Below are 57671 nucleotides of genomic sequence, written 5' to 3'. Positions count from 1 at the left end.
GCGCGTCCGTTAGGCGTACAGCCGCGTGGTGGGGTGATCTCACCGCAGCCCGCCTTTATGCAGATGGTGCGCCAGGAGCTACAGGCGAAGCTGGGCGATAAAGTTAAAGACCTCTCCGGCGTGAAGATTTTCACCACCTTTGATTCCGTGGCGCAGGATGCTGCAGAAAAAGCGGCGGTGGAAGGTATTCCGGTGCTGAAGAAACAACGTAAGCTGAGCGATCTGGAGACCGCGATTGTGGTGGTCGACCGCTTCAGCGGCGAAGTGCGTGCCATGGTCGGGGGGGCAGAACCGCAGTTCGCTGGTTATAACCGTGCGATGCAGGCGCGTCGTTCGATTGGTTCTTTGGCTAAACCAGCGACCTATCTGACCGCGCTCAGCCAGCCGAAGCTGTATCGTCTGAATACCTGGATTGCCGATGCCCCGATTGCGCTGCGTCAGCCTAACGGCCAGGTGTGGTCGCCGCAGAACGATGACCGTCGCTATAGCGAAAGCGGAAAAGTGATGCTGGTGGATGCGTTAACGCGCTCAATGAACGTGCCAACGGTAAATCTGGGGATGGCGCTGGGCCTGCCTGCCGTCACCGATACCTGGCTGAAGCTGGGCGCGCCGAAAGATCAGCTTAATCCGGTTCCAGCCATGCTGTTGGGGGCGTTGAACCTGACGCCGATCGAAGTGGCGCAGGCGTTCCAGACTATCGCCAGCGGCGGGAACCGCGCGCCGCTGTCGGCGCTGCGTTCGGTGATTGCCGAAGATGGGACGGTGCTGTATCAGAGCTTCCCGCAGGCCGAGCGTGCCGTTCCGGCGCAGGCGGCGTATATGACGCTGTGGACCATGCAACAGGTGGTTCAGCGTGGTACGGGTCGCCAGCTTGGCGCGAAATATCCTGGGCTTCATCTGGCAGGGAAAACCGGGACCACTAACAACAACGTGGATACCTGGTTTGCCGGGATCGACGGCAGCCAGGTAACCATCACCTGGGTGGGCCGTGATAACAACCAGCCAACCAAGCTGTACGGTGCCAGCGGTGCGATGTCGATTTATCAGCGTTATCTTGCCAACCAGACGCCAACACCGCTGGTGCTGACGCCGCCGGAAGATGTGGTGGATATGGGCGTGGACTACGACGGTAACTTCGTTTGTAGCGGGGGGATGCGTACGCTTCCGGTATGGACTACCGATCCTGATTCACTGTGTCAGCAGGGTGAAATGATGCAACAGCCGACTGGGAATCCGTTCGATCAGTCAACGCCGCAGCAGCAGCCTCAACAGCAGCAGCAACAACCGGCGCAGCAGGAAAAGAAAGATAGCGACGGTGTCGCTGGCTGGATAAAGGATATGTTCGGCAGTAACTGATATTGCTCAAAACCCGCTTCGGCGGGTTTTTCTTCTTTGGTCCATTCTCAGGGCCGAATAACATTCCAGCCTAATTTATTAACCCTTTCTTTTCATCTGGTTATTTCTTAACCCCTCAGTTTTAGTAGGGACGCGTATTGCTTGCTATCTCGCCAGAGTTTCGAATATTATGCTGCCGTTATAATAATAATTCTCGTTTACGTTATCATTCACTTTCATCAGAGAAATACCAATGGCGCGTCTTAAAACTGCTCAGCCAAGTTCATCGCTGCGTAAAATCGCAGTAGTGGTAGCCACAGCGGTTAGCGGCATGTCTGTCTATGCACAGGCGGCGGTTGACCCGAAAGAAGAAACCATCACCGTAACTGCTGCTCCTGCCGCACAAGAAAGCGCATGGGGGCCAGCGGCAACCATCGCCGCACGACAGTCTGCTACGGCGACCAAAACTGACACCCCGATTCAAAAAGTTCCTCAGTCTATTTCAGTGGTCACCGCCGAAGAGATGGCGTTGCATCAGCCGAAATCAGTTAAAGAGGCGCTCAGCTACACGCCAGGCGTAGCCGTAGGCACCCGCGGCGCGTCTAACACCTATGACTACCTGATTATTCGCGGATTTGCCGCCGACGGCCAAAGTCAGAATAACTATCTGAATGGCCTGAAGATGCAGGGTAACTTCTACAACGATGCGGTAATCGACCCGTATATGCTGGAACGCGCTGAAGTGATGCGCGGTCCGGTTTCCGTTCTTTACGGAAAGAGTAACCCTGGTGGCTTGTTGAACATGGTCAGCAAACGCCCGACCACAGAGCCGTTAAAAGAAATTCAGTTCAAGATGGGCACTGACAGCCTGTTCCAGACCGGTTTTGACTTCAGCGATGCGCTGGATGACGATGGTGTGTACTCATACCGCCTGACCGGCCTGGCGCGTTCCGCGAATGCGCAGCAGCAGGGCGCGGAAGAACAACGCTACGCCATCGCGCCATCGTTCACATGGCGTCCGGATGATAAAACGAACTTTACCTTCCTCTCCTACTTCCAGAACGAGCCGGAAACTGGCTATTACGGCTGGTTGCCGAAAGAGGGGACGGTGACTGAGCTGCCGAACGGCAAGCGTCTGCCTACCGATTTCAACGAAGGTGCGAACAACAATACCTACTCTCGTAACGAGAAGATGGTGGGCTACAGCTTCGACCACGAATTTAACGACACCTTTACCGTGCGTCAGAACCTGCGTTACGCGCAAAACAAGGTTTCGCAGAACAGCGTGTATGGCTACGGTATGTGCTCTGATCCGCTCTATACAAAGGATCCGGCTAACAGTCCTTGCGCCAGCGTTCCTCAGTCCGAGTGGGCTCACACGCTGACTCGTCAGTATGTTGACGATAATGAGAAATTGCAGAACTTCGCTGTTGATACCCAGTTGCAGAGCAAATTCGCTACCGGTTCCGTGGATCACACATTGCTGACCGGCGTTGACTATATGCGGATGCGTAACGATATCAACTCCTGGTTTGGTTGGGCTGGTTCGGTAGCGCCTTCAGATATTTATAACCTTGATCGCAGCGACTTTGATTTTGGGGCACATACTGGACCGGGCGCTGCCTACCGAGTTCTGAATAAACAGGAACAAACGGGCCTGTACGCTCAGGATCAGATGCAGTGGGATAAGGTGCTGGTCACTCTGGGCGGTCGTTACGACTGGGCTAAGCAGGACTCACTGAACCGTGTTTCTGGCGTGCTGGATTCCCGTGATGACAGACAGTTCACCTGGCGTGGCGGTGTTAACTACCTGTTCGACAACGGTGTGACTCCGTATTTCAGCTACAGCGAATCGTTTGAACCTAGTTCTCAGGTCGGGGAAAGCGGTAATATCTTTACTCCATCTAAAGGTAAGCAGTACGAAGCGGGCGTGAAGTATGTGCCGAGCGATCGTCCGATCGTGATCACCGGTGCTGTTTACCAGTTGACCAAAACCAACAACCTGATGGCCGACCCGAACGGATCATTCTGGTCAGTTGAAGGCGGTGAAATTCGCTCACGTGGTGTGGAAATTGAAGCGAAAGCGGCGCTGTCAGCCAGCGTTAACGTGGTCGGTTCTTATACCTATACCGATGCGGAGTACACCACCGACACCAACTACAAAGGCAACACGCCTGCTCAGGTGCCAAAACATATGGCATCACTGTGGGGAGATTACACCCTTTATGACGGCGCGCTTTCCGGGCTGACGTTGGGTACGGGGGTTCGTTATACTGGCTCCAGCTATGGCGATCCGGCAAACTCCTTCAAAGTGGGAAGCTATACGCTGGTGGATGCGTTAGTACGTTACGATCTGGCGCGCGTCGGCATGGCGGGTTCCAACGTGGCGCTGCATGTGAACAACCTGTTTGACCGTGAGTACGTCGCCAGCTGCTTCAATACCTATGGCTGCTTCTGGGGCGCAGAACGTCAGGTCGTTGCAACCGCAACCTTCCGTTTCTAATTTCTTTTTGGGCACGCTTTGCGTGCCCGTTTTACAAGTTGGCTGCTATGCAGGAAAACAGATCCCATCCCGACACCACTTTCGCGTTGCGTAATGTCTCCTTTCGTGTGCCTGGCCGCACGCTGTTGCATCCTCTCTCATTAACTTTTCCGGTGGGGAAAGTAACCGGCCTTATCGGCCACAACGGGTCCGGAAAATCGACGTTATTGAAAATGCTGGGACGTCATCAGCCGCCGTCGGAAGGTGAAATCCTGCTCGACGAACAGCCGCTGGAGAACTGGAGCAGTAAAGCGTTTGCCCGCAAGGTCGCCTATCTGCCGCAGCAGTTGCCGCAGGCCGAAGGGATGACGGTGCGTGAACTGGTGGCGATTGGCCGCTATCCGTGGCACGGGGCGCTGGGACGTTTTGGCGTTGCCGACAGAGAGAAAGTAGAAGAAGCTATTTCGTTGGTCGGCTTAAAACCGCTGGCGCACCGCCTGGTGGATAGCCTGTCCGGCGGAGAACGCCAACGTGCGTGGATTGCCATGCTGGTGGCGCAGGACAGCCGCTGTCTGCTGCTTGATGAGCCGACTTCCGCGCTGGATATCGCTCATCAGGTTGACGTGCTGGCGCTGGTGCATCGCTTAAGCCAGCAGCGTGGGCTAACGGTGATTGCGGTGCTGCATGATATCAACATGGCGGCCCGCTACTGCGATTACTTAGTTGCGCTGCGCGGTGGTGAAATGATTGCGCAAGGAACGTCTGCTGAACTGATGCGCAGTGAAACTCTGGAACAGATTTACGGTATCCCGATGGGCATTTTGCCGCATCCGGCCGGTGCCGCACCCGTGAGTTTTGTCTATTAATGATTGAATTACATCATATTACCCGTCGGCGTCTGCTTACGGCGATGGCGCTCTCGCCGCTGCTGTGGCGGATGAATACGGCGTCCGCCGCGGCGATTGATCCGCAGCGTATTGTGGCGCTGGAATGGCTGCCGGTAGAGCTGTTGCTGGCGCTGGGTATTACGCCGTATGGCATTGCGGATATCCCTAACTACAAGCTGTGGGTCAGTGAGCCACCTCTACCGGACTCGGTGATTGATGTCGGGCTACGCACGGAACCCAATCTCGAACTGCTGACCGAAATGAAACCCTCGTTTCTGCTCTGGTCGGCAGGCTATGGTCCTTCCCCGGAAAAGCTGGCGCGTATTGCACCTGGTCGGGGATTTAACTTCAGCGACGGTAAAAAACCTCTGGTCGTTGCGCGACAATCGCTGCAGGAAATGGCGCAATTGTTCAATCTGCAGGACTCTGCTGAACGCCATCTGACTGAGTATGATCGTTTTATTGCCAGCCTGAAGCCGCGCTTCATTCAACGCGGTGCGCGCCCTGTGCTTCTCACCTCTCTGCTTGATTCGCGGCATATGCTGGTGTTTGGCCCAAACAGCCTGTTTCAGGACGTGCTGGATGAATATGGGATCCCCAACGCCTGGCAGGGAGAGACAAACTTTTGGGGCAGCACTGCCGTGAGTATTGACCGTCTGGCTGCTTTTCAGGATGTCGATGTATTGTGCTTTGATCACGGCAACGATAAAGAGATGGCTACACTGATGTCTACGCCGTTGTGGCAGGCGATGCCCTTTGTTCGCAGCGGACGTTTTCAGCGTGTGCCGGCCGTCTGGTTCTATGGCGCAACGCTATCGGCCATGCATTTTGCCCGCATTCTGGATAATGCGCTGGGAGGCAAAGCGTGAGTAAACGTATCGCGCTGTTCCCCATTCTCCTGCTGACGGTTCTGTTTGTTGCCGCCTGTTGGCTCACATGGGTTAACTTCTCCGTTGCGCTACCGCGCAACCAGTGGCAACAGGCTATCTGGTCACCGGATATCGATGCCATTAAACAGATGGTTTTCCACTACAGCCTGCTGCCGAGGCTGGCGATTTCGCTGTTGGTCGGTGCCGGGCTGGGACTGGTCGGCGTATTGTTTCAGCAGGTGCTGCGTAACCCACTGGCGGAGCCAACCACGCTAGGCGTTGCGACCGGTGCGCAGTTGGGCATTACCGTCACGACGCTGTGGGCTATTCCCGGAGCGCTCACCACGCAATTTGCTGCGCTGGCAGGTGCTTGTGTCGTTGGGGCGCTGGTGTTTGGCGTCGCCTGGGGCAAACGTCTTTCTCCGGTGACGTTAATCCTTGCCGGACTGGTGGTCAGCCTGTACTGCGGGGCGATTAACCAGTTGATGGTTATCTTCCATCACGATCAACTGCAAAGCATGTTTTTATGGAGTAGTGGCACGCTAACCCAAACCGACTGGAGCGGCGTACAGCGACTGTGGCCGCAACTGCTGGGCGGCGTGATGCTGACTCTGCTGCTGTTGCGTCCAATGACGCTGATGGGACTGGATGACGGCGTGGCGCGTAACCTCGGTCTGGCGTTGTCGCTGGCGCGCCTGGCGGCCTTATCGCTGGCGATTGTCATCAGCGCCTTGCTGGTTAACGCGGTTGGGATTATCGGCTTTATTGGCCTCTTTGCACCGCTGCTGGCGAAAATGCTCGGCGCGCGGCGTCTGTTGGCGCGTCTGATGCTGGCCCCGCTGATTGGTGCGTTGATCCTCTGGCTCTCTGACCAAATCATTCTGTGGCTGACCCGCGTATGGATGGAGGTCTCCACCGGTTCGGTGACGGCGCTGATTGGCGCGCCATTGCTGCTGTGGCTGCTGCCGCGCCTAAGAAGTATGAGCGCACCGGATATGAATGCCAGCAACCGTATCGCCGCGGAGCGTCAGAATGTACTGATGTTTGCGCTGGCGGGCGGGGTGGTTTTGCTGCTGACTCTGGTGGTGGCGCTGTCGTTTGGCCGCGATGCGCACGGCTGGACATGGGCCAGCGGCGCGATGCTGGATGAACTGATGCCCTGGCGCTGGCCACGTATTCTGGCGGCGTTGATTGCCGGGGTGATGCTGGCGGTAGCGGGCTGTATTATTCAGCGTCTGACCGGAAACCCAATGGCTAGCCCGGAAGTTCTGGGCATTAGCTCCGGCGCGGCATTTGGCGTGGTGTTAATGCTGTTTCTGGTCCCCGGAAATGCCTTTGGCTGGCTGCTGCCCGCAGGGAGCCTCGGGGCTGCGGTCACCTTGCTTATCATTATGATTGCCGCCGGGCGCGGTGGTTTTTCGCCGCACCGTATGCTGCTGGCAGGGATGGCGCTCAGTACGGCGTTTACTATGTTGTTGATGATGCTGCAGGCCAGCGGCGATCCGCGTATGGCGGGCGTGCTGACCTGGATCTCCGGCTCAACTTATAACGCGACGGGCGAACAGGTACTGCGCACCGGGATTGTGATGGTTATCCTGCTGGCGCTGACGCCGCTGTGCCGTCGTTGGCTGACGATTTTACCGCTCGGCGGCGATACGGCGCGTGCGGTGGGTATGGCGATCACGCCGTCACGCGTGGGGTTACTGCTGTTGGCTGCGGGGCTAACGGCGACAGCAACCATGACCATTGGACCGTTGAGTTTTGTCGGGCTGATGGCTCCGCATATTGCCCGAATGATGGGTTTTCGTCGCGCGATGCCGCATATGCTGATTTCGGCGCTGGCGGGAGGTGTACTGCTGGTCTTTGCTGACTGGTGCGGCAGGATGGTGCTGTTTCCGTATCAGATCCCGGCAGGATTACTGTCGACGTTTATTGGCGCGCCGTACTTTATCTATCTGCTACGTAAGCAGAGTCGCTGAGGTTAATCTCTTCCATTTAGGCTGCGTCGCCATCCGGCAATAAAAAAGCCGGGTGGCGGCTTCGCCTTACCCGGCCTACGTTATTTCTGGGCGTTATCTTTTACAATTTCGCAAACACCCGGCGCGCGGCGTCGATGGTGTTATTGATATCGTCTTCACTGTGCGCGACGGACATAAAGCCCGCTTCGAAGGCGGACGGCGCCAGGTAAATCCCTTCATCCAGCATCATGTGGAAGAAACGCTTGAAGCGTTCAACGTCGCATGCCATCACATCCTGATAGCAGGTCACGGTTTCTGCATCGGTGAAGAAAATCCCGAACATCCCGCCCACATGGTTAACCACCAGCGGAATATTCGTTTCTGCGGCGGCTTCCAGCAGACCTTCCGCCAGACGCGTCGTCAGTTCATTTAGCGTTTCATGAATACCCGGCTGGGCCACTTCGTTCAGACAAGCAAAACCTGCCGCCATCGCAATCGGGTTACCTGAAAGCGTACCCGCCTGATACACCGGACCGGTCGGCGCCAGCGCGTCCATCACATCACGGCGACCGCCGAATGCGCCAACGGGCATCCCGCCACCGATGATTTTGCCAAGGCAGGTCAGATCCGGAACGACGCCGTAATAATCCTGCGCACCGGCCAGCGCCACGCGGAAACCGGTCATGACTTCATCGATGATCAACAGTGCGCCAAACTCATCACACAGGGCACGCAGGCCCGGCAGGAATTCTGGCAGCGGCGGGATGCAGTTCATGTTGCCTGCGACCGGCTCAACGATAATGCAGGCGATCTCCTGCGGATACTGTTCAAATGCCGCACGAACTGAAGAGAGATCGTTGTAGGTGCAGGTCAGGGTGTGTTTCGCGAAATCGGCTGGAACGCCCGGGGAGTTTGGCTGACCCAGCGTTAACGCGCCGGAACCAGCTTTAACCAGCAGGCAGTCGGCATGACCGTGATAGCAACCTTCAAATTTGATGATCTTATCGCGACCGGTGAAACCGCGCGCCAGACGGATGGCGCTCATCGTCGCTTCCGTACCGGAGTTCACCATACGCACCATATCCATGGTCGGCACAAGTTCAGTGACCAGCTCCGCCATTTTCACTTCCATCTCGGTCGGCGCGCCGAAGCTTAAACCGCGCTCTGCGGCTTCAATCACCGCATTGCGAATTGCCGGGTGGTTATGGCCCAGTACCATCGGTCCCCAGGAACCGACGTAATCGACATAGGCTTTACCATCGACATCGTACAGATACGCGCCGTCCGCTTTTTCGATAAACAGCGGAGTACCACCCACGCCAGTAAAGGCGCGAACGGGGGAGTTAACGCCGCCAGGGATAAGTTCGCGTGCTGCGCTGTAGAGATTTTCAGACTTACTCATGGATGGGGTCCTGGTTCGTAGAAAAAGTAAATGCCCGCTATTCTAGTTATTCAGAGAAGGTTATGAAAGTTTTACGCAATTGAAACAATGCGATTTGCAGGGGATTTTCGTGAAATGTGCGAGTAGAATGCCGATTCCGTATTTGTATTACCAATTAATGATCATCTGATGAAGACTGACTCTCCCTCTTTTGAAGCACAACAAATTGTGCGTTTACGCCGCAGGGATCAAATCCGTCGACTCCTGGAACGCGACAAAACGCCGTTGGCGATCCTGTTGATGGCCGCCGTTGTCGGTACCGTGACGGGGCTTGTTGGCGTGGCATTTGAGAAAGCGGTGACCTGGGTGCAAAATCAGCGCATTGGCGCCCTGGCCCAGGTTGCGGACCATGCCATTCTGCTGTGGCCGCTGGCGTTTATTCTCTCTGCATTGCTGGCGATGGTCGGCTATTTTCTGGTTCGTAAATTTGCGCCGGAAGCGGGAGGCTCGGGGATCCCTGAGATTGAAGGCGCGCTGGAAGAGCTACGACCTGTGCGCTGGTGGCGCGTTCTGCCGGTGAAATTTATTGGCGGCATGGGCACGCTGGGAGCCGGTATGGTGCTCGGGCGAGAAGGGCCGACCGTACAGATAGGCGGGAACATTGGGCGCATGGTGCTGGATATTTTCCGCATGCGCAGCGCTGAAGCGCGACATACCCTGCTGGCCACCGGTGCGGCTGCGGGTTTGTCGGCGGCGTTTAATGCGCCTCTGGCGGGGATCCTGTTCATTATTGAAGAGATGCGCCCGCAGTTTCGCTATAACCTCGTCTCGATCAAAGCCGTGTTTACCGGCGTTATTATGTCGAGCATCGTGTTTCGTGTGTTCAACGGTGAAGCACCGATTATTGAAGTCGGGAAGCTGTCTAATGCGCCGGTAAATACGCTGTGGCTGTATCTTGTGCTGGGGCTTATTTTTGGCTGTGTCGGGCCGTTGTTCAACACCATGGTGTTGCGTACCCAGGATATGTTCCAGCGCTTCCACGGCGGTGAAATTAAAAAATGGGTGCTGATGGGCGGCGCGATTGGTGGCCTGTGTGGGATCCTGGGATTAATTAAACCGGAAGCGGCAGGCGGCGGGTTTAACCTGATTCCTATCGCCGCGGCGGGTAATTTTAGCGTCAGTTTACTGCTGTTTATATTTATTACCCGGGTGATCACCACGCTGCTGTGCTTCTCGTCCGGCGCGCCCGGAGGGATTTTTGCCCCGATGCTGGCGCTGGGTACGTTACTTGGCACCGCGTTCGGTATGGCCGCGGCGGCCTCTTTTCCACAGTATCATCTGGAGGCCGGAACCTTTGCCATTGCCGGAATGGGGGCTTTGCTGGCGGCTTCGGTACGTGCACCGCTAACCGGTATTGTACTGGTGCTGGAGATGACCGATAACTATCAGCTCATTTTGCCAATGATTATTACCTGTCTTGGCGCAACACTATTAGCCCAATTTATGGGTGGAAAGCCGCTATACTCGACTATCCTTGCCCGCACGCTGGCAAAACAGGAAGCGGAGCAGGCAGCAAAAAGCCAGAGTACCGCCGCTGGCGAGAATACTTGAACGAAATACCAGGGTATTAGATAATGGCCTTAACCATTGGGTTATAATTTGCCCAATTGCCAATGTCGTTTGGAGCAAAATATGAGTGATGACGTAGCGCTGCCACTGCAATTTACTGAAGCAGCAGCCAATAAAGTAAAAAGCCTGATCGCTGACGAAGATAACCCGAATCTGAAATTACGCGTGTATATCACCGGCGGTGGTTGCAGCGGTTTCCAGTACGGTTTCACCTTTGATGATCAGGTGAACGATGGTGATATGACCATTGAGAAACAAGGTGTGGGTCTGGTGGTTGATCCGATGAGCCTGCAATATCTGGTGGGCGGCGCGGTTGACTATACCGAAGGTCTGGAAGGTTCCCGCTTCGTTGTGACTAACCCCAATGCGAAAAGCACCTGCGGGTGTGGTTCTTCTTTCAGCATCTGATTGCTGTCTGTAATACCGATGGTCTGATGGTGTAGGCCCGGTAAGCGTAGCGCCACCGGGCAATGTGCCGGTTGGCGGCGTAAACGCCTTATCCGGCCTACATGTTTTGCATCATCACATCAACGCCCGTTATCATCCAGTGCAAACGTCGGCAATTTCAAATGCCAGCGAATGGCGGCAAGCCTAATCAGCAGGGTGACGATCATCCCCATCATACTGGCGTTTTCTAGCGATACATTAAAGGTATAAAACGCCGTCGCATGCACGATCCCGCCGATAATACATGCCGTGGCGTAGATTTCGGTGCGCAGAATCATCGGGACTTCACGAGCTAACACGTCGCGAATGATCCCGCCGCCGACGCCGGTAATCACCCCCATACAGATCGCCACCAGGGGACCCGTCCCTGCGAGAAATGCTTTATTGACGCCAATCCCCACGAACACCGCCAGGCCAACGGCATCCAGCACCGGAAGGATCCACTTCGGTAAACGTCGTGGCTGACGTACCAGCAGGATTGTCAGCATGCTGGTGATCATTGCCACCACCAGATCGGTGGGATCCTTAACCCAAAATACCGGTCCATGATCCAGCGCCATATCGCGGATCGTACCGCCGCCAACGGCGGTAACCACCCCGAGTACCAGGACGCCAAACGGGTCCATTCGCAATTTTCCGGCCAGTAAGACGCCAGAGATAGCAAATACCGCGGTGCCGACAATATCCAGCCAATAGACGAGCATTTTTAAATCCTCACAACAGACCTGGTGGGGGCAGGCGCTAATTTATCTGTGAAAGCGCATTACAGAGTTGTTTTGCGGCGAGGATAATACGCGGGCTCGCGCGTTCGAACCAGTCACTATTAAGTGTAATAATGGGTATTTTTAGCTGGTTTCCCCAGTATTGTTCAATTTTCAGAGTTTCGCCTGGCCCTCCGGTTGCAACAATAGCCTGGGGCGCTCGTGCCAGGACCTGCTCACGGCTAACCTGCGGCCAGGGGACCCGACTGCCGGCAAAGATGTTTTCTCCACCGCATACCTCAAGAACTTCGTGCTGAATGGACCCTTTTCCACTGGTAAACAGAGGATTTGCGCCAAACTGGAGAAACACGCGTTTTTTCGGTTTGTTGGCATACCGAGATTTTAGTAAAGCATAGTCATCAAGCATGGTTTGCGCCGCCTGTTTAGCCTGCTCAGGCTTTGGGCTCCACGCTGCCAGCTGGCGGAGCGCATCGGCGACCTGCTCGATGGTAACGGCGTCCACCCAGATGACCTTAATTCCTAGGGCGGTCAGCTGATTCACCTGCCGCTCAGCATTTCCCCCGCGCCAGGCGACGACTAAATCCGGTTTAAGCGCCACAATGCGTTCAAGGTTCATACCTTGCCAGGTGGAAACCTCCTCGATATTTTTGGCCGCTGGCGGGTAGTTTGAGTAGCTACTGACGCCTACGGGTGTAATGCCGGCGGCAAAGGCGAGTTCGGTATTGGCTGGAGAAAGCGTCACAACACGCGGTGCGGCGTACAGGAACGCCGGAAGAGTGAATAGCAGGGCGACCAGCGCCCTGGAGAGTAATTTAGCCATGCGCCAGTTTCTGTACCAGCGTTTCAACCATCAGGCTTGACTGTTTCGCGGCAACAACCAGGAACTCGTCAAAGCTGAGATGGGACTGCTGATCGGCGACGTCAGAGATGGCGCGAACCACGACAAACGGCACATTGAAGTTATGGCAAACATGCGCAATCGCGGTCGCTTCCATCTCAACGGCAATGGCCTGCGGGAAGTTATGCTTAATTTTAGCCAGACCCACGGAGCCATTAATGAAGGCATCGCCGCTGACGATAAGTCCGCGAACGGCGTTCAGATTGAGTTGCGCAATGCAGGATTCTGCTGCAGCAATCAGCGCAGGATCGGCTTTAAAACCAGCCGGGCAGCCCGGTAACTGACCAAATTCATAGCCAAAGGCGGTAACGTCGGCATCGTGATAGCGCGCTTCGTCAGAAACCACAATATCGCCGACTTTCAGCGTAGAGGCCAGGCCGCCCGCGGAACCGGTGTTAATGATGGCATCCGGCTTGCAGCGTTCAAGCAGCAGCGTAGCGCCCAGCGCCGCCGCCACTTTACCGATACCTGATTTCAGTAGCGCAACCTCTGTACCGTTCAGTTGGCCGGTGTAAATTTCACAACCGCCGAGAGAGAGGGTCTGACGGTTTTCGATTTTGTCACGCAGCAGCGTAACTTCTTCTTCCATTGCACCAATGATGCCGATTTTCATAGATTTACTCGCGATAAGCCAGATTTGAGGGCATAGTCTATCATGCGCTTAAGGGGTAGCGCATTTCTCAGGCGGGAGAGGATATGGTACAGATCGATTTCCGAAAAAAAATAAACTGGCATCGTCGTTACCGTTCGCCGCAGGGCGTGAAGACGGAGCATGAGATCCTGCGTATTTTCGAAAGCGATCGTGGACGTATTATCAATTCACCGGCTATTCGCCGACTGCAACAAAAAACCCAGGTCTTTCCGCTGGAGCGTAACGCGGCGGTGCGCACGCGCCTGACGCACTCGATGGAAGTTCAGCAAGTTGGGCGCTATATCGCTAAAGAGATCCTCAGCCGACTGAAAGAACTAAAACTGCTGGAGCAGTATGGTCTGGATGAACTGACGGGACCGTTTGAGAGTATTGTCGAAATGTCGTGCCTGATGCATGACATCGGCAATCCGCCGTTTGGTCATTTTGGTGAAGCGGCGATTAATGACTGGTTCCGCCAGCGGCTGTATCCCGCCGACGCGGAAAGTCAGCCCCTCAGCGATGACCGCTGCCTGGTGGCGGCGTTACGTTTGCGCGAAGGCGAAGAGTCGCTGAATGATATTCGCCGTAAGGTGCGTCAGGACCTGTGCCATTTTGAAGGTAATGCCCAGGGGATTCGTCTGGTGCATACTTTGATGCGTATGAATCTTACCTGGGCCCAAGTTGGCGGTATTTTAAAATATACCCGTCCGGCGTGGTGGCGCGGAAGTACGCCTACGACGCATGACTATTTAATGAAGAAACCGGGCTATTACCTTTCTGAAGAACCGTATATTGAACGGTTACGTAAAGAATTATCATTAGCGCCCTACAGTCGCTTTCCATTAACCTGGATAATGGAAGCTGCCGATGATATCTCTTATTGCGTGGCCGACCTGGAAGATGCCGTTGAGAAAAGAATCTTTAGCGTCGAGCAACTTTATCACCATCTGCATGAGGCGTGGGGGCATCACGAAAAAGGTTCCCTGTTTAGCCTGGTTGTTGAGAATGCCTGGGAGAAATCACGTTCAAATACATTAAGCCGGAGCACGGAAGATCAGTTCTTTATGTATTTACGCGTCAATACGCTGAATAAACTGGTGCCGTATGCAGCCCAGCGGTTTATTGATAATTTACCGCAGGTTTTTGACGGCAGCTTTAATCACGCGCTGTTAGAAGATGCCAGTAGCTTTAGTCAGTTGCTGGGGGTCTATAAAAATGTGGCGGTAAAACACGTATTTAGTCATCCGGACGTTGAGCAGTTGGAATTGCAGGGGTATCGGGTGATCAGCGGGTTGCTGGAGATCTATCAGCCTTTATTAAAAATGTCCCAGTCAGATTTTACTGAGCTGGTCGACAATGAAAGAGTTAAACGTTTTCCTATCGAATCACGATTATTTCAGAAGTTGTCTACTCGCCATCGTCTTGCTTATGTCGAGGCGGTTAGTAAAATATCAACGGGTTGCGCTGAGTTTTCGGTAATGGAATATTATTATCGCTGCCGGCTGATTCAGGATTATATCAGCGGGATGACCGATCTGTATGCCTGGGATGAATATCGTCGCTTGATGGCCGTAGAACAATAAATACTCATTTGTAAAGACGGCCAATAAAATTTTACTTTTTCCTTAAACTCAATTCTGGAACTTAGCGCTATAAAACGACTCTGACGTATACAGCAATTTTGCGTTACCTGTTAATCGAGAACGAAACACATGAAAAAAACCACATTAGCAATGAGTGCACTGGCTCTGAGTTTAGGTTTGGCGTTGTCCCCCCTGTCTGCCACAGCGGCTGAGACGTCGTCTTCAGCAATGACCGCCCAACAGATGCCAAGCCTGGCCCCGATGCTCGAAAAAGTGATGCCATCGGTGGTAAGTATTAACGTCGAGGGGAGCACGACGGTAAATACGCCGCGTATGCCGCGTAATTTCCAGCAGTTCTTCGGTGATAATTCACCATTCTGCCAGGACGGTTCACCGTTCCAGAGTTCACCGTTCTGCCAGGGCGGCGCGCCGGGCGCTGACAACGGCGGCGGCCAGCAGCAGAAATTTATGGCCCTGGGTTCCGGTGTAATTATTGATGCCGCGAAAGGGTATGTCGTGACCAACAACCACGTGGTGGATAACGCCACGGTGATTAAGGTTCAGTTGAGCGATGGCCGTAAATTTGATGCGAAGATTGTGGGTAAAGATCCGCGCTCCGATATCGCGCTGATCCAAATTCAGGATCCGAAAAACCTGACGGCGATTAAGCTGGCAGATTCCGACGCGCTGCGTGTGGGTGATTACACCGTAGCAATTGGTAACCCGTTTGGCCTCGGTGAGACCGTGACCTCCGGTATTGTTTCTGCGCTGGGCCGTAGCGGCCTGAACGCGGAAAACTACGAAAACTTTATTCAGACGGATGCCGCGATCAACCGGGGTAACTCCGGTGGCGCACTGGTCAACCTGAACGGTGAGCTGATCGGTATTAACACCGCGATCCTTGCGCCGGACGGCGGCAACATCGGTATCGGCTTTGCAATCCCGAGCAACATGGTGAAAAACCTGACGTCGCAGATGGTTGAGTTTGGTCAGGTTAAACGCGGTGAGCTGGGTATTATGGGTACCGAGCTGAGCTCTGAGCTGGCGAAAGCGATGAAAGTTGATGCTCAGCGTGGCGCATTTGTCAGCCAGGTGATGCCGAACTCTTCCGCAGCGAAAGCAGGTATTAAAGCCGGGGATGTGATTACCTCCCTGAACGGTAAACCGATCAGCAGCTTCGCCGCCCTGCGTGCGCAGGTGGGTACGATGCCGGTAGGCAGCAAAATTAACCTTGGCCTGTTGCGTGACGGTAAGCCGGTCACTGTGAATCTGGAACTGCAGCAGAGCAGCCAGACTCAGGTTGATTCCAGCTCTATCTTCAAAGGCATTGAAGGGGCTGATATGAGCAACAAAGGCCAGGACAAAGGGGTCGTGGTCAGCGAGGTGAAAGCGAATTCTCCGGCTGCACGGATTGGCCTGAAGAAAGGGGATGTGATTATCGGTGCGAACCAGCAGCCGGTGAAAAATATCGCCGAACTGCGCAAAATCCTCGACAGCAAACCGGCTGTACTGGCGCTGAACATTCAGCGTGGTGACAGCTCCATCTATCTGTTGATGCAGTAATCTCACTAAACCCCTTCCTGCACAGGAAGGGGTTTCTTTTTGTGATACTTCCCACAACTCCATACTTCTCCCTCTCGCTTTGTGCAGTTGCACAATGCCGCCGCTTATTATCTTCCCTATGCTTGAGCTCTGCTCACAGGAGGGGTTTATGGCTGGCTGGCATCTTGATACCAAAATGGCGCAGGATATCGTAGCGCGAACCATGCGCATCATTGATACCAATATCAACGTAATGGATGCCCGCGGGCGGATCATTGGCAGCGGCGATCGCGAACGAATTGGTGAATTGCACGAAGGCGCGCTGCTGGTGCTTTCACAAGGTCGGGTGGTCGATATTGACGATGCGGTAGCCCGGCATTTACACGGCGTGCGTCAGGGGATAAACCTGCCGCTGCGTCTGGAAGGCGAAATCGTTGGCGTTATCGGTCTTACTGGCGAGCCGGAACATCTGCGCAAGTATGGCGAACTGGTGTGCATGACCGCCGAAATGATGCTGGAACAGTCGCGTCTGATGCATCTGTTAGCGCAGGATAGCCGTCTGCGTGAAGAGCTGGTGATGAACCTGATTCAGGCTGAAGAGAATACCCCGGCGCTGATGGAATGGGCACAGCGATTGGGCATTGATTTGAACCAGCCGCGCGTGGTGGCGGTAGTGGAGGTCGACAGCGGTCAGCTTGGCGTTGATAGTGCGATGGCGGAGCTACAGCAATTGCAGAACGCGTTGACTACACCCGAACGTAATAATCTGATTGCGATTGTTTCTCTGACCGAGATGGTGGTGCTGAAACCAGCGCTCAATCAGTTTGGCCGCTGGGACGCTGAAGATCATCGCAAGCGCGTTGAGCAACTGATTGCCCGCATGAAAGAGAATGGACAACTGCGTTTTCGCGTGTCGCTGGGCAACTATTTTACCGGGCCCGGCAGCATTGCCCGTTCGTATCGTACGGCGCGCACCACCATGATGGTCGGCAAGCAGCGGATGCCGGAAAGCCGGAGCTATTTCTATCAGGACTTGATGCTGCCGGTGCTGCTGGACAGCCTGCGCGGCGGCTGGCAGGCCAATGAGCTGGCGCGCCCGCTGGTAAGGCTGAAAGCGATGGATAACAACGGTTTGCTGCGTCGAACATTATCGGCATGGTTTCGACATAACGTTCAGCCGCTGGCGACCTCAAAAGCATTGTTTATTCACCGCAATACGCTGGAGTATCGCCTGAACCGTATTTCAGAGCTGACCGGGCTGGATCTGGGGAATTTTGACGATCGACTGCTGCTGTATGTGGCGTTGCAGCTGGATGAGCAGCATTGATTAATTGCCTGATAAGCGTAGCGCTATCAGGCAACAATCTACTTATTTGCGCGTTAGCTTTTCCAGATCGGCTTCAATCTCGCTGATCTTGTTGGTCACGACGCTTTCCAGATGACGTAAATCATCGAGGATCTTGCGTTTAAGATCGACTTCGCTGCGATCTCGCTGGCAGATCTGATCCAGTTCGTCGATCACGTAGCGCAGGTTGGGACTGATCTCCTGCACTTCTTTGTAACCCTGGCCGACGCCATCGGCGACAACCGTTTTACGCTGACGGGGATATTTGAACTTCACGCTCTTGGCAAAAAACTCGCCTTTATCCTTCTGGAAATAGATTTTCAGGATATCGTTGTTGGCTTCTTGCCGCAGGCTGTAACGATCGATCTCTTCAGGATTAGTAATGCCCAGACTTTTCAGATTGTCATACATAGCGGTACCCTTAAGCTCACTATAACCATTGAATAATTAACGAAAAGCCTTGTTTATGCCACTCGCAGATGTAAAAAAAGCGGGCTAAGCCCGCTTTTTCAAATCGCTGTTAGTCGATGGTGCGTAACAGTTCGTTGATTCCCACTTTGCCACGCGTTTTGGCATCGACTTTCTTCACAATCACCGCGCAGTACAGGCTGTATTTGCCATCTTTCGACGGCAGGTTGCCGGAGACGACCACGGAGCCCGCTGGAACGCGGCCGTAATGCACTTCGCCGGTTTCGCGATCGTAAATACGGGTGCTCTGGCCGATATATACACCCATGGAGATGACGGAGCCTTCTTCGACGATCACGCCTTCAACCACTTCAGAGCGCGCGCCGATGAAGCAGTTGTCTTCGATGATGGTCGGGTTAGCCTGCAACGGCTCCAGTACGCCACCAATACCAACGCCACCGGACAGGTGTACATTCTTACCGATTTGCGCACAGGAACCCACTGTCGCCCAGGTATCAACCATCGTACCTTCATCAACATAAGCGCCGATGTTCACGTAAGACGGCATCAGCACGGTGTTACGGGCGATAAACGCGCCCTGACGCACTGCCGCAGGCGGAACCACGCGGAAACCTTCTTTCTGGAAGCGCGCTTCGTCGTAGTTGGCGAATTTCATCGGCACTTTATCGAAGTAACGGCTTTCCGCACCCTCGATAACCTGATTATCGTTAATACGGAAAGAGAGCAGGACCGCCTTTTTCAGCCACTGATGCGTGACCCACTGACCCTCAATCTTTTCTGCGACGCGCAGTGCACCGGAATCCAGTAAAGAAATAACCTGATTCACCGCTTCGCGGGTTACGGTATCTACATTTGCCGGAGTAATGTCGGCACGGCGCTCGAAAGCGGACTCAATAACGTTCTGTAGCTGCTGCATTGTTAAACTCTTTCCATAATAAATAAAAACATTACCCTTTATCGTTTGGATTGAGGGCCTCTGTCAACCGTTGATGCACTTCCTGCTGCAGCTCGTTATTAAGGGCGCGCCGGTCGGCGGTGGCGATTATGAATAAATCTTCTACTCGCTCGCCAATAGTTGTAATTCGGGCGCCATGCAGCGAAATTCCCAGATCGGCAAAAATCTGCCCGACCCGCGCCAGCAGTCCTGGCTGGTCGAGAGCGATAAGCTCAAGAAATGATTTTCGGTCGGTATGGGTCGGCAGAAAAGTGACCTCGGTATCGACGGTAAAGTGACGTAATTTTGCCGGCTGGCGACGCGGTTGCGGCGGCTGCCAGCTACGCTGGGTGATCGCCTGTTCAAGCCCAAAACGGATCGCTTCGTGTCGGTCTGACGACAGCGGGCTACCGTCTGGTTCCAGCACAATGAACGTATCCATCGCCATCCCATCGCGGGTGGTGAAAATCTGCGCATCGTGGACGCTAAGGTTGCGCCTGTCCAGTTCGGCGCAGACGGCAGCAAACAGATAAGGGCGGTCAGGGCTCCAGATGAAAATTTCCGTCCCGCCTCGCGTAGCCTGCGGGCTGAGCAGGATCAGCGGCTTGCTGAGATCGTGTTGCAGCAGATGACGTGCATGCCAGGCCAGCTGATTTGGGCTGTGACGTACGAAATAGTTGGCGCGACAGCGCGACCAGATATGGTGTAGCGCTTCTTCATCAATGTTGTCCATGCGCAGTAGCGCCAGCGCCTGAAGCTGATGATGGCGTACGCGCTCACGCATATCCGGCGTGTTTTGCATCCCGCGCCGTAACTGTTTCTCCGTCGCGAAGTACAGCTCGCGCAGCAAGCTTTGCTTCCAGCTATTCCACAGCGTTTCGTTGGTGGCGCAAATATCTGCGACGGTCAGGCACACCAAAAAGCGCAGACGATGTTCCGTTTGCACCTCTTCGGCGAATTGCTTAATGACTTCGGGATCCTGAATATCGCGGCGCTGAGCGGTAACCGACATCAGCAAATGCTGGCGCACCAGCCACACGATCAGTTGCGTTTCGCGGGAGTTCAGACCGTGCAGTTCGGCGAATTTGAGCACATCCTGGGCGCCGAGAACCGAGTGATCGCCGCCGCGACCTTTGGCGATATCGTGGAACAGCGCGGCAATCAGAATCAGCTCCGGCTGTCGCAGACGCGGCCACAGATCCACGCACAGCGGATGGCGCTGACGGGTCTCTTCGTTAGCAAAACTTTCCAGCTTAAGCATTACGCGAATAGTGTGTTCATCCACCGTATAAGCATGAAACAGGTCAAACTGCATTTGGCCGACAATATGCGACCATTGCGGCATATAGGCCCACAACACGCTGTGGCGATGCATAGGCAGCAGGCCGCGACTCACCGCGCCCGGATGGCGCAACATACTGAGAAACAGCGAACGCGCTTCCGGGATGTAGCACAGCGGCTGCGTTAAATGACGGCGGGCATGACGTAAATGGCGCAGCGTAGTGGAGTAAATTCCGCTGATCGCGCTATTACGCACCATGATGTAAAACATCCGCAATATCGCTTCGGGTTTGCGAATAAACAGGTCGTCGTCGCGCAGATCAATCAACGTGCCGCGCAGTTGAAAGTCGTCATCAATCGGACGTGGTTTTTCATCGGCGGGCAGGGCGAGGATCGCCTCGTCGAACAGTTGCAACAGCATGTGGTTCAGTTCGCTGACCCGTCGTGTGACGCGGAAATAGTCTTTCATCATCCGCTCGATAGGCTCGTTGCCTTCACCGCCGTAGTTCAGGCGTTGCGCCACGCTGAGCTGACGATCAAACAGCAGACGGTTGTCGTAACGACTAACGACCAGATGCAGGGCAAAGCGAATGCGCCACAGGATATGCAAACATTCATTCAGCTCGGCACGTTCTGCCTGCGTCAAAAAGCCGAAACCGACCATTTCATCCAGTGAGGTGGCGCCAAAATGGCGGCGGGCCACCCATTGCAGGGTATGAATATCGCGCAGGCCGCCGGGGCTACTTTTGATATCCGGCTCCAGGTTATAGCTGGTGCCGTGATAGCGCTGGTGGCGCTGATTCTGCTCTTCAACTTTGGCTGCGTAAAACTTATCGGACGGCCAGAAACCTTCGCTAAAAATATGCTTTTGTAGCTCAAGAAACAGCGCCACATCACCAATCAGCAGGCGTGTTTCAATCAGGTTGGTGGCGACGGTTAAATCTGACAATCCTTCCAGCAGACACTCTTCCAGCGTGCGCACGCTGTGCCCAACCTCGAGCCTCACGTCCCATAGCAGCGTTAACAGTTCGCCAACTTTTTCGGCCTGCGCGTCTGGTAGCTTTTTACGACTCAGGATCAGCAGGTCAATATCGGAAAGCGGATGCAGTTCGCCGCGCCCGTAACCGCCAACGGCAACCAGCGCCAGGTCGGCAATTTGACCGAAACCGGCTTCAATCCACAGACGTTGCAGTAACTGGTCAATAAACTCGGTGCGGGCCTCAATCAGCTGCTCTGCGGAAATCCCGCTGTCAAACGCGTCACCTAACCAGTGCTGGAAAGTGTCGATATGCGCTTTAATGCCGGGGCAGTTGAGATCGTGCTGTGGCCAGGTTCCGGGGTTCTGCGGTTGGCCTGGCAGGGTGGGGAGGGCAGTATTTGCGTGTTGTTCAGGAAGAGTATTCATTATGCGCCACCCATTAAAAAAGCCGGATGACGGCGTGAGCGCCTTACCCGGCCTACGAAGTAGTACAATTTGTAGGCCTGATAAGATGCGGGTGCATCGCCATCAGGCAAAACATTATTCGTCGTGTGTGATGATCGCCGGGATGGTGTCATCCTTGCGTAATGTCAGAATTTCACAGCCTTTTTCCGTCACCACAATAGTATGCTCGTACTGAGCAGACAAGCTCCGATCTTTGGTTTTCACCGTCCACCCGTCTTTCATGGTGCGGATGCGGTAATCACCGGCATTCAGCATGGGTTCTACGGTGAAGGTCATGCCCGGCTGCAGTACCACACCGCCGTCGTCTGCATCGTAGTGCAGAACCTGCGGCTCTTCATGGAAGCCGCGACCGATGCCGTGACCGCAATATTCACGGACCACAGAGAAGCCTTCGCCTTCCGCGTATTTCTGAATCGCAGCGCCCAGCGTGCGCAGGCGAATACCTGGTTTTACCATCCGCAGCGCCAGATACAGGCTTTCCTGCGTGACGCGGCACAAACGTTCGCCCAGAATGGTTGGTTTGCCCACGATGAACATTTTCGAGGTATCACCGTGGAACTCGTCTTTAATCACGGTTACGTCGATGTTGACGATATCGCCGTCTTTCAGGAGCTTGGCGTCGTCCGGGATCCCATGGCACACCACTTCATTAATAGAGATGCACACGGACTTCGGATAACCGTGATAGCCCAGGCAGGCGGAAATGGCCTGCTGCTCATTCACGATGTAGTCATTACAGATGCGATCCAGTTCGCCGGTGCTGACGCCTGGCTTAACAAACGGTTCGATCATTTCCAGTACATCGGCGGCCAGACGGCCAGCGATGCGCATTTTTTCGATTTCTTCAGGGGTCTTGATTGAGATAGCCATGAATTCTGTCCATCAGTGCCGATGATATCGGCAATAATTGTTTAAGTGGTGCCAATGGTATCAGTCCGGCATACATGCTGCCAAATTGAGAATCATTCTGAACTTCGCCTTTCGTGCCACAGGTGTGTTGGCTGAAATTTTTCACTCCAGTCGCTCACTGCATGTAAGCGCCCGGAGATGCAAAAAATTGGCTGCCTCCCTGTAACACGAAATTCATCGTTCATTCAGCACGCACCGCCAACAATTATTGGTGTCGGTAGCGTATTTGTGGTATAAAGCGCGCCGGACTTCCGATCCATTTGAAGACTACACACGATGGACGGGAGCGACAAATCTCACTTTGTGTAACAACACACACGTATCGGCACATATTCCGGGGTGCCCTTTGGGGTCGGTAATATGGGATGCGTGGAGGCTTAACCCCAACTTTTATATATAGAGGTTTTAATCATGGCAACTGTTTCCATGCGCGACATGCTCAAGGCTGGTGTTCACTTCGGTCACCAGACCCGTTACTGGAACCCGAAAATGAAGCCGTTCATCTTCGGTGCGCGTAACAAAGTTCACATCATCAACCTTGAGAAAACTGTACCGATGTTCAACGAAGCTCTGGCTGAACTGAACAAGATCTCTGCTCGTAAAGGTAAAATCCTTTTCGTTGGTACTAAACGCGCTGCAAGCGAAGCGGTGAAAGAAGCTGCTAACAACTGCGACCAGTTCTTCGTGAACCATCGCTGGTTGGGCGGCATGCTGACTAACTGGAAAACCGTTCGTCAGTCCATCAAACGTCTGAAAGATCTGGAAACTCAGTCTCAGGACGGTACTTTCGAAAAGCTGACCAAGAAAGAAGCGCTGATGCGTACTCGTGAGCTTGAGAAACTGGAAAACAGCCTGGGCGGTATCAAAGACATGGGCGGTCTGCCGGACGCTCTGTTCGTAATCGATGCTGACCACGAGCACATTGCTATCAAAGAAGCAAACAACCTGGGTATCCCAGTATTTGCTATCGTTGATACCAACTCTGATCCGGACGGTGTTGACTTCGTTATCCCGGGTAACGACGACGCAATCCGTGCTGTGACCCTGTACCTGGGCGCTGTAGCTACTACCGTTCGTGAAGGCCGTTCTCAGGATCTGGCTTCCCAGGCGGAAGAAAGCTTCGTAGAAGCTGAATAATAAGGCACGCTCGTTCGAGCCCCCTTATAAACCAGGTAGTATCACGTTTGGTTAGGGGCCCTTTAGGCCCCTTTTTCACTTTTAAATCTGTGCGGTTTCATGCCGGGCAGATCAAATCTTCCGAGGATTTTAGAATGGCTGAAATTACCGCATCCCTGGTAAAAGAGCTGCGTGAGCGTACTGGCGCAGGCATGATGGATTGCAAAAAAGCACTGACTGAAGCTAATGGCGACATCGAGCTGGCAATCGAAAACATGCGTAAGTCCGGCGCAATCAAAGCGGCGAAAAAAGCAGGCAACGTTGCTGCTGACGGCGTAATCAAAACCAAAATCGACGGCAACATCGCTTTCATTCTGGAAGTTAACTGCCAGACTGACTTCGTTGCTAAAGATGCTGGTTTCCAGGCATTTGCTGACAAAGTACTGGACGCTGCCGTTGCTGGCAAAATCACTGACGTTGAAGTTCTGAAAGCGCAGTTCGAAGAAGAACGCGTTGCTCTGGTTGCTAAAATCGGTGAGAACATCAACATCCGTCGTGTTGCTTCCCTGGAAGGCGAAGTTCTGGGTAACTACCAGCACGGTGCTCGTATCGGTGTTCTGGTTGCTGCAACTGGCGCTGACGAAGAGCTGGTTAAACAGCTGGCAATGCACGTTGCTGCAAGCAAACCAGAATTCGTTAAGCCGGAAGACGTTTCTGCTGAAGTGGTAGAGAAAGAATACCAGGTTCAGCTGGACATCGCGATGCAGTCTGGTAAGCCGAAAGAAATCGCAGAGAAAATGGTTGAAGGCCGCATGAAGAAATTCACCGGCGAAGTTTCTCTGACTGGTCAGCCTTTCGTTATGGATCCGAGCAAATCTGTTGGTCAGCTGCTGAAAGAGCACAACGCTGATGTAACAGGCTTCATCCGCTTTGAAGTGGGTGAAGGTATCGAGAAAGTTGAGACTGACTTTGCAGCAGAAGTTGCTGCGATGTCCAAGCAGTCTTAATTTTTAAAGGAGCCGCCTGAGGGCGGCTTCTTTTTGTGTCTGGCTTGTAAATTCAGCGAACCGCTATAGTGGTCATGCTGAAAGCGACATACAATGTCGCCGGTATTAATTCATCTCATTCGTTGACAGTCTCAGGAAAGAAACATGGCTACCAATGCAAAACCCGTCTACAAACGTATTCTGCTTAAGTTAAGTGGCGAAGCTCTGCAAGGTTCAGAAGGCTTCGGTATTGATGCAAGCATCCTTGACCGTATGGCTCAGGAAATCAAAGAGCTGGTTGAGCTGGGTATCCAGGTTGGCGTAGTGATTGGTGGTGGTAACCTGTTCCGTGGCGCTGGTCTGGCGAAAGCAGGGATGAACCGCGTTGTGGGCGACCACATGGGCATGTTAGCCACCGTCATGAACGGTCTGGCGATGCGCGATGCGCTTCACCGCGCCTATGTGAACGCTCGCTTGATGTCCGCAATTCCTCTGAATGGCGTGTGTGATAACTACAGCTGGGCGGAAGCAATCAGCCTGCTGCGTAACAACCGCGTTGTTATTTTGTCTGCGGGTACTGGCAATCCGTTCTTCACTACCGACTCTGCGGCTTGCCTGCGTGGTATTGAAATTGAAGCGGATGTGGTACTGAAAGCCACCAAAGTCGATGGTGTATTTACGGCTGACCCGGCTAAAGATCCAACGGCGACTATGTACGAACAGTTGACCTATGCTGAAGTACTGGATAAAGAGCTGAAAGTGATGGATCTTGCGGCGTTTACGCTGGCTCGTGACCACAAATTACCGATTCGTGTCTTTAACATGAACAAACCGGGTGCGCTGCGCCGTGTTGTTATGGGTGAAAAAGAAGGCACGTTAATCACGGAATAATTCCCGTTGCAGCTAAATGCAGGTAATATTCCGCTTTAATGTCGCGGGATACGTCCCTCAAAATTAATCAAGACTATACTTGTCACATCTTGCGTGGTGGGTATGGTCTGACTGAAACAAGCTTTCAAGGATTCGTAACGTGATCAACGATATCAGAAAAGATGCTGAAGTACGCATGGACAAATGCGTCGAAGCGTTCAAAAACCAAATCAGCAAAATTCGCACGGGCCGTGCTTCTCCTAGCCTGCTGGATGGTATTGTCGTGGAATATTACGGCACACCGACCCCGCTGCGCCAGCTGGCAAGCGTAACGGTTGAAGATTCTCGTACCCTGAAAATCAACGTGTTTGACCGTTCTATGGGGCCAGCCGTTGAGAAAGCAATTATGGCTTCCGACCTCGGTCTGAATCCAAGTTCTGCGGGTTCCGACATCCGCGTTCCGCTGCCGCCGCTGACTGAAGAACGTCGTAAAGATCTGACCAAGATCGTGCGTGGCGAAGCTGAAGGCGCGCGCGTTGCCGTACGTAACGTACGCCGCGATGCCAACGACAAAGTGAAAGCGTTGTTGAAAGAAAAAGAGATCAGCGAAGATGACGATCGCCGTTCTCAGGACGACGTACAGAAACTGACTGACGCAGCTATCAAGAAAATTGATGCGGCGCTGGCAGAGAAAGAAACGGAACTGATGCAGTTCTGATTCGCCTGTACGCTAAAAACGCCGCTTAGAAGGCCTGAGAAGGCTGGATGGCGGCGTTTTGCTTTTTTCTGTCTATATACTCTAAATATTCGAGTTGCAGGAAGGCGGCGACGCAGGGCATCCCCGGGAGCGCACACCCGTGCGTGACAGGGGTGAACGAAGAGAGCCAACGTACATGCAACTTGAAGTATGACGAGTAAAATTCTTCTGGATGTCTGATGAAGCAATTAACCATCCTGGGATCAACCGGTTCCATTGGTTGCAGTACGCTGGATGTAGTACGCCATAACCCGGAAAAATTTCGTGTTGCTGCGTTGGTGGCGGGTAAAAATGTCGTCCGTATGGTTGAGCAATGTCTGGAATTTTCTCCTCGCTATGCGGTAATGGACGATGAAAAAAGCGCTGCGTTGGTAAAAGCAGCTCTGCTGGAGCAGGGTAGTCGTACTGAGGTTATGAGCGGGCAGCAGGCTGCCTGTGATATGGCTGCGCTGGATGATGTTGATCAGGTTATGGCGGCGATTGTCGGCGCGGCGGGCTTGCTACCGACGCTGGCGGCAATCCGCGCGGGCAAAAGCATTTTGCTGGCGAATAAAGAGTCTCTGGTGACCTGCGGGCGTCTGTTTATGGACGACGTGCAACGCCACAAAGCACAGCTTTTGCCGGTAGATAGCGAACATAACGCGATTTTTCAGAGTTTACCGCAACCTATCCAACACAATCTGGGATACGCTGACCTTGAGCAAAATGGCGTCATTTCAGTTTTGCTTACCGGGTCTGGTGGCCCTTTCCGTGAAACGCCATTGCGCGATCTGGTTTCTATGACCCCCGATCAGGCATGTCGTCATCCGAATTGGTCGATGGGACGAAAAATCTCTGTCGATTCAGCCACCATGATGAATAAAGGTCTGGAATACATTGAAGCGCGTTGGTTATTTAATGCCAATGCAAGCCAGATGGAAGTGCTGATTCACCCGCAGTCGGTTATTCATTCGATGGTGCGTTATCAGGATGGTAGCGTTCTGGCGCAGTTGGGGGAACCTGATATGCGTACACCTATTGCTCATACGATGGCATGGCCAGAACGAGTGACGTCCGGCGTTAAGCCTGTCGACTTTTGCAAGCTCAGTGCGTTGACGTTTTCCGCACCTGATTACCAGCGTTATCCATGCCTGAAACTGGCGATGGACGCGTTTGAGCAAGGGCAGGCGGCGACGACCGCTTTGAACGCAGCGAATGAAATTACCGTTGCCGCATTCCTGGCGCAGCAGATCCGATTTACCGATATTGCTGACCTGAATTTATCCGTACTGGATAAGATGGATTTGCAGGAGCCACAGAGCGTTGATGACGTGCTGAAGGTTGATGCTATCGCGCGGGAAGTCGCCAGAAAAGAAGTGATGCGACGCTCAAGCTGATGATAATCCCTCCTCGGAGAATCGCGCTATTTGTTAGCGTTGGGCTTCAGTGATATAGTCTGCGCCACTCGATCGCGGGTATTTGTTTTTTTTCGGTCGGGTAAGCCGTGGTTTGACACGGCTTTTTTGTGGATGCACAAAATCATTCAGGTTGCATCAAGGTGGCAAGTGGATGAGTCCCCTGGAGCATACAAAGAGTATGTGACTTGGGCGAAAATCACAGCCGACGAAGGAGCAGCCTGAAGGATGAAGCGCAAAAGGCTTCAGTATTCCTGAGTACCGTATAATCCTTTCAGGGACTAAAAACGCGTTATGTTGTCTGCAACTAAACCATTAAGCGAAAATTTGCCAGCACATGGTTGTCGCCATGTAGCAATTATCATGGATGGCAATGGCCGCTGGGCGAAAAAGCAAGGGAAGATTCGCGCCTTTGGACATAAGGCCGGAGCAAAGTCCGTCCGCCGGGCTGTCTCTTTTGCTGCCAATAACGGTATTGATGCGTTAACGCTGTATGCCTTTAGCAGTGAGAACTGGAACCGACCTGCGCAGGAAGTGAGCGCGTTAATGGAGCTGTTTGTGTGGGCGCTTGATAGCGAAGTGAAAAACCTGCACCGCCATAACGTACGTCTGCGTATTATCGGGGATATCAGTCGATTTAACTCACGTTTGCAAGAACGGATTCGCAAATCAGAAGCGATTACCGCCCAGAATACCGGGTTGACGCTAAATATTGCAGCGAATTACGGTGGACGGTGGGATATAGTCCAGGGAGTCAGACAACTGGCACAACAGGTGCAGGATGGTCTGCTGCGTCCAGAGCAAATCGATGAAGAGATGCTGGGGCAGCAAATTTGTATGCATGAACTGGCTCCTGTGGATTTAGTGATAAGGACTGGGGGAGAGCATCGAATTAGTAATTTTCTGTTGTGGCAAATTGCCTATGCCGAACTTTACTTTACGGATGTTCTCTGGCCCGATTTCGATGAACAAGACTTTGAAGGTGCGCTGCATGCCTTTGCTAATCGTGAGCGTCGTTTCGGCGGCACCGAGCCCGGTGATGAAAAAGCCTGATGGGGGTCGCTTTTGCTGAAGTATCGCCTGATTTCTGCTTTTGTTTTAATACCCGTTGTCATCGCGGCGCTGTTTTTGCTGCCGCCGGTGGGGTTCGCCATTGTTACGCTGGCCGTCTGTATGCTGGCCGCCTGGGAATGGGGACAGTTAAGCGGTTTTACCACGCGTACGCAGCGAGTCTGGCTGGCTGTTTTGTGCGGGCTATTGCTGGCACTGATGCTATTTTTGTTGCCGGAATACCATCGCAATATTCATCAGCCGCTGGTTGAAGTATCGCTGTGGGCGTCGCTGGGCTGGTGGGTCGTGGCGCTGTTACTGGTGCTGTTTTATCCCGGCTCTGCGTCGGTCTGGCGTAATTCCAAAACATTACGCATAATTTTCGGCGTGTTAACCATAGTCCCTTTCTTTTGGGGAATGCTGGCGCTACGTGCATGGCACTATGATGAGAATCATTATAGTGGCGCGCTATGGCTGCTTTATGTCATGATCCTCGTCTGGGGAGCGGACTCGGGTGCCTATATGTTTGGTAAGCTGTTTGGCAAACATAAGCTGGCGCCGAAGGTTTCTCCTGGTAAAACCTGGCAGGGTTTTATTGGCGGACTCGCTACTGCTGCCGTGATCTCATGGGGTTATGGCATGTGGGCGAATCTTGAGGTTGCGCCTGTCACCTTGCTTATTTGCTCCATCGTTGCAGCCCTGGCCTCCGTGCTGGGTGATCTGACCGAGAGTATGTTTAAGCGTGAAGCAGGTATTAAGGACAGTGGTCACTTAATACCAGGACATGGCGGTATTTTGGATCGTATTGATAGCCTGACGGCTGCGGTACCGGTCTTTGCCTGCCTGCTGTTACTGGTATTCAGGACGCTCTAACGGATGGTCTTATGCTGAGTATTCTCTGGAATCTGGCTGCATTCATCGTTGCACTTGGTGTGCTTATCACCGTGCATGAATTTGGTCATTTCTGGGTTGCACGGCGCTGCGGAGTCCGCGTCGAACGCTTTTCCATTGGCTTTGGAAAAGCGCTTTGGCGGCGTACCGATAAATCAGGTACGGAATACGTCATCGCCCTGATTCCCCTCGGCGGTTACGTCAAAATGCTGGATGAGCGCGCTGAACCGGTCGCACCGGAGCTGCGCCATTACGCTTTCAACAATAAAACGGTTGGACAACGCGCAGCCATCATCGCCGCAGGTCCGATTGCCAACTTCCTTTTTGCTATTTTCGCGTATTGGCTGGTGTTTATCATCGGTGTCCCTGGCGTTCGTCCGGTTGTTGGTGAAATAACACCCAACTCGATTGCCGCACAGGCGCAAATTCAGCCGGGTACGGAACTAAAAGCGGTTGATGGTATCGAAACCCCTGATTGGGATGCCGTGCGATTACAACTGGTATCCAAAATTGGCGATGAACATACGACTCTCAGCGTGGCGCAGTTTGGCAGCAACCAGCGGCAGGACAAAACGCTGGATTTACGCCATTGGGCATTTGAGCCAGACAAAGAGGATCCTGTTTCCAGTTTAGGGATTCGCCCACGCGGTCCGCAGATTGAATCGGTGCTGTCAGAAGTGCAGGTAAACTCCGCTGCAAGTAAGGCGGGTTTGCAAGCTGGCGACAGGATCGTTAAAGTCAATGGTCAGCCGCTGACGCAATGGATGACGTTCGTGACGCTGGTGCGCGATAATCCGGATAAGCCGTTAGCGCTAGATATTGAAAGACAAGGAATTTCCTTGTCTTTAACGTTAACCCCAGATTCAAAACAGGTTAACGGGAAGGCTGAGGGTTTTGCGGGCGTGGTGCCTAAAGTTATTCCTCTGCCTGATGAGTATAAGACTGTACGCCAGTATGGGCCATTCAGCGCCATCCTCGAAGCCTCGGATAAAACGTGGCAGTTGATGAAGCTGACGGTCAGTATGCTGGGAAAATTGATTACCGGTGATGTAAAACTGAACAACCTCAGTGGGCCGATTTCTATCGCCCAGGGGGCTGGGATGTCAGCGGAGTTCGGGGTTATTTATTACCTGATGTTCCTTGCGCTTATCAGCGTGAACTTAGGGATAATCAACCTGTTTCCGTTGCCCGTTCTTGACGGGGGGCATCTGCTGTTCCTGGCGATTGAAAAGCTGAAGGGCGGTCCGGTATCCGAGCGGGTTCAAGACTTTAGTTATCGCATTGGCTCTATCTTGCTGGTGTTGTTAATGGGGCTTGCACTTTTCAATGATTTCTCTCGGTTGTAAGAGAGTGTTAGGAAGAACGCATAATAACGATGGCGATGAAAAAGTTGCTCATAGCGTCGCTGCTGTTTAGCAGCGCCACCGTATACGGTGCTGAAGGGTTCGTAGTGAAGGACATTCATTTCGAAGGCCTACAGCGAGTCGCCGTTGGTGCGGCTCTCCTCAGTATGCCGGTGCGCACAGGCGACACGGTTAATGATGAAGACATCAGTAATACCATTCGTGCTCTGTTCGCCACCGGTAACTTTGAGGATGTCCGCGTCCTGCGCGATGGTGATACCCTTCTGGTTCAGGTAAAAGAACGTCCGACGATTGCCAGCATTACTTTCTCCGGTAACAAATCGGTGAAAGATGACATGCTCAAGCAAAACCTCGAGGCTTCTGGTGTGCGTGTTGGCGAGTCTCTGGATCGCACCACGCTAGCCGATATCGAAAAAGGGCTGGAAGATTTCTACTATAGCGTCGGTAAGTACAGCGCCAGTGTGAAAGCGGTGGTAACGCCGTTGCCGCGTAACCGCGTTGACCTCAAGCTGGTCTTCCAGGAAGGCGTTTCGGCGAAGATCCAACAGATCAATATCGTCGGCAACCATGCTTTCTCGACCGACGAACTGATCTCTCACTTCCAACTGCGTGATGAAGTGCCGTGGTGGAACGTGGTGGGCGATCGTAAATACCAGAAACAGAAACTGGCGGGCGATCTTGAAACCTTGCGCAGCTACTATCTGGATCGCGGTTATGCTCGCTTCAATATCGATTCCACCCAGGTTAGCCTGACGCCGGATAAAAAAGGTATCTACATTACCGTTAACATCACTGAAGGCGATCAATACAAGCTTTCAGGGGTACAGGTGAGCGGTAACCTGGCTGGGCACTCCGCCGAAATTGAGACCCTGACCAAAATCGAGCCAGGCGAACTCTATAACGGCACCAAAGTGACCAAAATGGAAGATGATCTCAAGAAGCTTCTGGGTCGCTATGGCTATGCCTATCCGCGCGTACAGTCGCAACCTGAAATCAACGACGCCGACAAAACCGTTAAATTACGCGTAAACGTGGATGCAGGTAACCGTTTCTACGTGCGTAAGATTCGTTTTGAAGGTAACGACACCTCTAAAGATTCCGTTCTGCGTCGCGAAATGCGCCAGATGGAAGGTGCCTGGTTGGGTAGCGATCTGGTCGATCAGGGTAAAGAGCGTCTGAACCGTCTGGGTTACTTTGAAACTGTCGATACCGATACTCAGCGTGTACCGGGTAGCCCGGATCAGGTTGATGTGGTTTATAAGGTTAAAGAGCGTAACACCGGTAGCTTTAACTTCGGCGTTGGTTACGGTACTGAAAGCGGCGTGAGCTTCCAGGCTGGCGTTCAGCAAGATAACTGGTTAGGTACCGGTTATTCAGTCGGGATCAACGGCACCAAAAACGACTATCAGACCTATACTGAGTTGTCTGTCACCAACCCATATTTCACCGTTGATGGGGTGAGCCTTGGTGGTCGCGTTTTCTACAATGACTTTAAAGCGGATGATGCAGACCTGTCCGACTATACCAACAAAAGTTATGGTACTGACGCAACGCTCGGCTTCCCGATCAACGAATACAATACCTTACGTGCGGGTGTGGGTTATGTGCATAACTCCTTGTCTAACATGGATCCACAGGTTGCAATGCAACGTTATCTGGTTTCAATGGGTAAGGATCCTGACGCTGATAGCTTTAAATCAGACGATTTCACCTTCAACTATGGGTGGACATATAACAAGCTGGACCGTGGGTACTTCCCAACGGAAGGTACGCGTGTCAACCTGAACGGTAAAGTAACCATTCCGGGTTCTGACAACGAATACTACAAAGCGACGTTGGATACCGCGACCTATGTGCCGATCGATGACGATCACAAATGGGTTGTTCTGGGTCGCACGAAGTGGGGCTATGGTGACGGCATCGGCAGCAAAGAGATGCCGTTCTACGAGAACTTCTATGCGGGTGGTTCCAGCACCGTGCGTGGTTTCCAGTCCAACACCATCGGTCCAAAGGCTGTCTATTTACCGGCTAATCGTTATAACAACGATAGCGATTACGATAACGAATGTGACGCCACCAATACTTCACCGTGTAAATCGGATGATGCGGTGGGCGGTAACGCCATGGCTGTCGCCAGCCTGGAATTCATTACCCCGACGCCGTTTATCAGCGACAAGTATGCCAACTCGGTCCGTACCTCGTTCTTCTGGGATATGGGTACCGTTTGGGATACGAACTGGGATTCAGCTAAGTACTCTGGTTATCCGGACTACAGCGATCCGAACAATATCCGTATGTCAGCGGGTATCGCTTTACAATGGATGTCCCCATTGGGGCCGTTGGTTTTCTCCTACGCCCAGCCGTTCAAGAAGTACGATGGAGACAAAGCGGAACAGTTCCAGTTTAACATTGGTAAAACCTGGTAATTGTTCTTCGCAAAGGAATGTAGTGGTAGTGTAGCGATGACTTTAGGCGATCTTGCATGGGATCGCCTGGCCACGCAAAGAACTGTACCTTCGGGTGCAAATGGGATGGTAAGGAGTTAATTGTGAAAAAGTGGTTATTAGCTGCAGGTCTCGGTTTAGCGATGGCAACGTCCGCACAGGCTGCTGACAAAATTGCAATCGTCAACATGGGTAGCTTGTTCCAACAGGTTGCACAGAAGACGGGCGTTTCTGCTACGCTGGAAAACGAGTTCAAAGGCCGTGCCAGCGAACTGCAGCGTATGGAATCTGATCTGCAATCTAAAATGCAGCGTCTGCAATCCATGAAAGCGGGTAGCGATCGTACCAAGCTGGAAAAAGACGTCATGGCTCAGCGTCAGACTTTCTCTCAGAAAGCTCAGGCTTTTGAGCAGGATCGTGCGCGTCGTTCCAACGAAGAACGTGGCAAACTGGTTACTCGTATCCAGACAGCTGTGAAATCTGTTGCTAACAGTCAGAGCATCGATCTGGTTGTTGACGCAAACACCGTTGCATACAACAGCAGCGATGTAAAAGACATCACCGCTGACGTACTGAAACAGGTTAAATAAGTAATGCCTTCAATTCGACTGGCTGATTTAGCAGAGCAGTTGGATGCAGAATTACACGGTGATGGCGATATCGTCATCACCGGCGTAGCGTCCATGCAATCTGCGCAAACTGGCAATATCACGTTCATGGTGAATCCTAAGTACCGTGAACACTTAGGCGTATGCCAGGCCTCTGCCGTTGTGATGACGCAGGACGATCTTCCTTTTGCTAAGAGTGCTGCGCTGGTAGTGAAGAATCCCTACCTGACCTATGCACGTATGGCGCAAATCTTAGATACCACGCCGCAGCCCGCACAAAACATTGCACCGAGTGCAGTGATCGATGCGACGGCGAAGCTGGGTAATAATGTTTCTGTGGGCGCAAATGCGGTCATTGAGTCTGGCGTAGAACTGGGCGATAACGTCGTTATCGGCGCAGGCTGCTTCGTCGGAAAAAATACTAAAATCGGCGCAGGTTCACGCTTGTGGGCGAATGTGACGATTTACCACGACATTCAGATCGGTGAGAATTGCCTGATCCAGTCCAGCACTGTCGTCGGATCTGATGGATTTGGTTACGCGAACGATCGCGGTAACTGGGTGAAGATCCCGCAGCTTGGTCGCGTGATTATCGGCGATCGCGTCGAGATCGGCGCTTGTACCACCATTGACCGTGGTGCGCTGGACGATACTGTGATCGGTAATGGTGTTATCATTGATAACCAGTGCCAGATTGCGCATAACGTTGTGATTGGCGACAATACGGCGGTAGCCGGTGGCGTCATTATGGCGGGTAGCCTGAAGATTGGCCGTTACTGCATGATTGGCGGCGCCAGCGTGATCAATGGGCATATGGAAATATGCGATAAAGTCACGGTTACTGGCATGGGTATGGTGATGCGTCCTATCACCGAACCTGGCGTCTATTCCTCAGGCATTCCGCTACAGCCCAATAAGGTATGGCGTAAAACAGCTGCACTGGTGATGAATATTGATGATATGAGCAAGCGTCTCAAAGCGATTGAGCGCAAGGTTAATCAACAAGACTAAAGCACCGTTTTTGCATGTCTGACTTTTCGGCCTGTCCCATTCATACGATTGCGACAGGCCGTGTTATTATTGCCTTTTAGTATATTTTGACAGGAAGAGTATTTTGACTACTAACACTCATACTCTGCATATTGAAGAGATTTTAGAACTTCTGCCGCACCGTTTTCCGTTTCTGCTGGTTGACCGCGTGCTGGATTTTGAAGAAGGTCGCTTTCTGCGCGCAGTGAAAAATGTATCTGTTAACGAGCCTTTCTTCCAGGGCCACTTCCCGGGTAAACCTATTTTCCCTGGCGTACTGATTCTGGAAGCAATGGCGCAGGCCACTGGTATCCTCGCGTTTAAAAGCGTAGGGAAACTGGAACCAGGTGAACTGTACTATTTTGCGGGTATTGACGAAGCGCGCTTTAAGCGTCCTGTCGTGCCAGGCGATCAGATGATCATGGAAGTGACTTTCGAGAAAACGCGCCGCGGCCTGACCCGTTTTAAAGGGGTTGCGCTGGTCGACGGTAAAGTTGTGTGCGAAGCAACGATGATGTGTGCCCGTAGCCGGGAGGCCTGATACGTGATTGATAAATCCGCCTTTATTCACCCAACTGCCATTGTGGAAGAAGGCGCCAGCATTGGCGCTAACGCTCACATTGGCCCATTTTGTATTGTTGGACCCCATGTTGAAATTGGTGAGGGTACCGTACTGAAGTCTCACGTTGTCGTGAATGGCCATACAAAAATTGGTCGCGATAACGAGATCTATCAGTTTGCCTCCATCGGTGAAGTTAACCAGGATCTGAAATATGCTGGCGAACCGACCCGCGTGGAAATTGGCGATCGCAACCGCATCCGCGAAAGCGTCACCATTCATCGTGGCACAGTGCAGGGCGGTGGAGTGACGAAGGTGGGCAGCGATAACTTACTGATGATTAATGCGCACGTCGCGCATGATTGTACGGTAGGCAACCGCTGTATTCTGGCGAATAACGCCACGCTTGCCGGGCATGTATCGCTGGATGATTTTGTTATCATCGGCGGCATGACTGCGGTGCATCAGTTCTGCATCATCGGCGCGCATGTGATGGTTGGCGGCTGTTCTGGCGTTGCTCAGGACGTGCCTCCATACGTTATCGCCCAGGGCAACCACGCAACGCCATTTGGCGTCAATATCGAAGGTCTGAAGCGTCGTGGGTTCACCCGCGAAGCGATTACCGCGATTCGTAATGCCTACAAAGCGTTGTACCGTAGCGGTAAAACGCTGGAAGAAGTGAAACCGGAAATCGCGGAACTGGCGAAACAGTACCCTGAAGTTCAGGCTTTCAGCGACTTCTTTGAGCGCTCAACGCGTGGTCTGATTCGTTAATGACTGAGCAGCGTCCTTTAACGATTGCCCTCGTCGCCGGAGAAACCTCCGGCGATATTCTTGGTGCAGGGTTAATCCGTGCACTCAAGGCTCGCGTTCCCAATGCGCGTTTTGTTGGCGTGGCGGGTCCGCTGATGCAGGCCGAAGGCTGTGAAGCCTGGTACGAAATGGAAGAGCTGGCGGTAATGGGCATTGTTGAAGTGCTCGGACGCCTGCGCCGTTTACTGCAAATACGCGCCGATCTCACTCGCCGATTTACCGACTTAAAGCCGGATGTTTTCGTCGGTATTGATGCGCCTGATTTCAATATTACCCTCGAAGGGAATTTGAAAAAGCAGGGCATTAAAACCATTCATTACGTCAGCCCCTCTGTGTGGGCCTGGCGACAGAAACGCGTTTTCAAAATAGGCAGATCCACCAATATGGTGCTGGCCTTTCTGCCTTTCGAAAAAGCGTTTTATGACAAATTTAACGTCCCGTGCCGCTTTATCGGTCATACCATGGCAGATGCCATGCCGTTGGACCCGGATAAAAACGCGGCTCGCGATGTTCTGGGTATTCCCCATGACGCTCACTGCCTGGCGCTATTGCCAGGAAGCCGTGGCGCAGAAGTGGAGATGCTCAGCGCCGATTTTCTGAAAACGGCGCAGTTGTTACGCCAGCATTATCCAGATCTCGAAGTGGTAGTGCCGTTGGTGAATGCCAAACGTCGCGAGCAGTTTGAGCGCATTAAAGCTGAAGTTGCGCCGGAGCTTTCCGTACATCTGCTTAATGGGATGGGACGTGAAGCGATGGTTGCCAGCGATGCCGCACTGCTGGCTTCAGGCACCGCTGCGCTGGAATGTATGCTGGCAAAATGCCCGATGGTGGTTGGCTATCGTATGAAACCTTTCACCTTCTGGCTGGCGAAGCGTCTGGTGAAGACCGATTACGTTTCGCTACCTAACCTGCTGGCGGGAAGAGAACTGGTTAAAGAGCTGTTGCAGGAAGAGTGCGAACCGCAGGCGCTGTCGCAAGCGCTGTTGCCGTTGCTGGCGAATGGCAAAACCAGCCATGCAATGCACGACACATTCCGTGAACTGCATCAGCAGATCCGTTGCAACGCTGATGAGCAGGTGGCGGATGCGGTCCTGGAGTTAGCGCAATGATTGAATTTGTATATCCGCATACGCATTTAGTGGCGGGTGTAGATGAAGTTGGACGTGGTCCTTTGGTCGGCGCGGTCGTCACTGCCGCCGTCATTCTGGATCCGGCTCGCCCTATTATCGGTCTTAACGACTCAAAAAAACTGTCGGAAAAACGTCGCCTGGCGCTATTCGATGAGATTAAAGAAAAAGCGTTAAGCTGGAGCCTGGGGCGTGCTGAACCACATGAAATCGACGAGTTGAATATTTTACATGCCACTATGCTGGCCATGCAGCGTGCGGTTGCGGGTCTGCATATAGCGCCGGAATACGTACTGATCGACGGCAATCGTTGCCCGGCATTACCGGTGCCATCGCTGGCGGTGGTAAAAGGTGATAGCCGTGTGGCGGAGATTAGCGCGGCGTCGATACTGGCAAAAGTCACTCGTGATGCTGAAATGGCGGCCCTGGATACGGTGTTCCCGCAGTATGGCTTTGCACAGCACAAAGGCTATCCAACCGCTTTTCATCTGGAAAAGTTGGCAATGCATGGCGCAACAGAGCACCATCGCCGTAGTTTTGGCCCCGTCAAACGCGCACTGGGACTCACGTCCTGATTCTTGTGTCGAAGGAATCTGAAGATGTCTGAACCTCGTTTCGTCCACCTGCGGGTGCACAGCGACTACTCCATGATTGATGGGCTGGCGAAAACCGGGCCGCTAGTGAAAAAGGCGGCCGCGTTAGGCATGCCTGCGCTGGCGATCACCGATTTTACCAACCTGTGTGGTCTGGTGAAGTTTTACGGAGCGGGTCACGGTGCGGGTATCAAGCCGATAGTTGGCGCAGATTTTCATGTCCGTAGCGAACTGCTGGGCGATGAACTCACGCAGCTCACCGTGCTGGCCGCAAACAATACCGGCTATCAGAACCTGACGTTGTTGATATCGAAAGCCTATCAGCGTGGTTATGGCGCAGAAGGGCCGGTCATCGACCGGGATTGGCTGGCCGAGTTAAAAGAAGGTTTGATTTTGCTCTCTGGCGGCCGCATGGGCGACGTCGGACGCAGCCTGCTGCGCGGTAATAGCGCGCTGGTTGATGAGTGCGTAGCGTTTTACGAAGAACATTTTCCAAATTGCTACTTCCTCGAGCTTATCCGTACCGGCAGGCAAGATGAAGAAAATTATCTGCATGCAGCGGTAGAACTGGCGGAAAGGCGTGGTCTTCCGGTGGTGGCGACCAACGATGTTCGTTTCCTTGAAACCGGTGATTTTGACGCGCATGAAATCCGCGTGGCAATCCATGACGGGTTCACCCTTGACGACCCGAAACGCCCGCGTAATTATTCGCCGCAGCAGTACATGCGTAGCGAAGATGAGATGTGCGAGCTGTTTTCCGATATTCCGGAAGCGCTGCAAAACACCGTTGAGATAGCTAAGCGCTGTAACGTGACGGTACGTCTGGGTGAGTATTTCCTGCCACAATTCCCGACCGGTGATATGACCACCGAGGATTTCCTCGTGGCGAAATCGCGCGAAGGTCTGGAAGAGCGTCTGGCGTTTTTGTTCCCGGACCCTGAAGTTCGCGCGCAGAAGCGCCCGCCTTATGACGAACGTCTGGAAGTTGAACTGAAAGTTATCAACCAGATGGGATTCCCTGGCTACTTCCTGATCGTGATGGAATTTATCCAGTGGTCGAAAGATAACGGCGTACCGGTAGGCCCTGGACGTGGTTCCGGTGCCGGCTCGCTTGTCGCCTATGCGCTGAAAATTACCGACCTGGATCCGCTGGAATTTGACCTGCTGTTCGAACGTTTCCTGAACCCGGAACGTGTCTCAATGCCCGACTTCGACGTTGACTTCTGTATGGAGAAACGCGACCGGGTAATTGAACACGTGGCGGAAATGTACGGTCGTGATGCGGTTTCGCAGATTATTACCTTCGGTACGATGGCGGCCAAAGCGGTTATCCGCGACGTGGGGCGCGTGCTGGGACACCCGTACGGCTTCGTTGACCGTATTTCGAAACTGGTGCCGCCCGATCCGGGCATGACGCTGGCAAAAGCCTTTGAAGCCGAACCCCAACTGCCGGAAATCTATGAGGCAGATGAAGAGGTTAAAGCGCTGATCGATATGGCGCGTAAGCTGGAAGGCGTCACGCGTAACGCCGGTAAACACGCCGGTGGTGTAGTTATCGCGCCGACCAAAATTACCGATTTTGCGCCGCTGTACTGCGATGAACAGGGGCTGCACCCGGTTACTCAGTTTGATAAGAACGACGTGGAATATGCCGGCCTTGTGAAGTTCGACTTCCTCGGCTTGCGTACGCTCACCATCATCAACTGGGCGCTGGAAATGATTAACGCGCGCCGTGAAAAGAACGGCGAGCCGCCGCTGGATATCGCCGCTATCCCGCTGGATGACAAGAAAAGCTTCGACATGCTGCAACGCTCGGAGACCACGGCGGTCTTCCAGCTTGAATCCCGCGGCATGAAAGATCTTATCAAACGTCTGCAGCCTGACTGCTTCGAAGATATGATTGCCCTGGTGGCCCTGTTCCGTCCTGGTCCGCTACAGTCGGGGATGGTAGATAACTTTATCGACCGTAAGCATGGTCGCGAAGAGATTTCCTACCCGGACGTACAATGGCAGCATGAGTGTCTGAAACCGGTACTGGAGCCGACCTACGGCATTATCCTGTATCAGGAACAGGTTATGCAGATTGCTCAGGAGCTGTCCGGATATACCCTTGGCGGTGCGGACATGTTGCGTCGTGCGATGGGTAAGAAAAAGCCGGAAGAGATGGCTAAGCAGCGCGGCACCTTTGAAGAAGGGGCGAAAAAGCGCGGCGTCGACGGCGAACTGGCGATGAAAATCTTTGACCTGGTGGAGAAATTCGCCGGTTACGGATTTAACAAATCGCACTCCGCTGCCTATGCGCTGGTCTCTTACCAGACGCTATGGCTGAAGGCGCATTACCCCGCCGAGTTTATGGCGGCGGTAATGACCGCCGATATGGATAACACCGAGAAAGTGGTCGGGCTGGTGGATGAATGCTGGCGTATGGGGCTCAAAATCCTGCCGCCGGATATCAACTCCGGGCTTTATCATTTTCACGTGAATGATGATGGCGAAATTGTCTATGGCATCGGCGCGATAAAAGGCGTGGGTGAAGGGCCAATTGAAGCTATTATTGAGGCGCGCAACGAAGGCGGTTACTTCCGCGAGCTGTTTGATCTCTGTGCGCGCACGGACATCAAAAAACTCAACCGCCGGGTGCTGGAAAAGTTAATCATGTCCGGGGCGTTTGACCGCCTTGGCCCGCATCGTGCGGCGCTGATGAATTCGCTCAACGATGCGCTAAAAGCCGCCGATCAGCATGCGAAAGCCGAGGCAACGGGTCAGGCGGACATGTTTGGCGTGCTGGCTGAAGAGCCGGAACAAATTGAACAGTCTTATGCTAACTGTACACCGTGGCCGGAGCAGGTGGTATTAGAAGGGGAACGTGAAACGTTAGGGCTTTACCTGACGGGACACCCCATCAACCAGTATTTAAAAGAAATTGAGCGCTATGTTGGAGGCCACAGGCTGAAAGACATGCATCCGACAGAACGTGGTAAAGTCACCACGGCTGCGGGGCTCGTCATTGCTGCGCGGGTAATGGTCACCAAGCGCGGCAATCGTATCGGCATCTGTACCCTGGATGACCGTTCCGGGCGTCTGGAAGTTATGTTGTTTACCGATGCTCTGGATAAATACCAGCAATTGCTGGAAAAAGACCGCATACTTATCGTCAGCGGACAGGTCAGCTTTGATGACTTCAGCGGCGGGCTTAAAATGATGGCCCGTGAAGTCATGGATATTGACGAAGCCCGGGAAAAATATGCTCGCGGGCTTGCTATCTCGCTGACGGACAGGCAAATTGATGACCAGCTTTTAAACCGACTCCGTCAGTCTCTGGAACCCCACCGCTCGGGGACAATTCCAGTACATCTCTACTATCAGAGGGCGGATGCACGTGCGCGATTGCGTTTTGGCGCAACGTGGCGTGTCTCTCCGAGCGATCGTTTGCTAAACGATCTCCGTGGCCTTATTGGTTCGGAGCAGGTGGAACTGGAGTTTGACTAATACAGGAATACTATGAGTCTGAATTTCCTTGATTTTGAACAGCCGATTGCAGAGCTGGAAGCAAAAATCGATTCTCTGACTGCGGTTAGCCGTCAGGATGAGAAACTGGATATTAACATCGATGAAGAAGTGCATCGTCTGCGTGAAAAAAGCGTAGAGCTGACGCGTAAAATCTTCGCCGATCTTGGCGCATGGCAGGTAGCCCAACTGGCGCGCCATCCACAGCGTCCGTACACCCTGGATTATGTCCGCCTGGCATTTGATGAATTTGATGAGCTGGCGGGCGATCGTGCCTATGCGGATGATAAAGCTATTGTCGGCGGCATCGCGCGTCTGGATGGTCGTCCGGTGATGATCATTGGTCATCAGAAAGGCCGTGAGACCAAAGAAAAAATTCGTCGTAATTTCGGCATGCCGGCACCGGAAGGCTATCGCAAAGCGCTGCGTCTGATGGAAATGGCCGAGCGTTTCAATATGCCGATCATTACTTTCATCGACACCCCAGGGGCTTATCCGGGCGTGGGCGCGGAAGAACGTGGTCAGTCTGAAGCGATTGCGCGCAACCTGCGTGAAATGTCGCGTCTGAGCGTACCGGTAATCTGCACCGTTATTGGTGAAGGTGGTTCCGGTGGCGCGCTGGCGATCGGCGTAGGCGATAAAGTGAATATGCTGCAATACAGCACCTATTCCGTTATCTCCCCGGAAGGTTGTGCCTCCATTCTGTGGAAAAGCGCCGACAAAGCGCCGCTGGCCGCAGAAGCGATGGGAATTATCGCGCCGCGTCTGAAAGAGCTGAAGCTTATCGACTCTATCATCCCAGAACCGCTGGGCGGCGCGCACCGCAACCCGGAAGTGATGGCTGCGTCCCTGAAAGCACAGCTGCTGGCCGATCTCGCCGATCTCGACGTGTTAAGCAAAGATGATTTGAAAAACCGTCGTTACCAGCGTCTGATGAGCTACGGTTACGCGTAAACTGCATTAATTCTGAAAAGGGCCACAACGCTGTGGCCCTTTTTTTTACCTGTGGTTTCACCAGGCTATGATTAACTAAGGTTTTTCCAGGAGGAACGCATGAATATCATTGCCATCATGGGACCGCATGGCGTCTTTTATAAAGATGAGCCCATCAAGGAACTTGAGCGTGCGCTGCAACAGCAGGGGTTTCAGATTATCTGGCCGCAGAATAGCGTCGACCTGCTTAAGTTTATCGAACATAACCCACGAATTTGCGGTGTCATTTTTGACTGGGATGAATACAGCCTGGATCTGTGCAGTGACATCAACCAGCTCAACGAGTACCTCCCGCTCTACGCCTTTATTAATACTCATTCGACGATGGATGTCAGCGCGCACGACCTGCGCATGGCACTGTGGTTTTTTGAGTATGCGCTGGGCCAGTCTGAAGATATTGCAACCCGCATCCGTCAGTACACCAGCGAATACCTCGATAACATCACGCCTCCTTTCACCAAGGCGCTGTTTACCTATGTGAAGGAAGGAAAGTACACCTTCTGCACGCCCGGACATATGGCGGGAACGGCGTATCAGAAAAGCCCGGTCGGCTGCCTGTTCTATGATTTCTTTGGCGGCAATACTCTGAAGGCCGACGTGTCTATTTCCGTGACTGAACTGGGTTCGCTGCTGGATCATACCGGCCCGCATCTGGAAGCGGAGGAGTATATCGCGCGCACCTTTGGCGCCGAGCAGAGCTATATGGTGACCAACGGCACCTCGACGTCGAACAAGATTGTCGGCATGTATGCCGCGCCTTCAGGCAGTACGCTACTGATTGATCGCAACTGTCATAAGTCGCTGGCGCATTTGCTAATGATGAGCGATGTGGTGCCAATCTGGCTGAAGCCTACGCGCAATGCGCTGGGGATCCTCGGCGGTATACCTCGTCGGGAATTCACCCGCGCAAGCATTGAACGCAAGGTAGAAGAGACCCCTCAGGCACTATGGCCGGTACACGCGGTGATCACCAATTCCACCTATGACGGCCTGTTGTATAACACCAACTGGATCAAGCAAACCCTGGATGTGCCCTCCATTCATTTTGATTCTGCCTGGGTGCCGTATACCCATTTTCACCCGATCTATCAGGGGAAAAGTGGGATGAGCGGCGAACGGGTGCCAGGGAAAGTGATTTTTGAAACCCAGTCAACCCACAAGATGCTGGCGGCACTATCACAGGCTTCTCTGATCCACATTAAGGGCGACTACGACGAAGAGACGTTCAACGAAGCCTTTATGATGCACACTTCCACTTCCCCGAGCTACCCGATTGTCGCGTCGATAGAAACGGCGGCGGCAATGCTGCGTGGCAATTCAGGCAAGCGGTTGATCAATCGTTCGGTGGAGCGGGCGCTGCATTTCCGTAAAGAAGTGCAGCGGCTACGCGAAGAGTCGGATGGCTGGTTCTTTGATATCTGGCAGCCGGAAAGGGTAGATGAAGCGGAGTGCTGGCCGGTAGCGCCTGGTGAAGACTGGCACGGATTTGTTGATGCTGACGCCGATCATATGTTCCTCGACCCGGTGAAGGTCACCATTCTTACGCCGGGAATGGATGAACAGGGAAATATGAGTGAAGAGGGGATCCCTGCGGCGCTGGTGGCGAAATTCCTTGATGAGCGCGGCGTCGTTGTCGAGAAAACGGGACCGTATAATCTGTTGTTCCTGTTCAGTATTGGCATTGATAAAACCCGGGCGATGGGGCTACTGCGCGGCCTGACGGAATTTAAACGCTCGTATGATCTGAATTTACGCGTGAAAAATATGCTGCCGGATCTGTATGCCGAGGATCCCGATTTCTATCGTAATATGCGTATTCAGGATCTGGCGCAGGGGATCCATAAGCTGATCCGTCAGCACGATCTCTCCGGGCTGATGCTGCGGGCATTTGATACCTTACCGGAAATGAAAATGACCCCGCACCAGGCCTGGCAGCGGCAGATCAAAGGTGAGGTCGAAACGGTGGCGCTCGATCAACTGGTGGGGCGCATTTCTGCCAATATGATTCTGCCTTATCCTCCCGGTGTGCCGCTCTTGATGCCCGGGGAAATGATCACGGCCAAAAGTCGGGCTGTACTCGATTTTCTGCTGATGTTGTGTTCAGTGGGCCATCACTATCCTGGATTTGAAACCGATATCCATGGCGCTAAACTGGGTGAAGATGGCGTGTATCGCGTGCGAGTCCTAAAAATGGCATGACGACTTGCGTGAACCCATTACGCACGAGTAACGTGCTGGCAGAAAAACGAAAGAGGCGATGACGCTATGCTGGGATTAAAACAGGTTCACCATATTGCCATTATTGCGACGGACTACGCGGCGAGTAAGGTATTTTACTGTGATGTGCTGGGCTTTACGCTAATCAGCGAAGCCTACCGGGAAGAACGTGACTCGTGGAAGGGTGATCTGGCATTGAACGGTCAGTATGTGATTGAGCTTTTTTCTTTTCCATTTCCGCCTTGCCGTCCGAGCCGACCGGAAGCCTGCGGTTTACGCCATCTGGCGTTCAGCGTAGATGACGTGGAAAAAGCGATCGCGCATCTGGAAGCTCACCACGTGAAGTGCGAATCCGTGCGTATCGATCCGTTTACCGGCAAACGCTTTACGTTTTTTAACGATCCGGACGGATTACCGCTCGAACTGTACGAGCTGTAAGTCTTATCATTGTGGCATTAGCCTGGCAATGTGCCGGGCAATGCCCTTGTAAGTAACCATCATGACGACACTCACGCTGAACACTTCACTGCTGAATTCTCAATCGATTCTGGTCGCCTTTAGCGGCGGGCTGGATTCCACCGTGCTGCTGCATCAGTTGGTACTGTGGCGAGCGCAAAATCCTGAGGTTGCCTTGCGTGCAATCCATATTCATCACGGATTAAGCCCGCAGGCAGACAGTTGGGTGCAACACTGTGAGTCGGTATGCGCACAGTGGCAGGTGCCGCTGGTGGTTGAACGGGTCCATCTTGAGGATGATGGTTTGGGCATCGAAGCTCAGGCGCGACGCGCGCGCTATCAGGCATTTGCGCAGACCTTACTACCGGGTGAAGTGCTGATGACCGCCCAGCATCTCGACGACCAGTGTGAAACCTTTCTACTGGCGCTTAAGCGCGGCAGTGGTCCTGCCGGGCTTTCCGCCATGGGCGAAAGCTCACCATTTGCCGGAACCCAACTGATTCGACCGCTGCTGGCGCAAACGCGAGAGGCGCTTGAAGCATGGGCGCGACAGCATGAATTATGCTGGATCGAAGATGAAAGTAATCAGGATGATGCCTACGATCGCAATTTTCTCAGATTGCGCGTTACCCCCTTGCTCCAACAACGATGGCCGCACTTCGCGCAAGCCGCAGCCCGTAGCGCCGCGCTGTGCGCCGAGCAGGAGAGTTTACTGGATGAACTGCTGGCCAATGATTTAGCCGACTGCGTGACTGCCCAAGGCACACTGTTACTGGCACCGTTAATGATGATGAGTGGCGTGCGGCGTGCCGCTCTGCTTCGTCGCTGGTTGGCGGGGGTAAATGCACCGATGCCTTCCCGGGACGGGCTGGAACGTATCTGGCAGGAAGTGGCGTTGGCGCGAGAAGATGCTTCCCCCTGTTTTCGTCTAGGAGAATATGAGGTCCGTCGCTATCAGTCACAGCTATGGTGGGTTAAATCGGTCGACGGGCAAAGCGAAACCGTCATCCCGTGGTCATGCCGGGAAACGCCGTTGACGCTGCCTGCCGGGTTAGGCTCGGTGCAGCTAATCTCTGCTGGCGAATTGCGCATGCCGCAAGCAGGTGAAGCGATCAGTATTCGTTTTAAAGCGCCAGGCGTATTGCATATTGTCGGGCGTAACGGTGGACGTAAATTAAAGAAAATCTGGCAGGAGCAGGGGATCCCGCCCTGGCGACGAGATACCACGCCGTTGTTGTTTTACGGTGAAACGTTGATAGCGGCTGCGGGTGTTTTTGTGACGCGTGAGGGTGCGGCGGTAGATGAAGAAGGTATGAGTCTGATTTGGCATGCCTGATGGCGGTGCGATTATCAGGCCTGGTCATTTAGGCCTGATAAGGTGCAAGAAAAGTTAAGATTCGCTGACGACCACGGTACCGATTTGCGGGTGGCTGAAGCTGGCAATTTTATCGAGACGAAGCTCCCGGATTTCACCTGCGACATCTGCGACCAGATACTCCACGTTTTTGCGTGAAACCAGGTCATTCGCTTTCGCCTGCAAAACTTCGCCATCTTTTAGCGCCAGCGTCAGTAACAAATGGTTCTGGCAGGCGAGTTCAAGATTGTCGTAATCATCACAATTGATGGGTTGATACGTTTCATTCATTGACATAATCGCTCACCAGTAAGTTGGCGGCAGCATAGGCCGCTTTTTCCCTGACCGACTCTGGAAGGGCGCTGTCTGCCGCCACTTCATTAAGCACCTTCAATACGCAACCCAGCGCATCCGGGATATACCCTAAGTCTCCGCTGGCGATTTCCGCGTACCGCTTGCGTATTAACTCACAATATTTTTCCACATGCCCTCCTGTCAGCACTCTGACTTAACCGTGGATGCAAGTCTAAGCCTACGAAGATAAACTCTGTTTAGCAAGGTGACTATACCATACTCATTCAAGCAATATCAGCGCCTTGATTGAGGAGCTGTTAGCAGCCTTTTGCCGCAGTTTTCGCTACAATGAGCGCCTGATTCGAAAGGAGTTCTCTCATGGCGCTTAAAGCGACAATTTATAAAGCCGTCGTCAACGTAGCGGATCTCGACCGCAACCAGTTCCTTGACGCGGCCTTGACGCTGGCGCGTCATCCCTCTGAAACCCAGGAGCGCATGATGCTGCGCCTGCTGGCCTGGATTAAATATGCCGATGAACGGCTGCAGTTCACGCGTGGCCTGAGTGCTGAAGACGAGCCTGAAGCATGGCTGCGTAACGACCATCTGGGCATCGATCTCTGGATTGAACTGGGTCTGCCGGATGAGCGTCGTATTAAAAAAGCCTGTACCCAGTCTGGTGAGGTTGCTCTGTTTACTTACAACAGCCGTGCGGCCCAGATCTGGTGGCAGCAAAACCAGAACAAGTGTGCGCAGTTTAAAAATCTCACCGTGTGGTATCTGGATGATGAACAGCTGGCGCAACTGAGTGATTTTGCTGGTCGTACAATGGCGCTGCAGGCAACTATCCAGGATGGCGCTATCTGGCTGTCTGATTCTCAGAACAATCTGGAAATTCATCTGACCGCGTGGCAGCCGCGTTGATGATTGTTATCTCCCGAAACGTCTCTATCCCTGACAGTGAGCTGGAAATCACGGCGATTCGGGCACAGGGCGCGGGCGGTCAGCACGTTAACAAGACCTCCACGGCTATCCATTTGCGCTTTGACATTCGGGCCTCAGGCCTGCCAGAGTATTACAAGGAACGTCTGCTGGCCGCCAGCCATCATCTGATTAGCAGCGATGGCGTTATTATCATTAAGGCGCAGGAATACCGTAGCCAGGAGTTAAATCGGGAAGCGGCAATCTCCCGACTGGTGGCGGTGATAAAAGAATTAACCGCGGTGCAAAAAAGCCGACAGGCAACACGTCCTACGCGCGCCTCGAAAGAGCGCAGGTTGTCATCGAAGGCGCAAAAATCCACAGTGAAAGCACTGCGTGGGAGAGTTCGTCGAACGCAAGACTGACGAGCGGGAATAAAAAATTATAAGGAATTCATAGTGAAAACAGCAATATTGTCCGTGGTCGCTGCATGCACGCTTTTTTCCTTGATCGGCTGTAACAACCGTACTGAAGTCGATGTACTACAGCCGACGCGGGCGGCAGAATTAAAACCGATGCAGCAAAGCTGGCGTGGCATTTTGCCTTGCGCGGACTGCGAAGGAATTGAAACCTCTCTGTTCCTGGAAAAAGACGGCACATGGGTGATGAACGAACGCTATCAGGGCGTGCGGGATGAACCGTCCTCCTTTGCTTCTTATGGTACATGGGCGCGCACTGCCGATAAGCTGGTGCTGACTGACAGCAAAGGTGAAAAGTCGTACTACCGGGCAAAAGGTGAAGCGCTGGAGATGCTCGATCGTGAAGGTAACCCGATTGAGTCACAGTTCAACTACACGCTTGAGCCAGTTTCCGCGAGCTTACCGGTGACGCCAATGCCGATGCGGGGGATGTACTTCTATATGGCTGACGCGGCAACCTTCACTGATTGTGCGACGGGTAAAAGAGTCTCTGTCGCGAACAATGCACAACTGGAGCGAGATTATCTGACTGCGCGTGGTGCAACGGATAAGGCAGTTCTGCTTACTGTGGAAGGGCACTTCACGATGGAAGAAAATCCTGATACGGGCACACCAGTGAAAACCTTAAGAGCGGATAAAGAAATTAAGTTTATCCCTGGCCAGAGTTGCGATGATTAATCTGCAGCTTATAAAAACTGTCCGGGCGATCGCCGGACAGTTTTTCCTTATCGGATCAATCCAACAAAACGGCTGGTTTTGATATAAATCCCTAACTTCAGGTGGCCGATATACTGTAGCTGCGTTTCAGACTTAAACGCGGAAATGTCACCTTCGCGCATATGCATCAGGTCGGAAGGGCTAATCCAACCCGGCTGCGCCATTGTTAGCGGATGCCCGGCTGTGGCAAACGCATCGGTTACAAATTCGGAGCAAAACCACGCCTTCTTTTCTCCTTCACTGGTATTGTTCAACTGTGCTTTTGCCAGCCCGCTGACGCATTGCTGGCGAAAATCCTCTGAGAAAGGATTCAATGAACATATTTGCCGGGTCACCATAAACGGAATAAATTCGACGATGCCGCGGTAGTTATAGCCGCTATCTTTGATTTTATAAGCGAATGTTTTGATTTCTTCGGCCTGCTGCGGTGTGAGGTTGGGGACCCGCAGAGCAAAAAGCTTATCGCTGTGATTTTCAGCCTTTTTGAGCGAAATGATTTGTACTCCCGCCCCGGTCGCTTCGGCAACTTCATTATCGCCAAGGTAAACGGCGACATGGCTGACAGAAGAGGTGCTGAACGCGCGAATACCAAATGAGGTCACCCCAAGACTAGAGGAAAACAGCAGGTCGCCCGGCCTGAGGTCGGTATCCGTAATTTCATGCAGCGCTTGATCGGTAAATGAACTTTGATGCTGGAGTTTTACCTCCCATTTCTTTGCCTGGGCATCAACAGCCGTTGCTGATGAATTTTGCTGACTGACGTCAATCGTGCAGGCTGAAAGCAGAAGACCGAAGGGGAGGAGCAGGCAGTAATACGCCGTTGGTTTAGCCATTTTATACAATCCATGTAAAAAAGGCCCTGATCCTCAGGGCCTTGTGCTGGTATTAGCCTTTAATAGCTTTGACCAGGTAGTCGACGATGTCGCCGGTTTTAATCAGCTCTTTCTCGCCGTTACGACGGTATTTGTATTCGATATCGTCGTTGTCGAGGTTACGGTCGCCCAGCACGATGGTATGCGGAATACCGATGAGCTCCATATCAGCAAACATCACGCCTGGACGCTCTTTACGATCGTCCATCAGCACTTCAATACCCTGCGCGCGCAGCTCCGCGTACAGCTTCTCAGCCAGCTCCTGCACACGGTAGGATTTGTGCATGTTCATCGGCAGAATAGCAACCTGGAACGGGGCAATGGCGTCTGGCCATACAATGCCGCGATCGTCGTAGTTCTGTTCAATCGCAGCAGCCACAACGCGAGTGACCCCGATACCGTAGCAGCCCATGGTCAGCGTCTGGTTACGACCATCTTCTCCCTGAACGGCGGCTTTCATCGCTTCAGAGTACTTGGTACCCAACTGGAAGATGTGGCCCACTTCGATACCGCGTTTGATCATCAGCGTACCTTTGCCATCCGGGCTTGGATCGCCGGCGACCACGTTACGAATGTCAGCTACTTCCGGGGTGGCCACATCGCGATCCCAGTTGATACCGAAATAGTGTTTACCGTCGATGTTGGCACCGGCAGCAAAATCGCTCATTACCGCAACGGTACGGTCGATAACCACCGGAATCGGCATGTTCACCGGACCCAGAGATCCTGGACCTGCTTTAACCAGCGCACGAATTTCTTCTTCGGTGGCGAAGGTCAGCGGGCTGGCAACCTGCGGCAGTTTTTCCGCCTTGACTTCGTTCAGCTCGTGATCGCCACGAACCAGCAGCGCAACCAGCGGGTAGCTGCTGCCTTCAACCGCTTTCACCAGCAGGGTTTTCACGGTTTTCTCGATAGGCAGGTTGAATTGTTCAACCAGCTCGGCGATGGTTTTAGCGTTCGGCGTATCAACCAGCGTCATTTCCTGCGTTGCAGCGGCGCGCGGTTCTTTCGGTGCAACAGCTTCGGCAAACTCGATGTTTGCCGCATAGTCGGAAGAGTCAGAGAAGATCACATCGTCTTCACCGCTCTGCGCCAGCACCTGGAATTCGTGAGAGGCGCTGCCGCCGATAGAACCGGTATCCGCTTGTACCGCACGGAAATCCAGCCCCATACGGCTGAAGATTTTGCTGTACGCAGCGTACATCGCGTCGTAGGTTTCCTGCAGAGATTCCTGAGAAGTGTGGAAAGAGTAGGCATCTTTCATCAGGAATTCGCGGGAACGCATCACGCCGAAGCGCGGACGCACTTCGTCACGGAATTTGGTCTGGATCTGATAGAAGTTCAGCGGCAGCTGTTTGTAAGAGCTCAGCTCATTACGGATCAGGTCGGTGATCACTTCTTCATGCGTTGGGCCGAGTACGAACGAACGATCGCCACGGTCAGCAATACGCAGCAGTTCCGGGCCGTATTGTTCCCAACGGCCGCTCTCTTCCCACAGTTCAGAAGGCTGAACGACCGGCATCAACACCTCGATCGCACCGGCGTTGTTCATCTCTTCACGCACGATGTTTTCGACTTTTTTCAGGACGCGCACGCCGGTCGGCAGCCAGGTATATAACCCGGAGGCCAGCTTGCGGATCATCCCGGCGCGCAGCATCAGCTGGTGGCTGATGACCTCGGCGTCGGCAGGTGTCTCCTTCAGAGTGGAGAGCAGATATTGGCTAGTACGCATGTTGTTACGGTTCCAGTTGAACGATCGAACAGGCTCAAAATGAGCCTGGCACAAAACAAAAGTGGTTTAGTTTACCAGCGAGAAGGGGATGTCAAAAGAGTACGCGATGCAAATTAGCGGGCTTCCAGAGCAAAGACCTCAAATCCTGACGGCGTCACGCGCCAGCGGACGTTAAAGTCCAGCAACCAGACGGCATAGGTTTTGCCTTCTTCCTCGTTTTTACGGTAGGCAGGACGCGGATCCTGCGCCAGCACTTCGGCAATAAACTGACGAAGATGCGGGTAACGCTGTTCGAGCTTTGGTAGTTGCTCAGCGAGCTCTTCACTGAACGTCACGTCTACACTGGCCTGCGGCGCGTCCTGAGCATAGCTGGCGCGAGCATCAGGCAGCGATTCGGCAAACGGCAGATATGGTTTTATATCCACTACCGGCGTGCCATCAACAAGATCCAGCCCGCCGAGAGCAAGGATTACGTGCTCTTTATGGCAACGGATGCCCCGCAGCTCAACCAACGACATGCCAACAGGGTTCGGACGAAACGTTGAACGCGTGGCAAAAACGCCCATTCTGGCATTGCCGCCAAGACGGGGAGGGCGCACAGTTGGACGCCATCCACCTTCCATTGTCTGGTGAAAAACAAAAATCACCCACAAATGGCTGAAGGCTTCCAGGCCGCGAACGGCATCGGCCTGGTTATAAGGTGCGAGCAAATGCAGTTCACCGCTGGCACTTTTCACCAGACCTGGCTGGCGTGGAACGGCGAACTTTTCTTTATAAGGTGAGCGGATAACGCCTATTTGCTCGAACTGAAAATGGCTCATTTCGCCGAAATGTTCAGTGCAGAACCGATGCAAACCGCCTGGCGATAGCAACCCGGCGTTCCGCTGGTTACTTCGCAACTGTGCAGCAATACCGCATTTGCTTTCATTTTAGATGCGTTAATCTGCATGCGTTTGCGTGCGGTTGGAATGCTCGGCGGAGAATCCTGGTTGGATGCCTGGCAGGATTCGCCGCTGACTTCGCCGAGATCGCGGAACGGTTTGCCAACTAAATCTTCAGCGTTAGTAATGATTCTTACCGGCGCCGCGCGCGGTGCTTTGGGTTTTTCCGGCTCCGCTTTAGGCGGGGTAGCGGTGCTTTGAACGGGTTCAACAGGGGATCTGCTTAACATAGAACAGCCGCTCAGCATGAGTGCTACTAAACAGATCGGTAAAGCACGCATAATATTTCCTCAATGAATGATCTAAACGTCAGATATTGAATCAGGTGCTTGCATAAATGACAAGACGGGCAAGCGCCCGTCCTGATGATATTACAGATTCTGGAAACAGCCTAAAATTACCAGCCCTTAACAGCTCCGCCGTTGAAGACTTTGTTTGCTGCTTCGTACACTTCGTCAGACTGGTATGCCTGAACGAATTTCTTCACATTCTCAGCATCTTTATTGTCTTCACGAGTTACGATCAGGTTTACGTACGGAGAATCTTTATCTTCAACAAAGATACCGTCTTTAGCTGGGGTCAGGCCGATCTGGCTGGCGTAGGTCGTGTTGATGACCGCCAGTGCGATTTGCGCATCGTCCAGGGAACGCGGCAGCTGCGGCGCTTCCAGTTCAACCAGCTTCAGGTTTTTCGGGTTTTCAATCACGTCCAGCGCGGTCGGCAGCAGACCAACACCGTCTTTCAGTTTGATTAAGCCCACTTTTTGCAGCAGCAGCAGGGAGCGGCCAAGGTTAGTCGGATCGTTTGGAATCGCGACCTGAGAACCTTCCTGCAACTCATCCAGTGATTTGATTTTTTTAGAGTAGCCCGCAATCGGGTAAACAAAAGTATTACCTGCGGCAACCAGTTTGTAGCCGCGATCTTTGATCTGTTGATCCAGGTACGGTTTGTGCTGGAAGGCGTTAGCATCGATATCGCCTTTGCTCAGTGCTTCGTTAGGCAGGACGTAATCGTTAAACGTGACCAGCTCAACGTCCAGACCGTATTTTTCTTTAGCCACTTTCTGCGCGACTTCTGCGACCTGCTGCTCTGCGCCAACAATAACGCCCACTTTGATGTGGTTAGGATCTTTTTCATCCTGACCGCAACCCACAAGTGCCAGAGAACCGATCAGGGCTCCAACTGCCGCAAAGGTTTTGAATTTGAACGCCATGCTTATTTCCTTTTCTTAATGAGTTTTTAGTGTTGTGTGCAACGTTATTTGTGCGTGACAGCCCGGACGATGCGATCACCGGATAACTGAATTAAATAAACCAGAATGACGAGCAATACCAGCACTGTATTCATGACGGTAGCGTTGTAGCCAATATAACCGTACTGATAACCAATCTGGCCAAGGCCACCGGCACCGACGGCACCGCCCATCGCGGAATACCCCACCAGCGTGATAAGGGTGATGGTGGCCGCATTGACCAGTCCTGGCAGTGCTTCTGGTAGTAATACCTTACGTACAATTTGCAGCGGCGTGGCGCCCATTGCACGGGAGGCTTCAATCAGCCCGGTCGGGATTTCGAGCAGCGCGTTTTCCACCATACGGGCGATAAACGGCGCGGCGCCGACGGTCAGCGGGACGATAGCGGCCTGCAGTCCAATAGAGGTGCCAACGATCATGCGGGTGAACGGAATCATCCACACCAGCAAGATAATGAACGGGATGGAACGGAAAATATTCACCAGTGCAGATAGCGTGCGGTAGAGCTTCGCGTTCTCAATGATTTGCCCCGGCCGCGTTACGTACAGCAACACGCCAACCGGCAGGCCAATCACAAAACCAAAAAAACCGGACACAAAGGTCATTGCCAGCGTTTCCCATACGCCGCGAACCAGCAGCCACATCATCGGCTCAGACATAACCCAGTACCTCTACTTTTACATGGTGTTCCTGCAACCAGTTAATGGCTGCTTGTGTATCTTCCTGTGTGCCGTGCATTTCAGTCAGCATGATGCCGAACTTCACGCCGCCGGCGTAATCCATCTGCGCGCTAATAATGTTGTTATTCACGTTAAAGCGACGGGCCGTCTCAGAAAGTAATGGCGCATCAACCGAATGACCGGTGAATTCCATGCGCAGCATTGGCACGCTGTCGGCTTCTGGCTTTGCTTTTAAACGTTCCAGATAATCTTCCGGGATATCCAGGTGTAGCGTGGACTGGATAAATTTCTGTGCCAGCGGCGTTTTCGGGTGGGAGAACACTTCGCTGACGGTGTCCTGCTCAATCAGCTCACCATTACTGATGACCGCCACGCAGTCACAAATACGTTTTACAACGTCCATCTCATGGGTAATCAGCAGAATGGTGAGTCCCAAACGACGGTTAATGTCTTTCAATAATTCCAGAATCGAGCGGGTTGTTGCCGGATCAAGTGCGCTGGTGGCTTCATCACACAGCAACACTTTTGGATTGCTGGCCAGCGCACGCGCAATCGCCACTCGCTGTTTTTGTCCGCCGGAAAGGTTGGCCGGGTAGCTGTCGTGCTTGTCGCCAAGGCCGACTAAATCCAGCAGTTCTGTTACACGGCGTTTGATCTCTTCCTTTGGCGTGTTATCCAGTTCCAGCGGCAGCGCGACGTTGCCAAACACGGTACGGGAAGAAAGCAGGTTAAAGTGCTGGAAAATCATGCCGATTTGACGGCGAGCTTTAGTCAGCTCGGATTCAGAAAGCGTCGTCAGCTCCTGACCGCCAACCTGAACACTGCCCTCAGTTGGGCGTTCAAGTAAGTTAACGCAGCGAATGAGCGTACTTTTACCGGCACCGGAGGCGCCAATGACGCCATAAATCTGCCCGGCAGGAACGTGCAGGCTGACTTTATTTAGCGCCTGAATGGTGCGAGTCCCCTGCTGGAACACTTTGGTGATATTCGAAAGTTTAATCATTGGTTATTTATTATCGTAATTAAGTTAGCCGTGGCATTTTCGTCTGTCTGGGACGGTCGAAGCCGTCAACAAGATGGATGTTAAGGCATCCAGACGTCTAAATCAATCTAGCTTTGCACGATGAGCACTTTCTTGCCCGCCGAAACATGCGATACTAGAGCCACATGCCTTATTCAGGAGCTATAAAAGGTGGCAAAATCTGTACCCGCAATTTTTCTCGACCGCGACGGCACCATTAATGTGGACCACGGTTACGTACATGAGATTGACGAGTTCGAGTTTATCGACGGCGTTATTGATGCCATGCGTGAACTTAAAAATATGGGTTACGCGCTCATTATCGTGACAAACCAGTCTGGTATCGCTCGTGGCAAATTTACTGAGGCACAGTTTGAAACGTTGACCGAATGGATGGACTGGTCGCTGGCCGATCGCGACGTTGATTTGGATGGTATCTACTATTGCCCGCATCATCCGCAGGGCACAGTAGAAGAGTATCGTCAGGTCTGCGACTGTCGTAAACCGCATCCTGGAATGTTGATCTCCGCCCGAGACTTCCTGCATATCGATATGGCCGCTTCCTATATGGTAGGCGACAAGATAGAAGATATGCAGGCAGCAGCAGCGGCGAATGTTGGAACGAAGGTTCTGGTGCGCACGGGTAAACCTGTTACGCCGGAAGCAGAAAATGCGGCAGATTTGGTCATAAACAGTCTGGCAGACCTGCCAATGGCGATAAAAAAGCAGCAAAAGTAAGCGCAATGGATAAAAGGTGAGCGGTTGAAACAAAAATGCATTTTTCCGCTTGTCTTCCTGAGTCGACTCCCTATAATGCGCCTCCATCGACACGGCGGATGTGAATCACTTCACACAAACAGCCGGTTCGGTTGAAGAGAAAAACCTGAAAATGAGGGTTGACTCTGAAAGAGGAAAGCGTAATATACGCCACCTCGCGACAGAGCGCTAAAGCGCGTCGCAACTGCTCTTTAACAATTTATCAGACAATCTGTGTGGGCACTCGAAGATACGGATTCTTAACGTCGCAAGACGAAAAATGAATNAATGAATACCAAGTCTCTGAGTGAACACGTAATTCATTACGAAGTTTAATTCACGAGCATCAAACTTAAATTGAAGAGTTTGATCATGGCTCAGATTGAACGCTGGCGGCAGGCCTAACACATGCAAGTCGAACGGTAGCACAGAGGAGCTTGCTCCTTGGGTGACGAGTGGCGGACGGGTGAGTAATGTCTGGGAAACTGCCCGATGGAGGGGGATAACTACTGGAAACGGTAGCTAATACCGCATAATGTCGCAAGACCAAAGAGGGGGACCTTCGGGCCTCTTGCCATCGGATGTGCCCAGATGGGATTAGCTAGTAGGTGGGGTAACGGCTCACCTAGGCGACGATCCCTAGCTGGTCTGAGAGGATGACCAGCCACACTGGAACTGAGACACGGTCCAGACTCCTACGGGAGGCAGCAGTGGGGAATATTGCACAATGGGCGCAAGCCTGATGCAGCCATGCCGCGTGTATGAAGAAGGCCTNGGGGTAACGGCTCACCTAGGCGACGATCCCTAGCTGGTCTGAGAGGATGACCAGCCACACTGGAACTGAGACACGGTCCAGACTCCTACGGGAGGCAGCAGTGGGGAATATTGCACAATGGGCGCAAGCCTGATGCAGCCATGCCGCGTGTATGAAGAAGGCCTTCGGGTTGTAAAGTACTTTCAGCGAGGAGGAAGGTGTTGAGGTTAATAACCGCAGCAATTGACGTTACTCGCAGAAGAAGCACCGGCTAACTCCGTGCCAGCAGCCGCGGTAATACGGAGGGTGCAAGCGTTAATCGGAATTACTGGGCGTAAAGCGCACGCAGGCGGTCTGTCAAGTCGGATGTGAAATCCCCGGGCTCAACCTGGGAACTGCATCCGAAACTGGCAGGCTAGAG

Annotated in this window: 51 protein-coding genes, 1 rRNA gene and 1 pseudogene (1 of these 53 running past the window's edge); 36 read left to right on the top strand and 17 right to left on the bottom strand. The window is 53.1% G+C overall.

Translation table 11 applies throughout. The features are described 5' to 3' along the window. From mrcB to fhuB, 5 genes are all read left to right on the top strand, one after another. Positions 1-1356, top strand: partial view of a bifunctional glycosyl transferase/transpeptidase gene (gene mrcB, locus B9P82_RS18850; protein WP_016151745.1) — the 3' portion only. 1185 nt of this gene lie to the left of the window's left edge; the window shows 1356 of its 2541 coding nt (coding positions 1186-2541); the start codon falls outside the window, past its left edge; it ends in the stop codon at positions 1354-1356. Between the two features lie 232 nt (positions 1357-1588). Then, complete coding sequence (gene fhuA / locus B9P82_RS18845; RefSeq protein ID WP_016151746.1) at positions 1589-3838, top strand: ferrichrome porin FhuA; 2250 nt, start codon at positions 1589-1591, stop codon at positions 3836-3838. Between the two features lie 47 nt (positions 3839-3885). Next, complete coding sequence (fhuC, locus tag B9P82_RS18840; protein ID WP_101700737.1) at positions 3886-4683, top strand: Fe3+-hydroxamate ABC transporter ATP-binding protein FhuC; 798 nt, start codon at positions 3886-3888, stop codon at positions 4681-4683. Continuing rightward, positions 4683-5573, top strand: a complete 891-nt coding sequence (gene fhuD / locus B9P82_RS18835) for a Fe(3+)-hydroxamate ABC transporter substrate-binding protein FhuD (protein WP_101700736.1) — start codon at positions 4683-4685, stop codon at positions 5571-5573. The genes fhuC and fhuD overlap by 1 nt, the downstream gene beginning before the upstream one ends. Further along, positions 5570-7552: a Fe(3+)-hydroxamate ABC transporter permease FhuB gene (fhuB, locus tag B9P82_RS18830; RefSeq protein ID WP_019078398.1), complete on the top strand. Its 1983-nt coding sequence runs from the start codon at positions 5570-5572 to the stop codon at positions 7550-7552. Before fhuD ends, fhuB begins: the two co-directional genes overlap by 4 nt. 100 nt (positions 7553-7652) lie before the next feature. Here fhuB and hemL read toward each other — a convergent pair whose 3' ends face one another. Then, positions 7653-8933, bottom strand: coding sequence for a glutamate-1-semialdehyde 2,1-aminomutase (gene hemL / locus B9P82_RS18825; protein ID WP_016151749.1), 1281 nt, complete (start codon positions 8931-8933; stop codon positions 7653-7655). Positions 8934-9101: 168 nt separating this feature from the next. Between hemL and clcA the strand changes: the two genes are divergently transcribed. The 3 genes and pseudogenes from clcA to erpA all read left to right on the top strand — a co-directional run bounded on the left by clcA (position 9102) and on the right by erpA (position 10949). Continuing rightward, complete coding sequence (gene clcA, locus B9P82_RS18820) at positions 9102-10523, top strand: H(+)/Cl(-) exchange transporter ClcA (protein WP_101700735.1); 1422 nt, start codon at positions 9102-9104, stop codon at positions 10521-10523. A gap of 23 nt (positions 10524-10546) precedes the next feature. Further along, positions 10547-10612 (top strand): annotated as a pseudogene (yadW, locus tag B9P82_RS28685) (small protein YadW). After that, on the top strand, positions 10605-10949 hold the full coding sequence (gene erpA, locus B9P82_RS18815; RefSeq protein ID WP_003018581.1) for an iron-sulfur cluster insertion protein ErpA: 345 nt from the start codon (positions 10605-10607) through the stop codon (positions 10947-10949). The pseudogene yadW and the gene erpA overlap by 8 nt, the downstream one beginning before the upstream one ends. A gap of 119 nt (positions 10950-11068) precedes the next feature. Here the strand turns inward: erpA and B9P82_RS18810 are convergent, their stop codons facing one another. Genes B9P82_RS18810 through mtnN form a run of 3 tightly spaced genes read right to left on the bottom strand, consistent with a single transcriptional unit; the run spans position 11069 to position 13221 of the window. Then, positions 11069-11692 (bottom strand): TRIC cation channel family protein, encoded by a 624-nt coding sequence (locus B9P82_RS18810; RefSeq protein ID WP_006686772.1) that lies wholly within the window; start codon positions 11690-11692, stop codon positions 11069-11071. 37 nt (positions 11693-11729) lie between these two features. Further along, complete coding sequence (btuF, locus tag B9P82_RS18805; protein WP_016155723.1) at positions 11730-12530, bottom strand: vitamin B12 ABC transporter substrate-binding protein BtuF; 801 nt, start codon at positions 12528-12530, stop codon at positions 11730-11732. Continuing rightward, positions 12523-13221 carry a 5'-methylthioadenosine/S-adenosylhomocysteine nucleosidase gene (mtnN, locus tag B9P82_RS18800; protein ID WP_016151752.1) on the bottom strand — a complete coding sequence of 233 codons (699 nt, stop codon included), beginning with the start codon at positions 13219-13221 and terminating at the stop codon, positions 12523-12525. Before mtnN ends, btuF begins: the two co-directional genes overlap by 8 nt. Positions 13222-13304: 83 nt before the next feature. Here mtnN and dgt point away from each other — a divergent pair, with 83 nt between their 5' ends. From dgt to cdaR, 3 genes are all read left to right on the top strand, one after another. Continuing rightward, positions 13305-14822, top strand: a complete 1518-nt coding sequence (dgt, locus tag B9P82_RS18795) for a dGTPase (RefSeq protein ID WP_065554765.1) — start codon at positions 13305-13307, stop codon at positions 14820-14822. Positions 14823-14951: 129 nt separating this feature from the next. Next, a complete protein-coding gene (gene degP, locus B9P82_RS18785) occupies positions 14952-16385 on the top strand; it encodes a serine endoprotease DegP (protein WP_016151754.1) in 1434 nt (477 codons plus the stop codon). 148 nt (positions 16386-16533) lie between these two features. Continuing rightward, on the top strand, positions 16534-17691 hold the full coding sequence (gene cdaR, locus B9P82_RS18780) for a DNA-binding transcriptional regulator CdaR (protein WP_016151755.1): 1158 nt from the start codon (positions 16534-16536) through the stop codon (positions 17689-17691). 42 nt (positions 17692-17733) lie between these two features. Here the strand turns inward: cdaR and B9P82_RS18775 are convergent, their stop codons facing one another. From B9P82_RS18775 to map, 4 genes are all read right to left on the bottom strand, one after another. Then, positions 17734-18120 (bottom strand): DUF3461 family protein, encoded by a 387-nt coding sequence (locus tag B9P82_RS18775; RefSeq protein ID WP_003018562.1) that lies wholly within the window; start codon positions 18118-18120, stop codon positions 17734-17736. 109 nt (positions 18121-18229) lie between these two features. After that, positions 18230-19054: a 2,3,4,5-tetrahydropyridine-2,6-dicarboxylate N-succinyltransferase gene (gene dapD / locus B9P82_RS18770; RefSeq protein ID WP_003829186.1), complete on the bottom strand. Its 825-nt coding sequence runs from the start codon at positions 19052-19054 to the stop codon at positions 18230-18232. Positions 19055-19085: 31 nt separating this feature from the next. Further along, positions 19086-21758: a bifunctional uridylyltransferase/uridylyl-removing protein GlnD gene (gene glnD / locus B9P82_RS18765; RefSeq protein WP_016151756.1), complete on the bottom strand. Its 2673-nt coding sequence runs from the start codon at positions 21756-21758 to the stop codon at positions 19086-19088. 114 nt (positions 21759-21872) lie between these two features. Then, positions 21873-22667 (bottom strand): type I methionyl aminopeptidase, encoded by a 795-nt coding sequence (map, locus tag B9P82_RS18760; RefSeq protein ID WP_016155726.1) that lies wholly within the window; start codon positions 22665-22667, stop codon positions 21873-21875. Between the two features lie 450 nt (positions 22668-23117). Between map and rpsB the strand changes: the two genes are divergently transcribed. The 20 genes from rpsB (at position 23118) to tilS (ending at position 46816) form a co-directional block, all read left to right on the top strand. Next, positions 23118-23843: a 30S ribosomal protein S2 gene (gene rpsB, locus B9P82_RS18755; RefSeq protein WP_016151758.1), complete on the top strand. Its 726-nt coding sequence runs from the start codon at positions 23118-23120 to the stop codon at positions 23841-23843. A 134-nt stretch (positions 23844-23977) separates the two neighbouring features. Further along, the gene (tsf, locus tag B9P82_RS18750; RefSeq protein WP_016151759.1) at positions 23978-24829 is read left to right on the top strand and encodes a translation elongation factor Ts; all 852 of its coding nucleotides are present in this window, start codon (positions 23978-23980) and stop codon (positions 24827-24829) included. 144 nt (positions 24830-24973) lie between these two features. After that, on the top strand, positions 24974-25699 hold the full coding sequence (gene pyrH / locus B9P82_RS18745) for a UMP kinase (RefSeq protein WP_005132114.1): 726 nt from the start codon (positions 24974-24976) through the stop codon (positions 25697-25699). Between the two features lie 139 nt (positions 25700-25838). Then, a complete protein-coding gene (gene frr / locus B9P82_RS18740) occupies positions 25839-26396 on the top strand; it encodes a ribosome recycling factor (protein WP_094760746.1) in 558 nt (185 codons plus the stop codon). 218 nt (positions 26397-26614) lie between these two features. Beyond that, a complete protein-coding gene (gene ispC / locus B9P82_RS18730) occupies positions 26615-27811 on the top strand; it encodes a 1-deoxy-D-xylulose-5-phosphate reductoisomerase (protein WP_046275346.1) in 1197 nt (398 codons plus the stop codon). A 312-nt stretch (positions 27812-28123) separates the two neighbouring features. Then, on the top strand, positions 28124-28882 hold the full coding sequence (ispU, locus tag B9P82_RS18725; protein WP_003018543.1) for a (2E,6E)-farnesyl-diphosphate-specific ditrans,polycis-undecaprenyl-diphosphate synthase: 759 nt from the start codon (positions 28124-28126) through the stop codon (positions 28880-28882). 12 nt (positions 28883-28894) lie between these two features. Next, positions 28895-29752: a phosphatidate cytidylyltransferase gene (gene cdsA, locus B9P82_RS18720; protein WP_016151762.1), complete on the top strand. Its 858-nt coding sequence runs from the start codon at positions 28895-28897 to the stop codon at positions 29750-29752. Positions 29753-29763: 11 nt separating this feature from the next. After that, positions 29764-31116, top strand: a complete 1353-nt coding sequence (gene rseP / locus B9P82_RS18715; RefSeq protein ID WP_101700733.1) for a sigma E protease regulator RseP — start codon at positions 29764-29766, stop codon at positions 31114-31116. Between the two features lie 29 nt (positions 31117-31145). After that, a complete protein-coding gene (gene bamA / locus B9P82_RS18710) occupies positions 31146-33560 on the top strand; it encodes an outer membrane protein assembly factor BamA (protein WP_101700732.1) in 2415 nt (804 codons plus the stop codon). 122 nt (positions 33561-33682) lie between these two features. Beyond that, a complete protein-coding gene (gene skp, locus B9P82_RS18705; protein WP_016151765.1) occupies positions 33683-34168 on the top strand; it encodes a molecular chaperone Skp in 486 nt (161 codons plus the stop codon). A 3-nt stretch (positions 34169-34171) separates the two neighbouring features. Further along, the gene (lpxD, locus tag B9P82_RS18700; protein ID WP_003018531.1) at positions 34172-35197 is read left to right on the top strand and encodes a UDP-3-O-(3-hydroxymyristoyl)glucosamine N-acyltransferase; all 1026 of its coding nucleotides are present in this window, start codon (positions 34172-34174) and stop codon (positions 35195-35197) included. 103 nt (positions 35198-35300) lie between these two features. Continuing rightward, positions 35301-35756 carry a 3-hydroxyacyl-ACP dehydratase FabZ gene (fabZ, locus tag B9P82_RS18695; RefSeq protein ID WP_003018528.1) on the top strand — a complete coding sequence of 152 codons (456 nt, stop codon included), beginning with the start codon at positions 35301-35303 and terminating at the stop codon, positions 35754-35756. Between the two features lie 3 nt (positions 35757-35759). After that, the gene (gene lpxA, locus B9P82_RS18690; RefSeq protein WP_003018525.1) at positions 35760-36548 is read left to right on the top strand and encodes an acyl-ACP--UDP-N-acetylglucosamine O-acyltransferase; all 789 of its coding nucleotides are present in this window, start codon (positions 35760-35762) and stop codon (positions 36546-36548) included. Continuing rightward, positions 36548-37696 carry a lipid-A-disaccharide synthase gene (gene lpxB / locus B9P82_RS18685; protein WP_101700731.1) on the top strand — a complete coding sequence of 383 codons (1149 nt, stop codon included), beginning with the start codon at positions 36548-36550 and terminating at the stop codon, positions 37694-37696. Before lpxA ends, lpxB begins: the two co-directional genes overlap by 1 nt. Next, the gene (gene rnhB, locus B9P82_RS18680) at positions 37693-38289 is read left to right on the top strand and encodes a ribonuclease HII (protein ID WP_019078405.1); all 597 of its coding nucleotides are present in this window, start codon (positions 37693-37695) and stop codon (positions 38287-38289) included. Before lpxB ends, rnhB begins: the two co-directional genes overlap by 4 nt. A 24-nt stretch (positions 38290-38313) precedes the next feature. Further along, positions 38314-41796 (top strand): DNA polymerase III subunit alpha, encoded by a 3483-nt coding sequence (dnaE, locus tag B9P82_RS18675; protein ID WP_016151769.1) that lies wholly within the window; start codon positions 38314-38316, stop codon positions 41794-41796. Between the two features lie 12 nt (positions 41797-41808). Further along, the gene (gene accA / locus B9P82_RS18670) at positions 41809-42768 is read left to right on the top strand and encodes an acetyl-CoA carboxylase carboxyl transferase subunit alpha (RefSeq protein WP_003018513.1); all 960 of its coding nucleotides are present in this window, start codon (positions 41809-41811) and stop codon (positions 42766-42768) included. 99 nt (positions 42769-42867) lie between these two features. Next, complete coding sequence (gene ldcC / locus B9P82_RS18665; protein WP_016151770.1) at positions 42868-45006, top strand: lysine decarboxylase LdcC; 2139 nt, start codon at positions 42868-42870, stop codon at positions 45004-45006. A gap of 66 nt (positions 45007-45072) precedes the next feature. After that, positions 45073-45462 carry a VOC family protein gene (locus B9P82_RS18660; protein WP_101700730.1) on the top strand — a complete coding sequence of 130 codons (390 nt, stop codon included), beginning with the start codon at positions 45073-45075 and terminating at the stop codon, positions 45460-45462. Positions 45463-45523: 61 nt separating this feature from the next. After that, positions 45524-46816, top strand: a complete 1293-nt coding sequence (tilS, locus tag B9P82_RS18655) for a tRNA lysidine(34) synthetase TilS (protein WP_047417120.1) — start codon at positions 45524-45526, stop codon at positions 46814-46816. A gap of 54 nt (positions 46817-46870) precedes the next feature. Here the strand turns inward: tilS and rof are convergent, their stop codons facing one another. Continuing rightward, positions 46871-47131, bottom strand: a complete 261-nt coding sequence (rof, locus tag B9P82_RS18650) for a Rho-binding antiterminator (RefSeq protein ID WP_016151773.1) — start codon at positions 47129-47131, stop codon at positions 46871-46873. Continuing rightward, a complete protein-coding gene (locus B9P82_RS18645) occupies positions 47118-47318 on the bottom strand; it encodes a YaeP family protein (protein WP_003018499.1) in 201 nt (66 codons plus the stop codon). The genes rof and B9P82_RS18645 overlap by 14 nt, the downstream gene beginning before the upstream one ends. Positions 47319-47506: 188 nt before the next feature. Here B9P82_RS18645 and B9P82_RS18640 point away from each other — a divergent pair, with 188 nt between their 5' ends. From B9P82_RS18640 to nlpE, 3 genes are read left to right on the top strand one after another with little or no spacing between them, the layout of a single operon-like run. Beyond that, entirely contained in the window at positions 47507-48049 is a 543-nt protein-coding gene (locus B9P82_RS18640; RefSeq protein ID WP_016151774.1) for a YaeQ family protein, read from the top strand. Further along, a complete protein-coding gene (arfB, locus tag B9P82_RS18635) occupies positions 48049-48471 on the top strand; it encodes an alternative ribosome rescue aminoacyl-tRNA hydrolase ArfB (RefSeq protein WP_016151775.1) in 423 nt (140 codons plus the stop codon). The genes B9P82_RS18640 and arfB overlap by 1 nt, the downstream gene beginning before the upstream one ends. Before the next feature lie 30 nt (positions 48472-48501). Then, positions 48502-49203: an envelope stress response activation lipoprotein NlpE gene (nlpE, locus tag B9P82_RS18630; RefSeq protein ID WP_087121852.1), complete on the top strand. Its 702-nt coding sequence runs from the start codon at positions 48502-48504 to the stop codon at positions 49201-49203. 47 nt (positions 49204-49250) lie between these two features. Here nlpE and B9P82_RS18625 read toward each other — a convergent pair whose 3' ends face one another. The 7 genes from B9P82_RS18625 to metN all read right to left on the bottom strand — a co-directional run bounded on the left by B9P82_RS18625 (position 49251) and on the right by metN (position 55722). After that, entirely contained in the window at positions 49251-50075 is an 825-nt protein-coding gene (locus tag B9P82_RS18625) for a YaeF family permuted papain-like enzyme (protein ID WP_016151777.1), read from the bottom strand. A gap of 52 nt (positions 50076-50127) precedes the next feature. After that, positions 50128-51846 (bottom strand): proline--tRNA ligase, encoded by a 1719-nt coding sequence (gene proS, locus B9P82_RS18620; RefSeq protein ID WP_016151778.1) that lies wholly within the window; start codon positions 51844-51846, stop codon positions 50128-50130. 113 nt (positions 51847-51959) lie between these two features. After that, positions 51960-52667 carry a tRNA (N6-threonylcarbamoyladenosine(37)-N6)-methyltransferase TrmO gene (gene tsaA, locus B9P82_RS18615; RefSeq protein ID WP_101700729.1) on the bottom strand — a complete coding sequence of 236 codons (708 nt, stop codon included), beginning with the start codon at positions 52665-52667 and terminating at the stop codon, positions 51960-51962. Continuing rightward, entirely contained in the window at positions 52664-53068 is a 405-nt protein-coding gene (gene rcsF, locus B9P82_RS18610) for an Rcs stress response system protein RcsF (RefSeq protein ID WP_016151780.1), read from the bottom strand. The genes tsaA and rcsF overlap by 4 nt, the downstream gene beginning before the upstream one ends. Before the next feature lie 116 nt (positions 53069-53184). Then, positions 53185-54000, bottom strand: coding sequence for a methionine ABC transporter substrate-binding lipoprotein MetQ (gene metQ, locus B9P82_RS18605; RefSeq protein WP_006686809.1), 816 nt, complete (start codon positions 53998-54000; stop codon positions 53185-53187). Positions 54001-54044: 44 nt separating this feature from the next. Continuing rightward, a complete protein-coding gene (locus B9P82_RS18600; RefSeq protein WP_016151781.1) occupies positions 54045-54698 on the bottom strand; it encodes a methionine ABC transporter permease MetI in 654 nt (217 codons plus the stop codon). Next, positions 54691-55722, bottom strand: coding sequence for a methionine ABC transporter ATP-binding protein MetN (gene metN / locus B9P82_RS18595; protein WP_016151782.1), 1032 nt, complete (start codon positions 55720-55722; stop codon positions 54691-54693). Before metN ends, B9P82_RS18600 begins: the two co-directional genes overlap by 8 nt. 189 nt (positions 55723-55911) lie before the next feature. Here metN and gmhB point away from each other — a divergent pair, with 189 nt between their 5' ends. Next, positions 55912-56478 (top strand): D-glycero-beta-D-manno-heptose 1,7-bisphosphate 7-phosphatase, encoded by a 567-nt coding sequence (gene gmhB, locus B9P82_RS18590; RefSeq protein ID WP_016151783.1) that lies wholly within the window; start codon positions 55912-55914, stop codon positions 56476-56478. 372 nt (positions 56479-56850) lie between these two features. Continuing rightward, positions 56851-57671, top strand: a 16S ribosomal RNA gene (locus tag B9P82_RS18580); the annotation flags it as partial.

Origin of the sequence: Citrobacter sp. L55, assembly GCF_002850715.1 — a bacterium.
Classification (GTDB): domain Bacteria; phylum Pseudomonadota; class Gammaproteobacteria; order Enterobacterales; family Enterobacteriaceae; genus Citrobacter; species Citrobacter braakii.
The sequence above is the reverse complement of the archived record's forward strand: the minus strand, read 5'-3'. Positions and strand labels throughout refer to the sequence as shown.

Coding starts and splice junctions, on each gene's coding strand:
- fhuA (WP_016151746.1), top strand. CDS start 1,589: ATGGCGCGTCTTAAAACTGCTCAGCCAAGTTCATCGCTGCGTAAAATC.
- fhuC (WP_101700737.1), top strand. CDS start 3,886: ATGCAGGAAAACAGATCCCATCCCGACACCACTTTCGCGTTGCGTAAT.
- fhuD (WP_101700736.1), top strand. CDS start 4,683: ATGATTGAATTACATCATATTACCCGTCGGCGTCTGCTTACGGCGATG.
- hemL (WP_016151749.1), bottom strand. CDS start 8,933: ATGAGTAAGTCTGAAAATCTCTACAGCGCAGCACGCGAACTTATCCCT.
- clcA (WP_101700735.1), top strand. CDS start 9,102: ATGAAGACTGACTCTCCCTCTTTTGAAGCACAACAAATTGTGCGTTTA.
- erpA (WP_003018581.1), top strand. CDS start 10,605: ATGAGTGATGACGTAGCGCTGCCACTGCAATTTACTGAAGCAGCAGCC.
- B9P82_RS18810 (WP_006686772.1), bottom strand. CDS start 11,692: ATGCTCGTCTATTGGCTGGATATTGTCGGCACCGCGGTATTTGCTATC.
- btuF (WP_016155723.1), bottom strand. CDS start 12,530: ATGGCTAAATTACTCTCCAGGGCGCTGGTCGCCCTGCTATTCACTCTT.
- mtnN (WP_016151752.1), bottom strand. CDS start 13,221: ATGAAAATCGGCATCATTGGTGCAATGGAAGAAGAAGTTACGCTGCTG.
- dgt (WP_065554765.1), top strand. CDS start 13,305: ATGGTACAGATCGATTTCCGAAAAAAAATAAACTGGCATCGTCGTTAC.
- degP (WP_016151754.1), top strand. CDS start 14,952: ATGAAAAAAACCACATTAGCAATGAGTGCACTGGCTCTGAGTTTAGGT.
- cdaR (WP_016151755.1), top strand. CDS start 16,534: ATGGCTGGCTGGCATCTTGATACCAAAATGGCGCAGGATATCGTAGCG.
- B9P82_RS18775 (WP_003018562.1), bottom strand. CDS start 18,120: ATGTATGACAATCTGAAAAGTCTGGGCATTACTAATCCTGAAGAGATC.
- dapD (WP_003829186.1), bottom strand. CDS start 19,054: ATGCAGCAGCTACAGAACGTTATTGAGTCCGCTTTCGAGCGCCGTGCC.
- glnD (WP_016151756.1), bottom strand. CDS start 21,758: ATGAATACTCTTCCTGAACAACACGCAAATACTGCCCTCCCCACCCTG.
- map (WP_016155726.1), bottom strand. CDS start 22,667: ATGGCTATCTCAATCAAGACCCCTGAAGAAATCGAAAAAATGCGCATC.
- rpsB (WP_016151758.1), top strand. CDS start 23,118: ATGGCAACTGTTTCCATGCGCGACATGCTCAAGGCTGGTGTTCACTTC.
- tsf (WP_016151759.1), top strand. CDS start 23,978: ATGGCTGAAATTACCGCATCCCTGGTAAAAGAGCTGCGTGAGCGTACT.
- pyrH (WP_005132114.1), top strand. CDS start 24,974: ATGGCTACCAATGCAAAACCCGTCTACAAACGTATTCTGCTTAAGTTA.
- ispC (WP_046275346.1), top strand. CDS start 26,615: ATGAAGCAATTAACCATCCTGGGATCAACCGGTTCCATTGGTTGCAGT.
- ispU (WP_003018543.1), top strand. CDS start 28,124: ATGTTGTCTGCAACTAAACCATTAAGCGAAAATTTGCCAGCACATGGT.
- rseP (WP_101700733.1), top strand. CDS start 29,764: ATGCTGAGTATTCTCTGGAATCTGGCTGCATTCATCGTTGCACTTGGT.
- bamA (WP_101700732.1), top strand. CDS start 31,146: ATGGCGATGAAAAAGTTGCTCATAGCGTCGCTGCTGTTTAGCAGCGCC.
- lpxD (WP_003018531.1), top strand. CDS start 34,172: ATGCCTTCAATTCGACTGGCTGATTTAGCAGAGCAGTTGGATGCAGAA.
- lpxB (WP_101700731.1), top strand. CDS start 36,548: ATGACTGAGCAGCGTCCTTTAACGATTGCCCTCGTCGCCGGAGAAACC.
- rnhB (WP_019078405.1), top strand. CDS start 37,693: ATGATTGAATTTGTATATCCGCATACGCATTTAGTGGCGGGTGTAGAT.
- dnaE (WP_016151769.1), top strand. CDS start 38,314: ATGTCTGAACCTCGTTTCGTCCACCTGCGGGTGCACAGCGACTACTCC.
- accA (WP_003018513.1), top strand. CDS start 41,809: ATGAGTCTGAATTTCCTTGATTTTGAACAGCCGATTGCAGAGCTGGAA.
- ldcC (WP_016151770.1), top strand. CDS start 42,868: ATGAATATCATTGCCATCATGGGACCGCATGGCGTCTTTTATAAAGAT.
- B9P82_RS18660 (WP_101700730.1), top strand. CDS start 45,073: ATGCTGGGATTAAAACAGGTTCACCATATTGCCATTATTGCGACGGAC.
- tilS (WP_047417120.1), top strand. CDS start 45,524: ATGACGACACTCACGCTGAACACTTCACTGCTGAATTCTCAATCGATT.
- rof (WP_016151773.1), bottom strand. CDS start 47,131: ATGTCAATGAATGAAACGTATCAACCCATCAATTGTGATGATTACGAC.
- B9P82_RS18640 (WP_016151774.1), top strand. CDS start 47,507: ATGGCGCTTAAAGCGACAATTTATAAAGCCGTCGTCAACGTAGCGGAT.
- arfB (WP_016151775.1), top strand. CDS start 48,049: ATGATTGTTATCTCCCGAAACGTCTCTATCCCTGACAGTGAGCTGGAA.
- B9P82_RS18625 (WP_016151777.1), bottom strand. CDS start 50,075: ATGGCTAAACCAACGGCGTATTACTGCCTGCTCCTCCCCTTCGGTCTT.
- proS (WP_016151778.1), bottom strand. CDS start 51,846: ATGCGTACTAGCCAATATCTGCTCTCCACTCTGAAGGAGACACCTGCC.
- tsaA (WP_101700729.1), bottom strand. CDS start 52,667: ATGAGCCATTTTCAGTTCGAGCAAATAGGCGTTATCCGCTCACCTTAT.
- rcsF (WP_016151780.1), bottom strand. CDS start 53,068: ATGCGTGCTTTACCGATCTGTTTAGTAGCACTCATGCTGAGCGGCTGT.
- metQ (WP_006686809.1), bottom strand. CDS start 54,000: ATGGCGTTCAAATTCAAAACCTTTGCGGCAGTTGGAGCCCTGATCGGT.
- B9P82_RS18600 (WP_016151781.1), bottom strand. CDS start 54,698: ATGTCTGAGCCGATGATGTGGCTGCTGGTTCGCGGCGTATGGGAAACG.
- metN (WP_016151782.1), bottom strand. CDS start 55,722: ATGATTAAACTTTCGAATATCACCAAAGTGTTCCAGCAGGGGACTCGC.